General features: G+C 66.5%; 53 protein-coding genes and 1 pseudogene (2 of these 54 running past the window's edge). 21 read left to right on the forward strand and 33 right to left on the reverse strand.

Annotation, left to right across the window (positions count from 1 at the left end):
- Window positions 1-662, reverse strand: partial view of a glutamine-hydrolyzing GMP synthase gene (guaA, locus tag KO490_RS03355; RefSeq protein ID WP_216017990.1) — the 5' end (the start) only. The gene continues 898 nt to the left of window position 1, outside the view; 662 of the gene's 1,560 nt are visible here — the first part of the coding sequence; it begins with the start codon at window positions 660-662; the stop codon falls past the left edge of the window.
- A gap of 136 nt (window positions 663-798) precedes the next feature.
- On the opposite strand from guaA, the gene KO490_RS03360 reads away from it, so the two are divergent.
- Window positions 799-1,311, forward strand: coding sequence for a CAP domain-containing protein (locus KO490_RS03360; RefSeq protein WP_216017991.1), 513 nt, complete (start codon window positions 799-801; stop codon window positions 1,309-1,311).
- A 31-nt stretch (window positions 1,312-1,342) separates the two neighbouring features.
- On the opposite strand, the gene KO490_RS03365 is transcribed toward KO490_RS03360, so the two are convergent.
- The 6 genes from KO490_RS03365 to proS form a co-directional block, all read right to left on the reverse strand.
- Entirely contained in the window at window positions 1,343-2,677 is a 1,335-nt protein-coding gene (locus KO490_RS03365) for a branched-chain amino acid ABC transporter permease (protein WP_216017992.1), read from the reverse strand.
- Window positions 2,678-2,687: 10 nt separating this feature from the next.
- Complete coding sequence (locus KO490_RS03370) at window positions 2,688-3,695, reverse strand: branched-chain amino acid ABC transporter permease (protein WP_216017993.1); 1,008 nt, start codon at window positions 3,693-3,695, stop codon at window positions 2,688-2,690.
- A gap of 3 nt (window positions 3,696-3,698) precedes the next feature.
- A complete protein-coding gene (locus KO490_RS03375; protein WP_216017994.1) occupies window positions 3,699-4,532 on the reverse strand; it encodes an ABC transporter ATP-binding protein in 834 nt (277 codons plus the stop codon).
- On the reverse strand, window positions 4,529-5,311 hold the full coding sequence (locus KO490_RS03380) for an ABC transporter ATP-binding protein (protein WP_216017995.1): 783 nt from the start codon (window positions 5,309-5,311) through the stop codon (window positions 4,529-4,531). Before KO490_RS03380 ends, KO490_RS03375 begins: the two co-directional genes overlap by 4 nt.
- 113 nt (window positions 5,312-5,424) lie before the next feature.
- The gene (locus tag KO490_RS03385) at window positions 5,425-6,609 is read right to left on the reverse strand and encodes an ABC transporter substrate-binding protein (RefSeq protein WP_216017996.1); all 1,185 of its coding nucleotides are present in this window, start codon (window positions 6,607-6,609) and stop codon (window positions 5,425-5,427) included.
- Between the two features lie 153 nt (window positions 6,610-6,762).
- On the reverse strand, window positions 6,763-8,124 hold the full coding sequence (proS, locus tag KO490_RS03390) for a proline--tRNA ligase (protein ID WP_216017997.1): 1,362 nt from the start codon (window positions 8,122-8,124) through the stop codon (window positions 6,763-6,765).
- A gap of 135 nt (window positions 8,125-8,259) precedes the next feature.
- Here proS and KO490_RS03395 point away from each other — a divergent pair, with 135 nt between their 5' ends.
- From KO490_RS03395 to KO490_RS03410, 4 genes are read left to right on the forward strand one after another with little or no spacing between them, the layout of a single operon-like run.
- Window positions 8,260-9,411: an AI-2E family transporter gene (locus KO490_RS03395; RefSeq protein WP_216017998.1), complete on the forward strand. Its 1,152-nt coding sequence runs from the start codon at window positions 8,260-8,262 to the stop codon at window positions 9,409-9,411.
- Entirely contained in the window at window positions 9,408-10,157 is a 750-nt protein-coding gene (locus KO490_RS03400) for a chromosomal replication initiator DnaA (RefSeq protein ID WP_303463017.1), read from the forward strand. The genes KO490_RS03395 and KO490_RS03400 overlap by 4 nt, the downstream gene beginning before the upstream one ends.
- Window positions 10,144-12,309 carry an RNA degradosome polyphosphate kinase gene (locus tag KO490_RS03405; RefSeq protein WP_216017999.1) on the forward strand — a complete coding sequence of 722 codons (2,166 nt, stop codon included), beginning with the start codon at window positions 10,144-10,146 and terminating at the stop codon, window positions 12,307-12,309. The genes KO490_RS03400 and KO490_RS03405 overlap by 14 nt, the downstream gene beginning before the upstream one ends.
- Window positions 12,310-12,363: 54 nt before the next feature.
- Window positions 12,364-13,890: a Ppx/GppA family phosphatase gene (locus tag KO490_RS03410; protein ID WP_216018000.1), complete on the forward strand. Its 1,527-nt coding sequence runs from the start codon at window positions 12,364-12,366 to the stop codon at window positions 13,888-13,890.
- Window positions 13,891-14,012: 122 nt separating this feature from the next.
- Here KO490_RS03410 and groL read toward each other — a convergent pair whose 3' ends face one another.
- Complete coding sequence (gene groL / locus KO490_RS03415) at window positions 14,013-15,665, reverse strand: chaperonin GroEL (RefSeq protein ID WP_216018001.1); 1,653 nt, start codon at window positions 15,663-15,665, stop codon at window positions 14,013-14,015.
- A gap of 44 nt (window positions 15,666-15,709) precedes the next feature.
- A complete protein-coding gene (locus tag KO490_RS03420) occupies window positions 15,710-15,997 on the reverse strand; it encodes a co-chaperone GroES (protein ID WP_022706709.1) in 288 nt (95 codons plus the stop codon).
- A 195-nt stretch (window positions 15,998-16,192) separates the two neighbouring features.
- Here KO490_RS03420 and KO490_RS03425 point away from each other — a divergent pair, with 195 nt between their 5' ends.
- Window positions 16,193-17,206, forward strand: coding sequence for a TraB/GumN family protein (locus tag KO490_RS03425; RefSeq protein ID WP_216018002.1), 1,014 nt, complete (start codon window positions 16,193-16,195; stop codon window positions 17,204-17,206).
- A gap of 3 nt (window positions 17,207-17,209) precedes the next feature.
- Here KO490_RS03425 and KO490_RS03430 read toward each other — a convergent pair whose 3' ends face one another.
- Window positions 17,210-20,119, reverse strand: a complete 2,910-nt coding sequence (locus KO490_RS03430) for a hypothetical protein (RefSeq protein WP_216018003.1) — start codon at window positions 20,117-20,119, stop codon at window positions 17,210-17,212.
- A gap of 203 nt (window positions 20,120-20,322) precedes the next feature.
- On the opposite strand from KO490_RS03430, the gene KO490_RS03435 reads away from it, so the two are divergent.
- Complete coding sequence (locus KO490_RS03435; RefSeq protein ID WP_216018004.1) at window positions 20,323-21,213, forward strand: SIMPL domain-containing protein; 891 nt, start codon at window positions 20,323-20,325, stop codon at window positions 21,211-21,213.
- Between the two features lie 4 nt (window positions 21,214-21,217).
- On the opposite strand, the gene KO490_RS03440 is transcribed toward KO490_RS03435, so the two are convergent.
- Window positions 21,218-22,060 carry a MoxR family ATPase gene (locus KO490_RS03440; protein ID WP_216018005.1) on the reverse strand — a complete coding sequence of 281 codons (843 nt, stop codon included), beginning with the start codon at window positions 22,058-22,060 and terminating at the stop codon, window positions 21,218-21,220.
- Between the two features lie 173 nt (window positions 22,061-22,233).
- On the opposite strand from KO490_RS03440, the gene dksA reads away from it, so the two are divergent.
- Together dksA and KO490_RS03450 are read left to right on the forward strand one after the other, a co-directional pair.
- Window positions 22,234-22,656, forward strand: coding sequence for an RNA polymerase-binding protein DksA (gene dksA, locus KO490_RS03445; protein ID WP_216018006.1), 423 nt, complete (start codon window positions 22,234-22,236; stop codon window positions 22,654-22,656).
- 47 nt (window positions 22,657-22,703) lie between these two features.
- On the forward strand, window positions 22,704-23,822 hold the full coding sequence (locus KO490_RS03450; RefSeq protein ID WP_216018007.1) for an FAD-dependent monooxygenase: 1,119 nt from the start codon (window positions 22,704-22,706) through the stop codon (window positions 23,820-23,822).
- Between the two features lie 53 nt (window positions 23,823-23,875).
- Here the strand turns inward: KO490_RS03450 and glmM are convergent, their stop codons facing one another.
- The 7 genes from glmM to KO490_RS03485 form a co-directional block, all read right to left on the reverse strand.
- Entirely contained in the window at window positions 23,876-25,219 is a 1,344-nt protein-coding gene (gene glmM / locus KO490_RS03455) for a phosphoglucosamine mutase (RefSeq protein ID WP_216018008.1), read from the reverse strand.
- Window positions 25,216-26,202: a dihydropteroate synthase gene (gene folP / locus KO490_RS03460; protein WP_303463016.1), complete on the reverse strand. Its 987-nt coding sequence runs from the start codon at window positions 26,200-26,202 to the stop codon at window positions 25,216-25,218. The genes glmM and folP overlap by 4 nt, the downstream gene beginning before the upstream one ends.
- Window positions 26,203-26,206: 4 nt before the next feature.
- A complete protein-coding gene (locus tag KO490_RS03465; RefSeq protein ID WP_216018010.1) occupies window positions 26,207-27,001 on the reverse strand; it encodes a dihydroneopterin aldolase in 795 nt (264 codons plus the stop codon).
- Between the two features lie 55 nt (window positions 27,002-27,056).
- Window positions 27,057-27,647: a cell wall hydrolase gene (locus KO490_RS03470; protein WP_252726989.1), complete on the reverse strand. Its 591-nt coding sequence runs from the start codon at window positions 27,645-27,647 to the stop codon at window positions 27,057-27,059.
- Between the two features lie 326 nt (window positions 27,648-27,973).
- Complete coding sequence (locus tag KO490_RS03475; protein ID WP_216018012.1) at window positions 27,974-30,505, reverse strand: putative PEP-binding protein; 2,532 nt, start codon at window positions 30,503-30,505, stop codon at window positions 27,974-27,976.
- An 82-nt stretch (window positions 30,506-30,587) separates the two neighbouring features.
- Window positions 30,588-31,235 (reverse strand): peptidylprolyl isomerase, encoded by a 648-nt coding sequence (locus KO490_RS03480; RefSeq protein ID WP_216018013.1) that lies wholly within the window; start codon window positions 31,233-31,235, stop codon window positions 30,588-30,590.
- Window positions 31,228-31,734, reverse strand: coding sequence for a peptidylprolyl isomerase (locus tag KO490_RS03485; RefSeq protein ID WP_216018014.1), 507 nt, complete (start codon window positions 31,732-31,734; stop codon window positions 31,228-31,230). The genes KO490_RS03480 and KO490_RS03485 overlap by 8 nt, the downstream gene beginning before the upstream one ends.
- 177 nt (window positions 31,735-31,911) lie before the next feature.
- Here KO490_RS03485 and pgk point away from each other — a divergent pair, with 177 nt between their 5' ends.
- Window positions 31,912-33,114, forward strand: coding sequence for a phosphoglycerate kinase (gene pgk / locus KO490_RS03490; RefSeq protein WP_216018015.1), 1,203 nt, complete (start codon window positions 31,912-31,914; stop codon window positions 33,112-33,114).
- Between the two features lie 69 nt (window positions 33,115-33,183).
- Here pgk and KO490_RS03495 read toward each other — a convergent pair whose 3' ends face one another.
- Window positions 33,184-33,690, reverse strand: a complete 507-nt coding sequence (locus KO490_RS03495) for a hypothetical protein (RefSeq protein ID WP_216018016.1) — start codon at window positions 33,688-33,690, stop codon at window positions 33,184-33,186.
- A gap of 209 nt (window positions 33,691-33,899) precedes the next feature.
- On the opposite strand from KO490_RS03495, the gene KO490_RS03500 reads away from it, so the two are divergent.
- A complete protein-coding gene (locus KO490_RS03500) occupies window positions 33,900-34,826 on the forward strand; it encodes a class I fructose-bisphosphate aldolase (RefSeq protein WP_216018017.1) in 927 nt (308 codons plus the stop codon).
- A 78-nt stretch (window positions 34,827-34,904) separates the two neighbouring features.
- Here KO490_RS03500 and KO490_RS03505 read toward each other — a convergent pair whose 3' ends face one another.
- The 5 genes from KO490_RS03505 to scpA all read right to left on the reverse strand — a co-directional run bounded on the left by KO490_RS03505 (window position 34,905) and on the right by scpA (window position 40,295).
- Window positions 34,905-36,194 (reverse strand): homoserine dehydrogenase, encoded by a 1,290-nt coding sequence (locus KO490_RS03505; protein WP_216018018.1) that lies wholly within the window; start codon window positions 36,192-36,194, stop codon window positions 34,905-34,907.
- Between the two features lie 74 nt (window positions 36,195-36,268).
- A complete protein-coding gene (locus KO490_RS03510) occupies window positions 36,269-36,712 on the reverse strand; it encodes an isoprenylcysteine carboxylmethyltransferase family protein (RefSeq protein WP_216018019.1) in 444 nt (147 codons plus the stop codon).
- Entirely contained in the window at window positions 36,696-37,232 is a 537-nt protein-coding gene (locus tag KO490_RS03515; protein ID WP_216018020.1) for a hypothetical protein, read from the reverse strand. Before KO490_RS03515 ends, KO490_RS03510 begins: the two co-directional genes overlap by 17 nt.
- A complete protein-coding gene (locus tag KO490_RS03520) occupies window positions 37,229-38,053 on the reverse strand; it encodes a glycosyl transferase (protein ID WP_216018021.1) in 825 nt (274 codons plus the stop codon). Before KO490_RS03520 ends, KO490_RS03515 begins: the two co-directional genes overlap by 4 nt.
- 109 nt (window positions 38,054-38,162) lie before the next feature.
- On the reverse strand, window positions 38,163-40,295 hold the full coding sequence (gene scpA / locus KO490_RS03525; RefSeq protein WP_216018022.1) for a methylmalonyl-CoA mutase: 2,133 nt from the start codon (window positions 40,293-40,295) through the stop codon (window positions 38,163-38,165).
- Window positions 40,296-40,352: 57 nt separating this feature from the next.
- Here scpA and KO490_RS03530 point away from each other — a divergent pair, with 57 nt between their 5' ends.
- Both KO490_RS03530 and KO490_RS03535 read left to right on the forward strand, forming a co-directional pair.
- Window positions 40,353-40,889: a DUF4174 domain-containing protein gene (locus KO490_RS03530; RefSeq protein ID WP_216018023.1), complete on the forward strand. Its 537-nt coding sequence runs from the start codon at window positions 40,353-40,355 to the stop codon at window positions 40,887-40,889.
- 84 nt (window positions 40,890-40,973) lie between these two features.
- Window positions 40,974-41,168, forward strand: coding sequence for a hypothetical protein (locus tag KO490_RS03535; protein ID WP_216018024.1), 195 nt, complete (start codon window positions 40,974-40,976; stop codon window positions 41,166-41,168).
- Here KO490_RS03535 and KO490_RS03540 read toward each other — a convergent pair.
- The 7 genes from KO490_RS03540 to KO490_RS03570 all read right to left on the reverse strand — a co-directional run bounded on the left by KO490_RS03540 (window position 41,134) and on the right by KO490_RS03570 (window position 47,063).
- On the reverse strand, window positions 41,134-41,883 hold the full coding sequence (locus tag KO490_RS03540; RefSeq protein ID WP_216018025.1) for a hypothetical protein: 750 nt from the start codon (window positions 41,881-41,883) through the stop codon (window positions 41,134-41,136). The genes KO490_RS03535 and KO490_RS03540 overlap by 35 nt on opposite strands.
- A complete protein-coding gene (locus KO490_RS03545; RefSeq protein ID WP_216018026.1) occupies window positions 41,880-43,925 on the reverse strand; it encodes an acetyl/propionyl/methylcrotonyl-CoA carboxylase subunit alpha in 2,046 nt (681 codons plus the stop codon). Before KO490_RS03545 ends, KO490_RS03540 begins: the two co-directional genes overlap by 4 nt.
- Before the next feature lie 102 nt (window positions 43,926-44,027).
- On the reverse strand, window positions 44,028-44,237 hold the full coding sequence (locus tag KO490_RS03550; RefSeq protein ID WP_216018027.1) for a hypothetical protein: 210 nt from the start codon (window positions 44,235-44,237) through the stop codon (window positions 44,028-44,030).
- Window positions 44,238-44,312: 75 nt separating this feature from the next.
- Complete coding sequence (locus tag KO490_RS03555; protein WP_252726990.1) at window positions 44,313-44,603, reverse strand: hypothetical protein; 291 nt, start codon at window positions 44,601-44,603, stop codon at window positions 44,313-44,315.
- Window positions 44,604-44,682: 79 nt separating this feature from the next.
- The gene (locus tag KO490_RS03560) at window positions 44,683-45,090 is read right to left on the reverse strand and encodes a hypothetical protein (RefSeq protein ID WP_216018028.1); all 408 of its coding nucleotides are present in this window, start codon (window positions 45,088-45,090) and stop codon (window positions 44,683-44,685) included.
- A gap of 84 nt (window positions 45,091-45,174) precedes the next feature.
- On the reverse strand, window positions 45,175-45,327 hold the full coding sequence (locus KO490_RS03565) for a hypothetical protein (RefSeq protein WP_216018029.1): 153 nt from the start codon (window positions 45,325-45,327) through the stop codon (window positions 45,175-45,177).
- A gap of 203 nt (window positions 45,328-45,530) precedes the next feature.
- The gene (locus tag KO490_RS03570; RefSeq protein ID WP_216018030.1) at window positions 45,531-47,063 is read right to left on the reverse strand and encodes an acyl-CoA carboxylase subunit beta; all 1,533 of its coding nucleotides are present in this window, start codon (window positions 47,061-47,063) and stop codon (window positions 45,531-45,533) included.
- A 175-nt stretch (window positions 47,064-47,238) separates the two neighbouring features.
- On the opposite strand from KO490_RS03570, the gene alr reads away from it, so the two are divergent.
- From alr to KO490_RS03600, 6 genes are all read left to right on the forward strand, one after another.
- Window positions 47,239-48,255 carry an alanine racemase gene (gene alr / locus KO490_RS03575; RefSeq protein ID WP_216018031.1) on the forward strand — a complete coding sequence of 339 codons (1,017 nt, stop codon included), beginning with the start codon at window positions 47,239-47,241 and terminating at the stop codon, window positions 48,253-48,255.
- Window positions 48,252-49,016, forward strand: a complete 765-nt coding sequence (locus KO490_RS03580) for an ABC transporter permease (RefSeq protein WP_216018032.1) — start codon at window positions 48,252-48,254, stop codon at window positions 49,014-49,016. Before alr ends, KO490_RS03580 begins: the two co-directional genes overlap by 4 nt.
- On the forward strand, window positions 49,013-49,714 hold the full coding sequence (locus tag KO490_RS03585; protein WP_216018033.1) for an ABC transporter ATP-binding protein: 702 nt from the start codon (window positions 49,013-49,015) through the stop codon (window positions 49,712-49,714). Before KO490_RS03580 ends, KO490_RS03585 begins: the two co-directional genes overlap by 4 nt.
- A 111-nt stretch (window positions 49,715-49,825) precedes the next feature.
- Window positions 49,826-50,899, forward strand: a complete 1,074-nt coding sequence (locus tag KO490_RS03590) for a PhoH family protein (protein WP_252726991.1) — start codon at window positions 49,826-49,828, stop codon at window positions 50,897-50,899.
- On the forward strand, window positions 50,892-51,389 hold the full coding sequence (gene ybeY / locus KO490_RS03595; protein WP_216018035.1) for an rRNA maturation RNase YbeY: 498 nt from the start codon (window positions 50,892-50,894) through the stop codon (window positions 51,387-51,389). Before KO490_RS03590 ends, ybeY begins: the two co-directional genes overlap by 8 nt.
- The gene (locus KO490_RS03600) at window positions 51,386-52,276 is read left to right on the forward strand and encodes a transporter associated domain-containing protein (RefSeq protein WP_216018036.1); all 891 of its coding nucleotides are present in this window, start codon (window positions 51,386-51,388) and stop codon (window positions 52,274-52,276) included. Before ybeY ends, KO490_RS03600 begins: the two co-directional genes overlap by 4 nt.
- Here KO490_RS03600 and KO490_RS03605 read toward each other — a convergent pair.
- Both KO490_RS03605 and KO490_RS03610 read right to left on the reverse strand, forming a co-directional pair.
- Window positions 52,273-53,211 carry an alpha/beta fold hydrolase gene (locus tag KO490_RS03605; RefSeq protein ID WP_216018037.1) on the reverse strand — a complete coding sequence of 313 codons (939 nt, stop codon included), beginning with the start codon at window positions 53,209-53,211 and terminating at the stop codon, window positions 52,273-52,275. The genes KO490_RS03600 and KO490_RS03605 overlap by 4 nt on opposite strands.
- Window positions 53,212-53,214: 3 nt before the next feature.
- Window positions 53,215-53,508: pseudogene (locus KO490_RS03610) on the reverse strand (SCP2 sterol-binding domain-containing protein); the annotation flags it as partial.
- A gap of 53 nt (window positions 53,509-53,561) precedes the next feature.
- Between KO490_RS03610 and KO490_RS03615 the strand changes: the two are divergent.
- A complete protein-coding gene (locus KO490_RS03615) occupies window positions 53,562-54,143 on the forward strand; it encodes a tetratricopeptide repeat protein (protein WP_216018039.1) in 582 nt (193 codons plus the stop codon).
- 10 nt (window positions 54,144-54,153) lie between these two features.
- On the forward strand, window positions 54,154-56,532 hold the 5' portion of the coding sequence (locus tag KO490_RS03620) for a helicase-related protein (RefSeq protein WP_216018098.1). Its footprint extends 426 nt past the window's final position; the window shows 2,379 of its 2,805 coding nt (coding positions 1-2,379); it begins with the start codon at window positions 54,154-54,156; its stop codon lies beyond the right edge, outside the window.

Consider the following 56,532-nt stretch of genomic DNA (forward strand, 5'->3'; position numbering starts at 1 on the left):
TCGCCCACCTGCTCGCGGATCTTGCGGATCGCCTCGTCCTTGTAGGAGGCCATGGTCCAGTCGCCGGTGAAGCCCGCCATCTTGACGAAGTTCTCCAGCATCTTGCGGCCATGGGGGGTGTGGTGAACCTCGGGGTGGAACTGCACCGCATAGAAGCGGCGCGCCTCGTCCGCGATCATCGCCAGCGGCGCGTTGGGCGAGGTGCCGATGACCTCGAAGCCCGGCGCGATGTCGGTCACGCGGTCGCCATGGCTCATCCAGACTTCCTCGCGGCCGGTCTCGAACAGGCCGGCGAAGATGCCGTCGCCCTTGTGGCCGGGCGCGGGTGCGATGAAGGCGCGACCGTATTCGGCGTGGTGGCCCGCCTCGACGCGGCCGCCCAGCTGTTCCATCATGACCTGCTGGCCATAGCAGATGCCGAAGACGGGGACGCCCAGCTCGAAGACCGCTTGCGGCGCGCGGGGGCTGCCGGTCTCGGTCACGCTGGCGGGGCCGCCCGACAGGATGATCGCGCGCGGGTCGATCTCGCGCAGCTTCTCGTCGGTCAGCAGATTGAAGGGATGGATTTCGCAGTAGACGTTCAGCTCGCGCAGGCGGCGCGCGATAAGCTGCGTCACTTGGCTGCCGAAGTCGATGATGAGAAGGCGCTGATGCTGGGTCATGGGTGCGCTTTAAGCGCGCCCGCGCGGCCATGCAAGCGTTTCGCGCGTGCCGATTGCGGGAACCGCCACCCGATCGCCGGGTTGCTTCCGTGACGGACAGCAGACCGTTCCGCCAACGATCACAGAGGGTTCCGCCATGATCCGTGCCGCAGTCACCGCAATCGCAGCCTTGGGGGCGCTTGGCGCCTGCGACCGATTTGCCCCGGAACCCGCCGCGGACCCGGTCGAACAGTCGCTGGCCGCCAGCTGCCAGGGTGATCCCGCGCTGGCCGAGCGTCTGAGCGTGGCGGTCGAGACCGCACGCCGGGCCGAGGGCAAGTCCGTGCCCGCCAGGTCGGCAGAGCTGGACCGGATCGCGCAATCCCATGCCTGCGACATGGCGCTGACGGGGCGTGCGGATGTCGCGGGGTCGAATGGCAGCAACGTGGTCGATCGGGCGCGCGCGGTCGGTTACCCCACCTGCGGCGTGGTGCAGCTGGTGGGGTCCGGCACATCGCCCGAAGGCATGGTCGCGAATTGGCTTGTGCCCGGCCCGAACCGTGAACAGGTCTTGGGTCAACTGTCCTTCGACATCGGCAGCGGCGTGGCGCGCGGCGCGGATGGCCGATTGTGGCACAGCGTGGTCCTGGGCAACGATTGCCGCGGATGAAGAAGGGCGCCCGGATGGGGCGCCCTTTTCCTTACCTCTCGGGCAGAAGCCCCCTTGGCGCGAAACGCAGCACCGCCAGCAGCACCGCGCCCATCGCGATGAAGCGCATATGCGGACTGCTGTCCAGCAGGTGCTCCTTCAACGGGCCCTCGGCCAGCGGGCCGGTCAGGACGGCGATGGCGGCAGGGCCCCACACCTCGGCCTTGATCCACAGGAACCAGATCAGGACCGATCCCAGCACCGCGCCCCAGTTGTTGCCGGAACCGCCCACGATCACCATCACCCAGATCAGGAAGGTATAGCGCAGCGGGTTGTAGCCCGTCGGCGCGACCAGCCCGTCCAGCGTCACCATCATCGCGCCCGCGATGCCGATCACGGCCGATCCCAGCACGAAGACCTGCAGATGGCGGCGGGTGACGTTCTTGCCCATCGCGCGGGCGGCGGTTTCATTGTCGCGGATGGCGCGCATCATGCGGCCCCATGGCGATTTCAGCGCCAGTTCGGCCAGCAGGATCAGCACCAGCAGGACGACCAGGAACAGCGACATGTAGGACAGCTTGACCCAGATGCCCGACGCCTCGGTCGCCGAGAAACCCCAGCCCTGCGCAAAGGACAGGAAATCGGGGTTCTGCTGCAGATCGACCTCGTAGGCCACGGGCCGGGGGATGGCGGTGATGTTCTTCACGCCGCGCGCCAGCCAATCCTCGTTCTTCATCACGGCGACGATGATCTCGCCTATGCCGAGCGTGGCGATGGCCAGGTAATCCGAGCGCAGCCCGAGGGCGACCTTGCCGATGCCCCATGCGGCCCCGGCGGCAAAGACCCCGCCCACGGCCCAGGACACGAGGACCGGCAGGCCCAATCCGCCGATATTGCCGTGGCGGGCGGGGTTGTTCCCCTCGATCGCCTGGACGGCGGGATCGAACAGGCCACGGAACAGGAAGAAGCCCACCAGCAGGACCAGCGCGACGACCCAGCCCTTGCGCGTCCGGTCCCAGGCAAGGCGCGACAGCGCCAGGATGCCCAGCCCCACGAACAGCGACAGGATCAGCCGGGGCCCGCCCGCGGACCACGCGCCTTCGACCGGGGGCAGCGATACCAGCACCGGTGCCAGCGCCCCCATCGCAAGGAAGCCCACGACGCCCACGTTGAACAGCCCGGCATAGCCCCATTGCATGTTCACCCCAAGCGCGGTGATGGCCGAGATCAGCCCCATGTTCAGGATCGCGAGCGACGTGTTCCAGCTGCCCGAGAACATGCTGTTGCGGACGGTCCCCTCCAGCACGAACAGGACGGCCAGAACGGCAAAGAGCAGCGGCGCGCGCCACGGATTGGCGGATGCGGTTGCTTGACGATTGCTTGCCATGATGACCCCCTTACACCGATTTGCCGCGGAACAGGCCCGTCGGGCGGAACAGCAGCACCACGATCAGGATCACGAAGCTGACGGCGAACTTGTATTCCGTGCCCAGCAGCTGCATCAGCCCGCCCGGTTCGTACCAGGGCGCGACATAGCCCACGACCTTCAGCCAGGGATATGTGACCGCGACCTCGGAGAAGGCGACGAGGAACCCGCCCGCGATCGCCCCGAGGGGGCTGCCGAGGCCGCCCACGATGGCCGCCGCGAAGATCGGCAGCAGGATCTGGAAATAGTTGAAGGCCTTGAACGACTTGTCCAGACCATAGAGCGTGCCCGCGATGGTGGCCAGCGCGGCGGCGATGATCCAGACCTGTCGCACCACGCGTTCGGGGTCGATCCCCGACAGCAGCGCCAGATCCTCGTTGTCGGAATAGGCGCGCATGGCCTTGCCCGATTTCGTGCGGTTCAGGAACCAGAACAGCGCGATCATCACCGCGAAGGCCACGACCAGCGTCAGCGCCTGCGTGCTGCGAAGGGCCAGCCCTTCGTCCAAGCCGGTCATCGCCTTGAAGTCGCGGACGGTAACGATGAAGCGTTCGCCGTCGTCAAAGCGGATCTCGTCCACCCCGATCACCAGTCGGGTCAGGCCGTTCATCACGAACATCACGCCCACCGAGGCCATCACCAGGATGATCGGCGCGGCCTTCTTCCTGCGGTAGAAGCGATAGACGACGCGGTCCGTGCCCAGCACCATCAGCGATGTCAGGGCGATCCCGAAGGGCAGGGCGATCAGCGCGGTAGGCAGCGGACCGAAGCCCACGCCAAGCGCCTGCAGGCCCCATGTTACCAGGATCACCAATGCGGTGCCGAAGGCCATGGTGTCGCCATGGGCGAAGTTGGAAAACCGCAGGATGCCGTAGATCAGCGTGACGCCAAGCGCACCCAGGGCAAGCTGTGCACCATAAGCGGCTGCCGGGATGAAGACAAAGTTCAAAAAGACCACGAGGGCGTTCAGGATATCCATCGCTCAGCCCCCCAGGAAGGTGCGGCGCACCTCGTCATTGGCCATGAGTTCCTTTCCCGTGCCGGCATGGGCATTCGCGCCCTGCACCAGCACATAGGCCTTGTCGGCGATGTTCATCGCCTGTTGCGCGTTCTGTTCCACCATCAGCACCGGCAATCCGCCGCGCGCGATGGCGATGATGCGGTCGAACAGCTCGTCCATGACGATGGGGCTGACGCCCGCGGTGGGTTCGTCCAGCATCAGGACTTGGGGTTGCGTCATCAGCGCGCGGCCCACGGCCACCTGCTGACGCTGCCCGCCCGACAATTCGCCCGCCGCCTGTCTGCGCTTTTCGGCAACAGCCGGGAACAGGTCGTAGACCTGCTCCATCGTGCGGCGGACGTCGTCGCTTCGGATATAGGCGCCCATCTCCAGGTTCTCCTCGACCGTCATGGACGGGAAGATGTTGTTCACCTGCGGAACGAAGCCCATGCCCGCCTTCACGCGGTCCTGCGGGTTCAGCGCGGTGATGTCGCGCCCGTCCAGCCGCACGCTGCCCTGGCGCAGGTTCAGCATCCCGAAGATGGCCTTCATCGCGGTGGACTTGCCTGCGCCGTTCGGGCCGACGATCACCGCGATCTGACCCTTTTCGACGGAAATGGTGCAATCGTGCAGGATGTCCGCGCCGCGGCCATAGCCGCCGGTCATGGCCTCGCCGATCAGGAAGGGATCGCCCGTGCGACCTGCACCGACCGGACCCGATTTGCGGGTGCCGTCGATGGTTCCCATGCCCCTGGTATTGACGACCGAGGCATCGCGGTTGCCGCGATTGCCGAAGCTTGCGTTCTGATCGCTCATGCGCCCACCATGTCCTTGTTCTTCAGGCCGGTGCCCAGATAGGCCTCGATCACGGCCTCGTTGCGCATGATGTCGGTCGCGCTGCCCTGGGCCAGCACCTTGCCTTCGGCCATGACGATGACCGGGTCGCACAGCTTGCCGATGAAGTCCATGTCATGCTCGATCACGCAGAAGGTATAGCCGCGTTCCTTGTTCAGCCGGATGATCGCATCGGCGATGGTCATCAGCAGGGTGCGGTTCACGCCCGCGCCGACCTCGTCCAGGAACACGATCTTGGCGTCCACCATCATGGTGCGGCCCAGTTCCAGCAACTTCTTCTGGCCGCCCGACAGATTGCCCGCCTTCTCGTCCGCAAGGTGGCGGATCGTCAGAAAGTCCAGCACCTCGTCGGCCTGCCGGCGCAGGGCGGCCTCTTCGCGGGCGATGCGGCTGCGCTGGAACCATGTCTTCCAGATCGTCTCGCCCGACTGACCGGGCGGGACCATCATCAGGTTTTCCCGAACCGTCATGCTGGCGAATTCATGGGCCAGCTGGAATGTCCGCAGCAGCCCCTTGTGGAACAGCTCGTGCGGGGGGAGGCCGGTGATCTCCTGCCCATCCATGAAGACCCGACCCGAGGTGGGTGGCAGCACGCCCGCGATCACGTTGAACAGCGTCGACTTGCCCGCGCCGTTGGGGCCGATCAGCCCGGTGATCGATCCGGTCTCGATCGTCAGGCTGGCCCCGTCCACGGCATGGAAGCCGCCGAAATGTCTGTGTAGGTCCTCGACCCTTATCATCTTTCGTTCCCCGACCTTACCCGGTGGATAAGGATTTTCGCCCAAGGGGCTGCTTGGATTGAAAAAAGGCCCGGCGTCGATGTGACGCCGGGCCATCCAGACGGACGCGATCCTCAGCGATAGCCGATGACCTTCATTTCGCCGCCCTCGAAGCTGACCTCGCGGAAGGTGCCCGCGCTCTCGCCCGGTTCGACGAATTCGACGGCTGCCGCGCCGACGTAATCCACATCGCCGCCCCCGTTGATGATCTCGAGCGCCTTGCCCAGTTCGCCCGGCAGGATCTTCTCGCCCGGTTCGTTGGCGACATCCATGACGGCGCCTTTGTATTCGGCCGGATCCGACGAACCCGCCTTGGCCATCGCCAGCATGATCAGCGCCGCCGCGTCATAGGCCTCGGCCGAGAAGGCGCCCGAACCGTCATAGCCGGCCTCTTCGGCCATGCTCAGATAGGTCTCGCGGCCTTCGCCCTCGGCTGCGGGGTTCTGGCCGAAGCTGCCCTCGATCTCGTCGCCGAAATTCTCCGCCAGCGCCTGGCCGACCATGCCGTCGGGGAAGACGAAGGTCTCGAACGCGCCGCTGTCCAGCGCGCCGCGCAGGATGCCCGAACCGCCCTGGTCGACGTAACCCACGACCGCCAGCGCATCGCCACCCGCAGCGGCGAGTGCCGCGACCTCGGCCGAGTAGTCGGCCTTGCCGTCGTCATGCGCGCTGTTGACGGTGACGGTGCCGCCCTTCTGGGTGAAGGCGGCCTCGAACGCGTCGGCCAGGCCCTTGCCGTAATCGTTGTTGGTATAGGTGACGGCGACCGTCTCGATCCCCTTTTCCAGCACGATGTCGGCCATCACCTCGCCCTGGCGGGCGTCGGACGGCGCAGTGCGGAAGAACAGGCCATCATCCTCGATATCGGTCAGGGCGGGCGAGGTGGCCGAGGGCGAGATCATCACGATGCCATTGGCCTTGGCGACGTTTTCGAGGCTGGCGATGGTTTCACCCGAGCACATGCCCCCCACGATGCCCTTCACGCCTTCGGCGGTGATCAGGCGTTCGACGGTCGCGGTCGCGGCGGCGGCGTCGATGCAGGTGCTGTCGCCCTGGACGGCGGTGACGGTCGAACCGTCGAGGAATGCGCCGCTGTCGTTGATTTCCTTGATCGCCATCTCGGCGCCCTGCGCCATGGCGGGCGACATCGATTCCAGCGGTCCCGTGAAGCCGAGCGAGATGCCCAGCTTGATCTCTTCAGCGCCAGCGGCACCGGCCAGAAGCGCACCGGCGGCGGTCGCGAGAAGAAGCTTTTTCATTGGTTGTCTCCCAGTTGGAACATTGTCCTGAGAGCGAGCCTAGAAGCGGGTTCACGAAAAAGAAAGCGCCATCTGGCGTCGATCCTGCTGACCTTTCGTCAGATTTTCAGGATGGGCGACCGCGGCCCGGATCGGGGCCGCGGTCGGTCGCGATCAGAGACCCGGACCCTTGCGTTCCAGCACGGGCTTGTAGATCTGGGCGATGCGGGCGACGGCCTCTTGGGGGGACATCTCCTCGGATTCGCCGGTGCGGCGGCTGGTCAGTTCGACCTTGTTGTTCGCCAGGCCGCGCGGACCCACCGTGATGCGCCAGGGCAGGCCGATCAGGTCCATGCTGGCGAATTTCGCACCCGCACGGTCGTTGCGATCGTCATAGAGCGGCTCGAACCCCTGGGCGGTCAGTTCGGCATAGATCGCGTCGCAGGCACTGTCGGTCGAGGCGTCGCCCTGTTTGAGGTTCACGATGCCCACGTGGAACGGGGTCACGCCCTCGGGCCAGATGATGCCCTTGTCGTCGTGATTGGCCTCGATGATGGCGCCCAGCAGGCGGGAAACGCCGATGCCGTGGCTGCCCATGTGGACCGGAACGCGGGCCCCGTCGGGGCCGACGACCGTGGCCCCCATCGGTTCGGAGTACTTGGTCCCGAAATAGAAGATCTGACCGACCTCGATCCCGCGCGCGGTACGGCGGCGTTCCTCCGGAACCTCGGCGAAGATCGCCTCGTCATGGGTCTCGTCGGTGCGGGCATAGCGGCTGGTGAATTCCTCCAGCACGGCCTGGCACTCGGGCTGGCTGTCGTAATCGATCTGGCGGTCGCCGAAGGTCAGGTCGGTGATCTCGCTGTCGTAGAAGACCTCGGATTCGCCGGTCTCGGCCAGGACCAGGAATTCATGGGTGTAATCGCCGCCGATCGGACCGCCATCCGCGCGCATCGGGATCGCCTGCAGGCCCATGCGTTCATAGCTGCGCAGATAGCTGACAAGATGCCGGTTGTAGGCGTGCAGCGCATCTTCCTTGGTCAGGTCGAACGTATAGCCGTCCTTCATCAGGAATTCGCGCCCGCGCATCACGCCGAAGCGGGGGCGGATCTCGTCGCGGAACTTCCACTGGATGTGGTACAGCGTCAGCGGCAGATCCTTGTAGCTGTTCACATGGCTGCGGAAGATGTCGGTGATCATCTCTTCGTTCGTCGGACCATAGAGAAGGTCGCGCTTCTGGCGGTCCTTGATACGCAGCATCTCCTCGCCGTAATCGTCGTAGCGGCCGCTCTCGCGCCACAGGTCCGCCGATTGCAGCGTCGGCATCAGCATGGGGACGTGACCCGCGCGGATCTGTTCCTCGTGGACGATCTGCTCGATCTTGCGCAGGACCTTGAAGCCCATGGGCAGCCAGGAATAGATGCCCGCGGCCTGCTGCTTGATCATCCCCGCACGCAGCATCAGCCGGTGGCTGACGATCTGCGCCTCCTTGGGGTCTTCCTTCAGCACGGGCAGGAAATAACGCGACAGACGCATTCTTGAAGTCCTTCGATCAGCTTTGCCCTTGCGTTACCGGATCGGGCTGCCGATGCCAAGGAAGAAGCCGGTCATGCACCTTGCAACCGACGCCGCCGGACGGCACATTCGGACGGTATTCCAAAGGGGCAATGAATGGGCGTTCCCGTACGCAAGCAGATCATCTGGTGGGGGCTTGCCGCGGCGATCCTGCTGGTTTCCACGTGGCTTCTGGGGCAGGCGGTGCTGCCCTTCATGATCGGTGCGGGTATCGCCTATCTTCTGGATCCCGTCGCCGATCGGCTGGAACGGATGGGCCTGTCGCGCACGATGGCGGTCGTGGTCATCACCTTCGTCGTGGTGCTGGCCTTCACGGCGATGGTGCTGCTGATCCTGCCGCTGCTGATCCGGCAGGCGACCGCGCTGATCCAGACCGCCCCCGAGATGCTGGGACAGGCGCGATCCTTCGTAGAAACGCGGTTCCCCGGACTGATCCCCACCGATGCGGGCCTGCAGGAAACGCTGGTGGACCTGCAGGCCGCGATGGGCGAACAGGTCGGAAATGTCGCATCCAAGGTGCTGGGATCGGTGCGCGGCATCCTGGGCACGGTATCGCTGCTGGTGATCGTGCCCGTGGTGGCGTTCTATCTGCTGCTGGACTGGGACCGGATGGTCGCGCGGATCGACGAATTGCTTCCGCGTGAACATGCGGGCACCATCCGTCGTCTGGCATCCGAGATCGACGATGCGCTTTCGGGCTTCCTGCGCGGGCAGGCGACGGTGATCCTGATCTTGGGAACCTGGTACGGGCTGGCACTGATGTTCGTGGGGCTGCCCTTCGGGTTCCTGATCGGGATCATGGCGGCGGTGCTGTCCTTCATCCCCTATGTGGGCGTGCTGATCGGCGGAGTGACGGCCATCGGCGTCGCGCTGTTCAGCTTCTGGGGCGAACCCATCTGGATCGGCGCGGTCGTGGCCATCTTCGCCATCGGCCAGGTGGTCGAGGGAAATTACCTCCAGCCCAAGATCGTCGGCAGCCATGTCGGCCTGCATCCGGTCTGGCTGCTGCTGGCCCTGTCGGTCTTTGGATCGCTGTTCGGCTTCGTGGGGCTGGTCATGGCCGTTCCGATGGCGGCGGCGGTCGGCGTGCTGGCGCGCTTCCTGATCGAGCGTTACCGCGCCAGCGCCCTCTATACCGGGGTGGGGGACGATGCCGTCACCCCCGAGCCGCTGCTGGTCGAGATCGTGCCCCCCGGCACCTATCGCGAGGCCCTGCGGGTCGAGGTCCAGGGCGTGGACCGGGCGTGAATGCGGGGGCGACCCATCGCCAGCTGACGCTGGATCTGACGACGCCCCCGGCACACGCGCGCGCGGATTTCCTGCCCGCCCCGGCCAATCTGGACGCGCTGCATGCGCTGGACCATCCGCATCTGTGGCCGGGCGGGCGGATGTTGCTGATCGGCCCCGAGGGTGCGGGCAAGTCCCACATGGCGGCATTCTGGGCGGCCGAGAACGGCGCGCGCCGGATCGGTTGCGCGGCCTTGCGGCCCGATGCGGCCGACATGCTGACGGTCGAGGGGGGCGCGGTCGTGATCGAGGATGCGGATCACGCGGGCCATGCCGCAGGTGCCGAACAGGCGCTGTTCCACCTGTGGAACCTGTGCGGGGCGCGCGACTGCCTGCTGCTGATGACCGCGCGCACGGCGCCGCGCGACTGGGGGCTGGGCCTGCCGGACCTGCAATCGCGGATGGATGCAATGCCGCAGGTCAGGCTGGGACCGCCGGACGAGGCGCTGATGGCCGCCGTGCTGGTGAAGCTGTTCGCGGACCGACAGCTGCAGGTGGGGGCGGGCCTGATCGACTGGCTGGTCCTGCACATGGACCGCGATCTGGGGCTGGCCCGCAGGCTGGTGGCGGCGATGGACCGTGCAGCGATGGCACAGAAGGCCGCCCCGAACCGACGCCTTGCGGCCCTGCTGCTGGACAAGCTGACGGGCCGCGGGGCATCAATCGATCCTGACCACCAGAACCGTGGAACCGATGACCCAAGCTGATTTCCTTCGTTCGCCCTTTCCCGAACCCCATGCCATGCCGGGCGGGGTGCCGTCGGGACCGGCGCGGTTCTTCAACCGCGAACTCAGCTGGCTCAGCTTCAACTGGCGCGTTCTGGACGAGGCCCGCAATCCGCGCGTCCCGCTGCTGGAGCGGCTGCGTTTCGTGTCGATCAGCGCGACCAATCTGGATGAATTCTATACCGTCCGCGTGGCGGGGCTGCGCGAACTGGTGCGCGAGGGCAGCACCTCGCCTTCCGATGACGGGCTGACGGCGACCGAGCAGCTGTCGCTGATCAACGCGGATGCGCGTCGCCTGATGGCCGCACAGCAGGGCGTCTGGAACCGCCTGCGCCGAGAGATGGAGCAGGCGGGCATCGTCATCCTGTCGCGCCAGCGCCTGACCACGGTCGAGGAAACCTATCTCCACGCCTATTTCCAGGAGAAGGTGTTCCCGGTCCTGTCGCCCCTGGCGATCGATCCGGCGCATCCGTTCCCCTTCATCCCCAACACGGGCTTCTCGCTGGCGTTGGAGCTGGCGCGCCAGACCGACGGTCGGCAGATGCAGGCGCTGCTGCCGATCCCCGCGCAGCTTCCGCGTTTCGTGCCGCTGCCGGGCGGGCAGCGTTTCCTCAAGCTGGAGGACCTGCTGCTGATGCACCTGTCCAGCCTGTTCCCCGGTTATCGCGATGTCGGGCATTGCAGCTTCCGGGTGCTGCGCGACAGCGATCTGGAGGTCGAGGAAGAGGCCGAGGACCTGGTCCGCGAGTTCGAGACCGCGCTGAAACGCCGCCGCCGCGGCAGCGTCATCCGGCTGAAGATCACGGCCGGGGCGCCGGACCGGCTGCGCCGCCTGATCATGGAGGAGCTGGAGGTCGGCCCCGAGGAGGTGATCGAGGTCGAGGGTCTTCTGGGCATGGCCGACCTGAAGGAGCTTGTCCTCGACGACCGCCGAGAGCTTCTGTGGCCCAGCTTCACGCCCCGCGTGCCCGAGCGCGTGCAGGACCATGACGGCGACATGTTCGCGGCGATCCGGCACAAGGACATGCTGCTGCATCACCCCTACGAGACATTCGACATGGTGGTGCGCTTTCTTGCGCAGGCCGCGCGCGATCCCGACGTGCTGGCGATCAAGCAGACCCTGTATCGCACGTCGCGCGACAGCCCGATCGTCGATGCCCTGTGCGAGGCTGCCGAGGCGGGCAAGTCCGTCACCGCGCTGGTGGAACTGAAGGCCCGCTTCGACGAGGCCGCGAATATCCGCCAGTCGCGCCGGCTGGAACGGTCGGGCGCGCATGTCGTCTACGGTTTCGTCAACTACAAGACCCATGCCAAGATCAGCACCGTGGTCCGCCGCGAAGGCGACGCGCTGGTCACCTATACCCATTACGGCACGGGCAATTATCACCCGATCACGGCGCGCATCTATACCGACATGTCGCTGTTCACCTGCGATCCGGCGCTTGGGCGGGACGCGACCAAGGTGTTCAACTTCCTGTCGGGCTATGTCCAGCCCGAGGGGCTGGAGAACCTGGCCATCGCGCCCATCGACATGAAGTCCTACTTGATCGACATGATCGGGCAAGAGGCCGAACATGCCCGCGCGGGTCGCCCCGCGGCCATCTGGGCCAAGATGAATTCGCTGATCGAGGGCGACATCATCGACGCGCTCTATGATGCCAGCAAGGCCGGGGTGAAGATCAGCCTCGTGATCCGGGGGATCTGCGGAATAAGGCCGGGTATCAAGGGCTTGTCCGAAAATATTCGCGTGAAGTCGATCGTCGGGCGCTATCTCGAACACAGCCGGATCGTGTGTTTCGGCGCGGGCCACGGTCTGCCGTCGCCGCGCGCGCGGGTGTTCATCAGTTCGGCCGACTGGATGGACCGCAACCTCAATCGCAGGGTCGAGACGCTGGTCGAATGCATGAACGACACCGTCAAGGCGCAGATCGTCAACCAGGTCATGGCCGCCAACATGGCCGACGAATCCCAAAGCTGGATCCTGCAACCCGACGGACGCTTCCTTCGTTTCCTGCCCGAGGGACGCGAGGATCTGTTCAACTGCCATCGCTTCTTCATGGAGAACCCCTCGCTTTCGGGGCGGGGGACTGCCGGGGCATCGGATGTGCCCGAACTGACCCATGGGGCGGATTGACCTCTTGGTCATCTGCGGTCAGGACTGGGATACCACGGAAACAAGAGGCGCAATATGAACGGTGTGCGAACCTCCAGCGGTCACAAGATCGACCCTTTCGGGCCCAAGTTCCGCAAGCTGCCCAAGCGGGCATTGAAGCGGGTGGGTGTCGTCGATGTCGGCTCGAACTCGGTGCGGCTGGTCGTCTTCGACGGCGCGGCCCGTTCACCGGCGTATTTCTACAATGAAAAGGTGATGGCGGGGCTGGGTCAGGACATGGCCCGCACCGGTCGCCTGAACCCGCAGGGCATGGAACGCGCCTGGGCCGCGCTGTCGCGTTTCGCGGCCCTGGCCAAGGCGATGGATATCGAGCCGTTGACCTGCGTGGCCACCGCCGCCATGCGCGAGGCCGAGGATGGCCCCGCCTTCCGCGAGAAGATCGAGAAACGGCTGGGCCTGAAGATCTGGGTCATCGATGGCGAGGAGGAGGCCCGGCTGTCGGCACAGGGCGTGCTGCTGGGCTGGCCCGAGGCGAAGGGCCTCGTCTGCGATATCGGCGGCAACTCGATGGAGCTGGCCGAGGTGGCGAACGGTGCCATCGGCAAACGCACGACCTCGCAGCTGGGGCCGTTCCGGCTGCAGCAGATCGAAGAGGACGACCTCAGCGGCCATATCGACGGCATCCTCGATACCCTGGCCGATCAGATGGGCACCGATCACAAGCGCATCTATCTGGTGGGGGGCTCGTGGCGGGCCATCGCGCGGCTGGACATGGAGCGCGTGGGCTATCCGCTCAGCGTGCTGCACGAATATCGCATGACACCCGAAGCCGTGCGCGAGACGATCAAGTGGATCGGCAAGTCGGACCTGCAGGAACTGCGCTCTCAGACCGGCATCTCGTCGTCGCGGATGGAGCTGGTGCCCCTTGCCGCGCGCGTTCTGGGCCGGATGATCGACCGTTTCCAGCCCGAGGAACTGGATGTCAGCAGCTATGGCATCCGCGAAGGGCTGCTCTATGAACACATGTCCACGACGCTGCGCAGGCGCGACCCGCTGCTGGAGGCTGCGCGTTTCACCGAAAAGCAGATGGCGCGGACCCCGGGCTTCGGCAAGAAGCTGTATCATTTCCTGCTGCCGCTGTTCCCCAGCATCGCGCCCGATCGCGACCGCCTGATGCGCGCGGCCTGCCTGCTGCACGACACCGCCTGGCGCACCCATCCCGATTACCGGGCCGAGGCCTGCTTCGACAACGTGACCCGCGCGAACATGGCGGCGCTCAGCCATCCCGAACGCGTCTACCTGGGTCTTGCGCTGCTGCACCGCTACAAGAACAGCCGCGCCAAGTCGCGCTTTGCGCCGCTGTTCGATCTGCTGCCCGAGGCCGATATCGCCGAGGCCGAGATCCTGGGCAAGGCCATGCGCTTCGGGTCGATGTTCGCGACCGACGATCCGATCGACGCGGGCGCGCTGAGGCTGAAGGACGGCGGGACGAAGCTGGAGCTGAAGCTGACCGCCGCCGGCCGCGCGCTGATGGGCGAGGTGGCGCAGTCGCGGTTCCAGTCGCTGTGCAAATCGATGGGGGTCGAGGGCAGCATCGCCTGACCGGACCCGCCGCCGCGAAAGGCCGCCTTCGGGCGGCTTTTTCATGCGAAAAAGGCTGTCCGCATAAGAAAGGGGGCGCCCCGAAGGACGCCCCCGAACCTGCCAGTTGGCAAGGCGGATGATTACATCATGCCGCCCATGCCACCCATGCCGCCCATGCCACCCATGTCGGGTGCGCCGCCTTGGCCCTTCGGCTCGGGCTTCTCGGCGATCATGGCTTCGGTGGTGATCAGCAGACCGGCGACCGATGCCGCATCTTCCAGCGCGGTGCGGACGACCTTTGCGGGGTCGATGACGCCGAACTTGAACATGTCGCCATATTCTTCGGTCTGCGCGTTGAAGCCGAACGCCTTGTCGGACGATTCACGGACCTTGCCTGCAACGACTGCGCCGTCGACGCCTGCGTTTTCGGCGATCTGGCGCATCGGTGCTTCCAGTGCGCGGCGAACGATGGCAACGCCCGCATCCTGGTCGCTGTTGATGCCGGTCACGCCTTCCAGCGCCTTGCCGCCCTGAACCAGTGCGACACCGCCACCGACGACGACGCCTTCCTGAACGGCCGCACGGGTCGCGTTCAGTGCGTCATCGACGCGGTCCTTGCGTTCCTTGACTTCGATCTCGCTCATGCCGCCGACGCGGATGACTGCGACACCGCCTGCCAGCTTGGCAACGCGTTCCTGCAGCTTTTCCTTGTCGTAGTCCGAGGAGGTTTCCTCGATCTGCTGACGGATCTGGCTGACACGGGCTTCGATCTCGGCCTTTTCACCAGCACCGTCGACGATGGTGGTGTTGTCCTTGTTGATCGTGACCTTCTTGGCGGTGCCAAGCATGTCGATCGTGACGTTTTCCAGCTTCATGCCCAGGTCTTCGCTGATGACCTGACCACCGGTCAGGATCGCGATGTCCTGCAGCATGGCCTTGCGGCGATCGCCGAAGCCCGGTGCCTTGACGGCTGCGATCTTCAGACCGCCGCGCAGCTTGTTGACGACCAGGGTAGCCAGGGCTTCGCCCTCGACATCCTCGCCGATGATCAGCAGCGGCTTCTGCGACTGGATCACCGATTCCAGCAGCGGAACCATCGGCTGCAGCGACGAGAGCTTCTTCTCGTGCAGCAGGATGTAGGCGTCTTCCAGTTCGGCGACCATCTTGTCGGGGTTGGTCACGAAGTAGGGCGACAGGTAGCCGCGGTCGAACTGCATCCCTTCGACGACTTCGACCTCGGTCTCCATCCCCTTGTTCTCTTCGACGGTGATGACACCCTCGTTGCCGACCTTCTGCATCGCGTCGGCGATCTGACGACCGATCGAGGCTTCGCCGTTGGCCGAGATGGTGCCGACCTGAGCAACTTCGTCGGTGTCGTTGACCGGACGCGACGCTGCCTTGATCGCTTCGACGACCTTGGCGGTTGCCAGGTCGATGCCGCGCTTCAGATCCATCGGGTTCATGCCGGCGGCAACCGCCTTCATGCCTTCCTTGACGATGGCCTGGGCCAGAACCGTCGCGGTGGTCGTGCCGTCGCCGGCTTCGTCATTGGTGCGCGAAGCGACTTCGCGGACCATCTGGGCGCCCATGTTCTCGAACTTGTCGGACAGTTCGATTTCCTTGGCGACCGAGACACCGTCCTTCGTGATGCGCGGGGCACCGAAGGATTTGTCGATCACCACGTTGCGGCCCTTGGGGCCGAGGGTCACCTTGACGGCATCCGCGAGGATGTTGACGCCTTTCAGCATCCGGTCGCGGGCGTCGGTGTTGAACTTGACTTCTTTCGCAGCCATTTGATTCTCCTGAAATTAGATTGGAAGGTTCGGCGATCGGGCGATCAGCTGATGATGCCCAGGATGTCGCCTTCCTTCATGATCAGCAGATCTTCGCCATCGACCGAAACCTCGGTGCCCGACCATTTGCCGAACAGGACGCGGTCGCCTGCCTTGACCGAGGGTGCGATCAGCTCGCCCGAATCCTTGCGTGCGCCTTCGCCGACCGAGACGACTTCGCCTTCGGCGGGCTTTTCCTTGGCGCTGTCGGGGATGATCAGGCCGCCCTTGGTCTTCTCGTCGGATTCGACGCGACGGACCAGCACGCGGTCTTGCAGCGGTTTGAATGCCATTTGAACACTCCGATCTTTCAGGTTGCAGTGTTTCGTTGTTGGCACTCACTGGCTGCGAGTGCCAATAGCATTGATCTAGGAAAGCATCACTGGACTGTCAACGGGATTTTGCATCGTTTTCCGGCCGCATACTGGAAGCCGCCTGCCACATGTGAGACCGTGCGCGAAACCGCCCGGACAGCAAGGCAGATCCCCATGCGCAAGACCCTCATCGCCCTTGTCGTCAGCCTGTTCGGGGCAGGGGCCGTCCATGCCGCGAACGGCTGCGAGGGGCAGAACCTGTTCGATCAGCTGGACCCGGACGATCGCAGAGAGCTTGAGGATGCCACGGCCGGCGTCCCCTTTCGCAGGGGCATCCTGTGGCGGGCACGGCGCGGCGATCAACAGATCACGCTGGTCGGCACCTATCATTTCGACGATCCCCGCCACCGCGACACGCTGGCCGTCATTGCGCCTCGCATCCGCGATGCCTCCGCCCTCTATGTCGAGGCCGGCCCCGAGGAAGAGGCGCAGCTGACCCGCGCCCTGCAGAGCGATCCCAGCCTGATGATCGACCCGGAAGGGCCCACGCTGCCCGAACGCCTGTCCGAGGAGGAATGGCAGGAACTGGCCATCGCGATGGAGGATCGCGGCACGCCCGCGGTCGTCGCCTCGCGGATGCGGCCCTGGTATGCGGCGATGATCCTTGGCGTGTCGCCCTGCATGATCCGGTCTATGAACGGCGAGGTCGAGGGGCTGGACCGGCAGCTGGTCGAAGTCGCGCAGCAGGGCGACGTTCCGGTCCGCGCGCTGGAGCCCTGGGACACGATCTTCGACATCTTCGCGGGGCTCAGCCCCAAGGACGAGATCGACATGATCCGCGCCGCACTCCCCTCGGCTTCGCTTGCCGACGATTACGCGGTGACGCTGGCCGATGCCTATTTCGCGGGGGATGTCTGGAAGATCTGGGAATTCGGTCGGCTGGAGGCGCTGCGGAACGCCGCCCTGCCCAAGGCAGAGATCGAGCGCCAGATGGAGCTGGCCCAGACCCGGCTGATGGACAATCGCAACCGCGCCTGGGTCGCCCCCCTGGTCGAGGGGGCCGAGGATGCGGCCCGCGACGGCAAGGGCATCGTCGCGGGCTTCGGTGCGCTGCACCTGCCGGGGGAAAACGGGGTGCTGGCCCTTCTGGCCCGCGAAGGCTTTGCCGTCACGCCGATCGACGGTTGATGCCTACTGCCCGTTCAGCACCCCGAGCGCCTGCACCTGTCCGCGCTTGTTGTAGAGGATGCGGCTGTCCTTGATCTCGGTGATGGTGCCGCCATTGATCTTGTCGCCGATCCGCAGCGTGATGACCCGCCCGTTGGACAGGCGCACCAGCGCGCGACTGGCGCGGCCCGCGCCGATCGTGCCGATGATCTGCGTGCTGTTCAGGCGGATGCCGTCCTTGACCGTGGCCGAGGCCGAGGCGCTGCCGACCGCGCTTTGCGGTACGGCGGCCACGACATCGGGTTCCTCGTCCACCTCGGCGGGGCGATAGCGCTGGTTGCGGGCGGCGGCGGCCCGTGCCTCGGCCTCGGCCTGCGCGCGGGCACGGGCTTCGGCGGCGGCGCGCGCCTGCGCCTCGGCGGCGGCATCGGCGGCGGCCTGACGACGGGCGCGTTCCTCGGCCTGCCGCTGCAATTCGTCATCCGCGCGGCGCTGTTCGGCCTGGGCCGCCTGCGCCTCGGCCGCTGCACGAAGATCGGCAGCAGAGGGCGCGGTCGCCGCCGCAGCGGCGGCGACGGGGGCTGCGCTGGCCGCAATGGCGTTTGTCGCGGCGCTTGCAACCGCCCCGCCCGCGCGCCGCGGGGGTTTGGCGGAAGACGACAGCGTCGTCAGCGCGATGCCGCCCGGACGGGCGGGGCTGTCCTCGATGGCCGAGGCGAGCGCATCCTTGACCGCATCCTGTGACAGGCTGGGGCTTGTCGGACGGTTGGCGCTTGCGGGGCGCGCGGGCGGGCGCGACGAACCCGCGACTGACGTGGCTGGCCCCGAGGGGCGGGCGGCCGGTTCCACCGTATCGCGTTCGGGCGGACGTGCGCCCGCCACCCCATCGGATTGCGCGGCCGCCAGCGCATCGGTCACCGCGCGCTGCGAGGGTGCCGAAACCGAGGTCGGGCGGCGCATCGGGCGGGCGTCGGCCAATTGGATCAGCAGGCCGCGCTCACCTTGGGACAGGCCGACATTCCCGGCCTGCGCGGTACGAAACCCGCGAAGCTGACGTTCGACATCCGCACGCTCTTCCTCGGTCAGCGGGCGAGGGGCGTCAGCCTCGGCCCGGCTGCCTTCTTCGGGGCGCGAGGGCGGGCGGGCACCGCCCACCTGCGGTTGCGCGACGGGCGCCGGATCTGCCGCAGGGGCTGCATCGCTGCGCGAGGGGCTGGGCGGACGCGCCGTGGTCGCTCCGTTGGCTGCCGGGGTGGCAGGCACGGGGGCGGGCGCCGGGGCTGCGGGTGTCGGTGCCGGGGCTGCGGGCGCAGGTGCCGCCGCCGGACGCGAGGGCGGGCGTGCATCGCCCACGTTGCGGGCAGGCGGCGCGGTGCGCGTCTCATAGGGCAGGGGATTGGCCGGGACGGCAGGGCGGCTGTCGGGGGCCGCTGGAACGCTGGCTGCAACAGGAGCGGTCCGGGGCGGGCGGGCAGAGCGGCGCAGCGGCGTGCTGGCCTGCGTGGCCGCGCGCGTCTGGGCGGGGGTCACTGCTGGCTCGTCTGCCGCGACCTCGGGACGGGGACCGGTATCGGTCGGCGTTTCGGTGTCGGTCGGCTGATCGGCGGCCGGGGCGGCATCCGCGGCTTCGGGATCCGCCATCGCCTCGGCCAGTGCCTGCGTCAGCGCGTCGTCCGCGGGAGGTTCCACCCCTGCGGTCTCGGGCTGCGGCACAAGGCTGTCCGCGATTGCGGTGGCCGCGGCAACCGCCTCGGGGGTCAGCACGGCGGGTTCCGGCGGCAGAGCATCGGCAGTCTCGACCGGCGGCGCGGGTTCGGGTGCGGGCTCGAGTGCGGCTTCGGGCAGGGTTTCGGTGACGACCGCGGGCACCGACTCGGGCACGGACTGGACGTCGGGCAGCGCACCGGTTTCAGCCGGAACCTCTTCGGAAATCTCGGGCGCGGCTGCGGTTTCGGTTGCATCCCCAGGCGCATTCTCGGGCGGGGCCGATCCGAAGAACAGCATGCCACCCAGCAGCAACACGCCAAGGCCGCCGATCATCACCGGCAGCCGACCGAAATCCAGCTTGCGGAACCGGTTCGCGATGGCCGCGACGGCGGGCGAGGCATCGCCCGTGCCCGCGGCATCGCGTTCGGCGCGAAGCGCACGGGCGGCGGCTGCGCGGTCATGCACGGCCGCAGCGCGCGGGGTCAGGCTGCCGTCATGGCGGATCACCTTGGGCGCAACCTCTGCCGGGGCAGTGTCCGCGGGCATCTGCGCCGCTGCGGGCTGGGCGAAGTAATGCGGCACGATCGCCGAGATTACGGGCACCACGGCGGGTCCGGGCGTGGCGGGTTCAGGCGTGGCGGGCGCCTCGTCCGCAATCTCGATCGCGGGGGCGGTCACGCGGGCCTGCGTCAGATCGGGCTGGCTGAACGGGCGCGCGGCGGGCGGACGCACCGCCCGCGCAGTGCCGAAATCGGGCTGCCCGTCGAAGCGGTCGTCGCCGGGGCGGCCTATGAAGCCCGAGGGGTGGAACCCCTGGGCACGGGCGAATTCCTCGGCCTCTTCCAGCGTCCGAATGGCGACGGCGGCGACGCGCAGCGTCTCGATGTCGCCATTCGTCGCGGGGCACCAGTCGAAGGTCAGTTCTTCGGCGGCATAGGGGGTCGCGGATTCCAGCGCCTTGGCGATGGTCGCGGCCGTGTCCGAACCGAAGGGCACCGTCAGCGTGGTATAGAGGATCTGGTCGTCGGGAATGACCAGCAGCGTATCGCTGACGCCCGCCATCCCGCCTGCCTTGCGATGCATCGCGGCCAGCGTCCGGGCAAGGTCGTGGCGGCTGAATTCGGCATGGCCGACGGGTGTCCAACCGGTGCCCTTGCGGCGTTCCAGCTGGACGGCCTCCTGCGTGAAGCTCATCGCGAATTCGGGCGGCGCGGCGTGATGGTTCATGGCTTGGGTTCACTGCTCGGGGAAGGGGCGGCCGCTTTGCGGCACGATTTGGTTGATTGCCCTCATCACTACCGCAAATTGTGGTTCGAAGAAAGCATTACTGGCGGTCCTGTGATCGGCCCGCGCGCCTTCGGGGCTAGGATTGCGGGGGCAAAAGGCGCAGTCTCGTCGAAGGCTTACAGGCACCGAAGAGGAGCGAGGCGATGCAAGCAAGAACCACCATCCGGCGAATGGCGATGGGTGCCGTCCTGACCGGGATCTGGGCCCTGCCGGCGATGGCGCAGCAGGGCGGCGCGATGTCCTGCGGGGCGGATCACGGCCCCTCGCGGTTGCAGGTGTCGGGATCGGGGCAGGCTCGGGTCGCGCCCGACATGGCGGTGATCAGCCTGGGCGTGACCACGCAGGGCGACAGCGCCGATGCCGCCATGTCCGACAATTCGACCCGCCAGCAGGCCGTGATCGATGCGCTGAGGGATGCGGGGATCGAACAGTCGCAGATCCAGACCTCGGGGCTGAACCTGCGGCCGATGATGCAATATGACGAAGGCCAGCCGCCAAAGGTCACCGGCTACGAGGCCCGCAACATGGTCACCATCCGCGCCACGGATCTGGCCCGCCTGGGCGAGGTGCTGGATGCGATCGTGGGGGCTGGCGCGAACCAGATCGACGGCATCGCATTCGAGCGTCAGGACGGGGATGCGGGTCTGGACGAGGCACGCACCGCAGCCGTGCAGGACGCGCGCCGCAAGGCGGAACTGCTGGCCGAGGCCGCGGGCGCGCAGCTGGGCCCGATCCTGTCCATGAGCGAGAGCAGCGGCGGTCGCGCCCCCCAGCCCATGATGCGGATGGAGGCCGCGATGGCCGACAGCGTCCCGGTCCAGGCAGGCGAGGTCGAGCTGAGCGCCGAGGTCCGCATCGAATACGCCCTGACCGGCGATGCGGCCTGCAGCATGGGTCGCCAGAAGGGCGGGGACGGCCGTCCGAAGGCGCGCCCCGATCGCCAGGTGACGCCGCCCCTGCCGGACGAGGGCGCACCGGAGCCCGACGAACCGCTGTCCCCCGGCATCGTCGAGCCGCTGCCCGAGACCGAGTAGGCGCTCAGCGGCTCTGCCTGCGGGCCATGAAGGCCAGCCTCTCGAACAGGGCGACGTCCTGTTCGTTCTTCAACAGCGCGCCATGCATCCGGGGCAGCATGGTGGCAGGATCGCGGGTCAGATCCTCGGGGGCCAGATCCTCGGCCAGGATCAGCTTCAGCCAGTCGAGGAACTCGCTGGTCGAGGGTTTCTTCTTCAGCCCCGGCGCCTCGCGGATATCCATGAACTGGGTCAGGGCGGTGTCCAGCAGGCGCGGCTTCAGACCGGGATGATGCACATCCACGATCCGCTTCAGCGTTTCGGGTTCGGGGAAACGGATGAAATGGAAGAAGCAGCGGCGCAGGAAGGCGTCGGGCAGCTCCTTCTCGTTGTTCGAGGTGATGATCACGACGGGGCGCTGCCGGGCGCGGATCGTCTCGCCCGTCTCGTAGACGTGGAACTCCATCCGGTCGAGTTCCTGGAGCAGGTCGTTCGGGAACTCGATATCGGCCTTGTCCACCTCGTCGATCAGCAGGACGACCCGTTCGGGCGCCTCGAATGCCTGCCACAGCTTGCCGCGGCGGATGTAGTTGCCGACCTCGTGGACGCGGGGATCGCCCAGCTGACTGTCGCGCAACCGGCTGACCGCGTCGTATTCGTACAGGCCCTGCGCGGCCTTGGTCGTGGATTTCACATGCCATTCGATCAGCGGCATCGACAGGCTGGCCGCGACCTGGCGTGCCAGCTCGGTCTTGCCGGTGCCGGGTTCGCCCTTCACCAGAAGCGGGCGTTCCAGCGTGATCGCGGCATTCACCGCCATCGCAAGGTCCGGAGGCGCCACATAGCTGTCGGTCCCGGTAAATTGCATGGGCTCTTCCTTTCGCAAGAATTGCTTGGTCGAAACTGCCTGTCCCGGCATCGCGGGTTGCAGATTACGCATAGCTGACCCTTCAAGGCTAGTGACAAGCGGGCCGAGTTGTTCTAATGGGGCGCCCAAGGTGCCGGAATTTCAGACCCCGCCCGGCGCCGCCGGAGGACGTAATGAAAGCCCAGACCTTCCTGCCCCAGGACTATCGTCCCGCCGAGGACGAGCCCTTCATGAACGAGCTCCAGCTCGAATATTTCCGTCGGAAGCTGGAAGCTTGGAAGGCCGAACTGCTGGACCAGTCGGCCGAGACGCTGGAGGGTCTGCAGGACAGCGCCCGTGCCGTTCCCGACCTGGCGGATCGCGCCAGCGAGGAAACCGACCGCGCGATCGAACTGCGCACCCGTGACCGCCAGCGCAAGCTCGTGTCCAAGATCGACAGCGCGCTGCGCCGCATCGAGGTCGGCGAATACGGCTATTGCGAGATGACCGGAGAGCCGATCAGCCTCAAGCGCCTCGACGCGCGCCCGATCGCGACCATGACGCTGGAGGCGCAGGAGCGCCACGAGCGCAAGGAACGCGTCCATCGCGACGACTGATGCCTGCGGCCCCGCATTTGCGGGGCCTTTTCGTGCAAGGGCGATCCATGGGTGAACTTCAGGGACGCCGCGTTGCGGTGATCGGTGCCGGAATCGGCGGATTGGTCGCGGCCATTGCATTGGCCCGGCGCGGCGCTTCGGTGACCGTCCACGAACGCGCCCCCGCCCTGACCGAGGTCGGTGCGGGGATACAGCTGTCCGCCAATGCGGTTCGCGTGCTGGATGCCCTGGGGCTTGGCCCCGCGCTGCGCAGCGTGGCCCTGCGCAACCGGGCGGTCCAATTGAACGATGCCGCCGGGCGACGCGTGCTGCGGATGGATCTGCAGACCCATCGCCCGGATGCCGATTTCCTGCTGATCCATCGCCCGCGCCTGATCGGGATCCTGACCGATGCAGGCCGCTCCGCTGGCGTTCGGATCGAACTGGGGCAGCAGGTCGAAGACATGCCCGACACCCCCCTCGTCATCGGGGCCGATGGGCTTGGCGGTCGCAGCCGCGGCTGGTTGAACGGACGAGAGGTCCCCTTCTTCACCGGCCAGACCGCCTGGCGCGCCGTGATCCCGGGCGACGGTCCACCCGAGGCGCATGTCTTCATGGGGCCGGGGCGGCATCTCGTCAGCTATCCGCTTGGGCGGGGATTGCGCAACATCGTCGCTGTCGAGGAACGTCGCGACTGGCAGGACGAAGGCTGGTCGCACGAGGGCGATCCCGACGATCTGCGCCGTGCCTTCGCGGGTTTCGGGGGTAGGGCGGGCGAATGGCTGTCGCAGGTGGACCGGGTGAACCTCTGGGGGCTCTTCCGCCACGAGATCGCGCGGCGCTGGACGGGTGACCGGCTTGCGATCCTTGGGGATGCGGCGCATCCGACTTTGCCGTTTCTTGCCCAGGGTGCCGGCATGGCGATCGAGGATGCCTGGGTGCTGGCCTCCTGCCTCGACGCGGCACCCCAGCCGGATGCGCTTGCGGCATATCAGGCGGCTCGTGTCCCCCGCGTCACGCGCATCGTCCAGGCGGCCAACGCCAATGCCAGGAACTATCACCTGAACGGGCCCAAGCGCCTTGCGGGGCATCTTGCCCTGCGGATCGCTGACCGTGTCGCGCCCCGTTTGATGCCCGGCCGGTTCGACTGGCTCTACGACTACAACCCGGTCGCGGCGCATCCCTGAAAGGCAGAGGGTCGGGGGGATGCAATTCCCCCCGCCATCGCGGGACGCAATTCTCAGGCCGCGGTTTCCACCGCCGACACGATGCCGTCCACCACCTCGGTCAGCTCGCCTTCATCCTCGGCCTCGGCCATGACACGGATCAGCGGCTCGGTTCCCGATTTGCGGATCAGCACGCGACCGCGCCCGGCCAGGCGCGTCTCGGCATCCGCGATCACGCGCTGGACCGTCGCCGCGGCCAGCGGGTCGGCTCCGGCGGCATAGCGCACGTTCTTCAGCATCTGCGGCACCGGATCGAATTGCGACATCAGCTCGGAGGCCTGCTTGCCGGTATCGGCCATCGCCGCAAGCACCTGCATGGCGGCGACCAGCCCGTCGCCCGTCGTGGCATAGTCGGTCATCACGATATGGCCCGATTGCTCGCCGCCTAGGTTGAAGCCGCCCTCGCGCATGCGCTCGACCACATAGCGATCGCCGACCTTGGTGCGTTCCAGCCGCAACCCGCGCCCTTGCAGGTAATGCTCCAGCCCCAGGTTCGACATGACCGTCGCGACCAGCGCGTTACCGGCCAACCGGCCCTGTTCGGCCCAACGCCCGGCCAGCAGCGCCATGATCTGGTCGCCATCCGCCACGCGTCCGTTCTGATCCACGATCACCACGCGATCGGCATCGCCGTCCAGGCTGATGCCCAGATGCGCACCATGTTCGCGGACCGCCGCGGCGCAGGCCTCGGGATGGGTGCTGCCCACGCCGTCGTTGATGTTGAACCCGTCGGGCTTGACGCCGACCGGGATCACCTCGGCGCCCAGTTCCCACAACACCTCGGGGGCGGCGCGATAGGCTGCGCCATTCGCGCAATCCAGAACGACCTTCAGCCCGTCCAGCCTCTGACCGCCGGGGAAGGTGGTCTTGGCATATTCCATGTAGCGGCCGCGACCGTCGTCGATGCGCCGCGCGCGGCCGATATTCTGCGGCTGCGCAGGCTCGATCTCTCCGGCGACGATCTCCTCGATCTCGGCCTCGGCCTCGTCGGACAGCTTGAAGCCGTCTGGGCCGAAGAACTTGATCCCGTTATCCTCGGCCGGGTTGTGGCTGGCCGAGATCATGATCCCCAGATCCGCCCGCATCGAGCGGGTCAGGAACCCCACCGCGGGCGTGGGCACCGGACCCAGCAGCAGGACGTTCATCCCCGTGCTGGTCAGACCCGCCGTCAGCGCGTTCTCCAGCATATAGCCCGAAAGCCGCGTGTCCTTGCCGATCACCACGCGATGCCGGTTGCGCCCGTCGCGGCGGAAGAACCGGCCTGCCGCAGCCCCCAGCCGCAGCGCCATCTCGGCCGTCATCGGATGGCTGTTGGCGCGCCCGCGCACCCCGTCCGTTCCGAAAAGCTTCCTGCTCATGTCCCTGCCTCTTTTTCATTGAGGGCCGCGATCAGGCGCAGTCCCTGTGCGTGATCCGCGACATCGTGGACGCGGTGTATCTGGACCCCCTGGGCGATGGCCGCGACGGTGACCGCCAGCGTGCCCGGGGCGCGATCCGGCGCGGCCTGGGCCCCGCCGATGCTGCCGATGAATCGTTTGCGCGACACCCCCAGCAGGATCGGACAGCCAAGCCCGTGCAGCACCGAGATGCGCCTCAGGATCGCCAGATTATGCGCCTGCGTCTTGCCGAATCCTATGCCCGGATCGACCACGATCCTGTCAGCGCGGATTCCCGCCGCAACCGCACGGCGAATGCGTTCCGCAAGCGCGTCATGGACGTCCAGCAGGACATCGTCGTATCGCGGATCGTCCTGCATGGTGGCAGGCACCCCCTGTGCGTGCATCAAGCAGACGGGCAACCCGCTGTCCGCCACGACCTGCGCCAGATCCGGATCGAAATCGAAGCCCGACACGTCGTTCACGATCACCGCGCCCGCCTGGATGGCCGCTCGCGCCACGGCGGCCTTGCGCGTGTCGATCGATACGGGCGCCAGATCGCGGGCGGCCGCGATTGCAGGCAGGACGCGGGCGATCTCGTCATCGAAGGGAACTTCGGTGGCGCCGGGGCGGGTGGATTCGCCGCCGATATCCAGGATGTCGGCCCCCTGCTGCACCAGTCGCGCGGCCTGGTCGGCAGGGTCGTAGCTGCCCCCGTCCGAGAAGCTGTCGGGCGTGGCGTTGACGATGCCCATGATGCGCGGGCGATCCATCGACAGGCCTGAAATGTCAGCACGGGGCGCGGTCAGGGTGCGGATGATGTCGGGGGGTGCGTCATGCACGATGCGGGGCGCTTGGCCTCGTTCCAGCAGCTCGAACGCGGAAAATCCGACCCAGCCGCCGGCCAGGCACCAGCGCCCCCCTTGGTCCTGCGGGATCGGGCGGAAATACTGCCGGGCCGTCACGGGCTCAGACCTTGGGCTGCAGGCGCCCGATGGGCAGCATCGTTCCGCCCGGTGCGGCGGGCAGGGGACGCGCATCCGGCATCGCGAAATCGACACCCGTCGCGCCCATGCGTTCGGCCAGCCAGAAGGCCAGGCTGTCATCGGCATCGCCCGCCTCGGGGGCGTCGAAGCACATGCGGGCGGGTGCCCAGACGACGGCGCGCCCCTGAAGGGCGGCGGCCTCGATCTCGGTCCGGGTCGCGGCGACTTCGAGGTTCAGATCATGCGCCAGCGACCAGGCGGCCTGATCGAAGGCCAGAAGCCGGATGCGACGCCGGTCGCCCGATGCGGGCAGCGGCAGGTCGGGAAAGCTGGGCAGGATGACCGCCGCGCCTTCGGGCAGCTGCGTGGGCGAACACCAGACCACGACCCGGATCGCCCCATCGACCCCCGTCGCGGCAACGCGGCCCGCATCGCGCAGGATCCGGATCCCGAGCGCACCGGGCGCGCGGTCCAGCTTCTCGACCGACACCTCGATCCGGGCGGCGCGGGGATGGGCCAGAACCTCGGCGGCGATGCGTTCGGCCAATGTCTCGACCAGGTCATAGCGGCGATCGGCCAGCGCCGTATCGATGGCCTGCGTCAGCACGTCATAGGACAGGATGCGGTCGACCTGATCGTCGACCCCCGCCACGCTGTCGCGCAGATCGACCGTCAGGTTGAAGCGCATGCGCTGTTCAAGGCCGCGCTCGGACTGAAAAGCCCCGATCTCGGCCGAGATGACATGGTCGCGAAGAAAGATACGGTCCGGTTGTTCCATACCGCCATTCACAGCAAAATGGCGCTGCGGGCAAGCCCCGCCACGCCCGCATGGCTCAGTTCGATGCGACGCGCTGGCCGGTGCTGTAGAAGATGTGGCGCCCGATCTGGACGGTGCGCTGGAAACGGCGCGCCCAGGCGGGGCGGACGGCGGGGGTGTGGAAATAGGTGGCCCCGCCGGTCAGCTGGCGCGGTGCGCCCGACAGTGCCGCCTTGGCGATGTCCACGGCCCGCAGATAGGCCGACTTGTTGCGGATCGGCTTGGCACCGCCGATGGTATAGCTGAACTGGCTGGGCTGGTTGATCACGCCGCAGACGCTGGCGGGGAAGGCCCGGCTGTCGACGCGGTTCAGGATGACCTCGGCCACGGCGGCCTGCCCCTGACGGCCTTCGCCACGCGCTTCGTGATACAGTGCCTCGGCCAGGCATTGCAGGTCCTGCTGGGAATAGCTGGGCGCATTGCTGGTCAGATAGACCGTCGCGTCGTCCGACGGGGTCGGGTCCAGTTCGGCCTCGTGATTGGCATAGAGCAGGGGCGAGTCGACATTCGCGGTCACCGTCGAGGCGGCAGCACCGAACAGGCCGAGTTCGGCCGAGAAGAGCGAGCCAGTCCCGCCGGCAGCGGAGGGGGAGGCGTATATGGTCAAGGCGGCGGCAGCACAGAGACAGGCGTGCGTCAGCCGATGGGGCAGCATGGGCATGATCGGTCCTACATACATCTTCGCCCTTGCGAGGGCGTTAACGAGCGGCATGCCGAGAGCAGATCGGCAAACCATCCGAGGTGGCCGATTGCTTAAGGTTTCGGAGTTCCAACAATCCACCCAACATCGGCGTGACCTGCCGAACCGATCGGTTTTACGGCCGCTTGAGCATAAATTTGCCGACGTTTTTCAGGGAGCTTGGCGTGAATCGGCCAGATCGGCCCCCATTTGGAATGCCTGACACATTCGTTCGGATATCTAAGCGTGTCGAATCAGCGCGAGGTCCGCCGCAGGATCGCGGACTGCGCCGAGGCCAGTCTCGCGATGGGCACACGGAAAGGTGAGCATGAAACGTAGTCGATCCCGGCCCGGTCGCAGAAGGCGATCGATTCGGGATTGCCGCCATGTTCGCCGCAGACGCTGATGGTGATTTCAGGGTTGTGCAGACGGGCGCGTTCGACCCCGATCAGAACCAGTTCGCCCACGCCGTCCTCGTCCAGCAGGTGGAACGGATCCTCGGCAAAGACGCCTTGCTGGACATAGGTGCCCATGAAGCGGCCCGCATCGTCGCGCGACAGGCCATAGGTCATCTGCGTCAGGTCGTTCGTGCCGAAGGACATGAAGGCGCTGTGTTCGGCAATGTCGCCCGCCCGCAATGCGGCACGCGGCGTTTCCACCATGACACCCAGGCGATAGGTGAAATCGGTGCGTTTCTCGTTCCGCACGGCGGCCGCGACGGAATCGATGCGGGTGCGGACCAGCTCGACCTCCTTCATGGCGCTGACCAGCGGGATCATGATCTCGGGGACGACGGGATCGCCCTTGTGGCCGGCCTCGACCGCGGCCTCGAAGATGGCGCGGGCCTGCATGTCGTAGATTTCGGGGACGGTGATCCCCAGGCGCACGCCGCGCATGCCCAGCATCGGATTGAACTCGGTCAATGCCTCGACCCGGCGGGTGACGTCGGACAGCGGCAGATCCAGCGATGCGGCAAGCTCGCGCAGGCCGTCGCGGTCGCTTGGCAGGAATTCGTGCAGGGGCGGGTCGAACAGGCGGATGGTGACGGGATGGCCTGCCATGATCTCGAACAGGCGGGTGAAATCCTGGCGCTGCATCGGCAGGATCCGTTCCAGCGCAAGGCGGCGGTCGTCGGGGGTGTCCGCGAAGATCATCTCTCGCATGGCGGGAAGGCGTTCGGCGTCGAAGAACATGTGTTCGGTCCGGCACAGCCCGATGCCCTGGGCGCGGAAACGTCTTGCGGTCAGCGCATCCTCGGGGGTGTCGGCATTGGCGCGCACGCCCAGCCCGCCCGCGGCCTCGGCCCAGTCCATCAACTGGCTGAACGCATCGTCCAGCGCCGGCGGCAGAAGGACTGCCGCGCCCGCAAGGATCTCTCCGGTGCTGCCGTCGATGGTGATCTCATCGCCCTCGGACAGGGTGCGGCTGCCCGCGCGCAGGGTGCGGTTGCGGGCATCGATGACGATGCCGGTCGCCCCCACGATGCAGGGCAGGCCGATCCCGCGCGCGATCACGGCGGCATGGCTGGTGGTGCCGCCGCGTTCGGTCAGCACGCCCACGGCGGCATGCATGCCGCGGATATCCTCGGGGACCGTTTCGCGACGCACGAGGATGCAGGATTCCCCGCGTGCCTGCGCGGCCTGCGCCGCCGCCGCCGAAAAGACGATCCGCCCGGTGGCCGCGCCCGGGCTTGCGTCGATGCCGCGCGCGATCAGGTCGCGGGGCGCGCGCGGGTCGATCTGATGGTGCAGCAGCTCGGCCAGGGTGCGGGGTTCGACCCGCATCAGGGCCTCCTCGACGGGGATCACCCCGTCACGGGCCAGGCTGACGGCCACGCGCAGCCCCGCACGCGCGCTGCGCTGCGTGCGGACGGCGTCGATCACCGAGATCTCGCCGCCGGTCACGACGAACTCGATCTGCATCTCCTCGCGCAGTCTTTCGCGGGATGCGCCCCCGAACCGCACGAGGTCCTCGAAGATGTCGGGCGCGCTGTCCTCCAGCGCGGGGCCGCGATCGTCGCAGGTCAGGTACAGCGTCTCGGCCCCCGATCCGACGGTCTGGCCGTGATGCTGGCCACGAAAGCGCCCGGTGACGCGCGGGCTGCCGGTCACGGGGTCGATGAACTGAATCGTTCCCGAACCGCACAGCCCCGGCCCGAGGGCAAGCGCCATTTCCTGCACGACCAGCCCCAGGGGCGCATCGGCGGGCGCGCCCTTGGCCTGGCGCAGAAGGCGCGCGGTCGGGCCGTCCCAGGCGCGCGCCATGGACCGCAGCACGTCGGACAGCTGCTTGACGGGATCCTGGGGAAAGTCCTCGTCTGTTTCGGCGCGATAAATCTCCAACGCGCGGCGCAGGGCGTCGGGGCCGTCCAGCGTGAAGAGGTCGGGGTCCAGCCGCGCGATATGGGTGGCATAGCTCTGGACGAAGGACAGGTAGACGCCATCGGCATTGGCCTGACCGATCCTGTTGGCCAAGCCGGCGTGCAGCCGGTCGTTGACGCCCACGTTCAGGACCGTCCCGGGGCCGCCCCATTCCGGGCTGACGGCCGAGGGGCGCACGCTGACAAGGCCGCTGCCGCCGAAGATCGCGGCCAGTTCGGATGCGGGAACGGTGCGGCCCTGGCTGATGCTGCGCACGCTGTCGCAATCGACGGCGAAGCTGCGCGGGACGGGCAGGTCCATTCGTATCAGACGCTGAAGGCATTTCGACCGCCAGCCATGCGTCTCGCGAGAGATACGGGCCGTCGGTGTGATCTCGATCGCGGAGGCGGTGGGCGCAGTGGTCATGTCCGCACAGTAGTGACGGCACAAGCCGCGCTGCAAGCGGATAAGCGCATGAAGAAGGGGGCCGCAGCCCCCTTGTCCAAGATCAGCCTTCGGTTTCTTCGGTCGCGGGCTCCTCGGCGGGTGCCTCGCTGCCCTCGATCACGACCGAGGTCATGTAATCGGGCTCTTCGACCTTGCCGTTGCCCTGACGCGAGGAATCGCCCTTCTTGATGGCGTCCAGAACGTCCCAGCCGTCGATCATCTGGCCCACGACCGTGTATTCCCCGTCGAGGAACGGCGTCGCGGCATAGTTGATGAAGAACTGGCTGTTGGCGCTGTTGGGGTCCATGGCGCGCGCCATGCCGACCGTTCCGCGCTGGAACGAGGTGTCGGTGAACTCGGCCTCGAGGTCGGGCAGGTCGGAACCGCCCATGCCCGCCATGCCAAGATCGCCGTCCTGCTTGCCGTATTCCACGTCGCCGGTCTGGGCCATGAAGCCGTCGATCACGCGGTGGAAGACGACATTGTCATAGGCGCCGCTTTCGGCCAGCTCGACCAGGCGGGCGACATGGGCGGGGGCCAGATCCTCGCGCAGGTCCAGCGTGATGGTGCCCTTCTCGGCGCCCTCGGCATCGGCCACGGTGATGATCATGTTCGGGCCGTCGGTATCCTCGACCTCGGGCGCGTCCTGGGCCAGGGCGCCATGCGCGCCCATCGCCAGGATGGCGGGGATCAGGAATGCCTTACGCATCGGCGGCCACCTTGACGCTGATCATGCGGTCGGGGTTCGCAGGCGGCTCGCCGCGCTGGATCTTGTCGACGGCTTCCATCCCCGAGATGACGCGGCCATAGACCGTGTACTGGCGGTTCAGGAAGTGGTTGTCGCCGAAGTTGATGAAGAACTGGCTGTTCGCGCTGTTGGGGTTCTGCGAACGCGCCGCGCCCAGGGTTCCGCGGTCATGCGGCACGCCCGAGAATTCCGCCGGAAGGTCGGGCTTGTCCGAACCGCCGGTGCCTGCGCGGCCGGGGTTGTAGTCCTTTTCCATGTTGGCGTGCTGCACGTCGCCGGTCTGGGCCATGAAGCCCTCGATGACGCGGTGGAACGCCACGTTGTCATAGGCGCCGGCGCGGGCCAGCTCCTTCATGCGCTCGACATGCTTGGGCGCGACGTCGGGCAGCAGCTCGATGACGACGGGGCCGTCCTTCAGCTCAATGATGATGGTGTTTTCCGGGTCCTTGATATCGGCCATAGGGCCCTCCTCTGCCAGGTTCGTCCTGACATCTAGGGGTTTGATCGGCGGAGCACAACGCGCGAAACCGTGACGGGGGATGCCGGGGCGGCACGATCCCGCCAGCCGCCAGTTGACGATTCCCGCGCCATGCGGGACAAGCCTTGCGAAGCTTTTGCAAGCACGAAAGGACGCCTCATGGCCCAGTTCAACACCATCGACGACTTGGATCTAGACGGTAAGGTCGTTCTGACCCGCGTCGATGTGAACGTCCCGGTGGAAGATGGCCGCGTGACCGATGCCACCCGGATCGAGAAGATCGTGCCGACCGTCAAGGACATTCAGGCGGCAGGTGGCATCCCGGTGTTGCTGGCGCATTTCGACCGCCCCAAGGGCAAGCGCGTCGACAGCATGAGCCTGAAGCAGATCCTCCCCGCACTGGAGGCCGCGCTTGGCCAGCCGGTCGTCTTCGCCGAGGACTGCATCGGCGGTGCGGCCAAGCGCACCGTCGCCGCGCTGGAAAAGGGGCAGGTCGCGCTGCTGGAGAACACGCGCTTCCACGAGGGCGAAGAGGCGAACGACCCGACCTTCGCGGCCTCGATGGCGGCACTGGGCAGCGTCTACGTCAATGACGCGTTCTCGGCGGCGCACCGGGCCCATGCCTCGACCGAGGGGCTGGCCAAGCTGCTTCACGCAGGCGCGGGCCGCCTGATGGAGGCCGAGCTGAAGGCACTGGACGCCGCCCTGGGCGATCCGCAGCGCCCGGTCATGGCCGTGGTCGGCGGCGCCAAGGTTTCCACCAAGCTGGAGCTGCTGACGAACCTGATCGAGAAGGTCGATCACCTGGTGATCGGCGGCGGCATGGCCAACACCTTCCTGGTCGCCAAGGGCGTCGAGGTCGGCAAGTCGCTGGCCGAACGCGACATGGCCGACACGGCCCGCGCCATCATCGAGAAGGCCGAAGCCGGCGGCTGCACGATCCACCTGCCGGTGGACATCGTCGTCGCGCGCGAATTCAAGGCGGGTGCCGCGTCCGAGACGCTGCCCGTGGACGAATGCCCGTCCGATGCGATGATCCTGGATGCGGGTCCGGACACCGTCGAGGCGCTGCGCCAGGCGATGACCGCCTGCCGGACGCTGATCTGGAACGGCCCCCTGGGCGCGTTCGAGATCGAGCCCTTCGATGCCGCGACCAATGCCGCCGCGCAGGCGGCAGGCGAACTGACCCGGCAGGATCAGCTGGTTTCCGTCGCGGGCGGTGGCGATACGGTTGCCGCGCTGAACAAAGCGGGCGTGGCCGAGCAGTTCACCTTCATCTCGACCGCGGGGGGTGCGTTCCTCGAATGGATGGAAGGCAAGGAATTGCCGGGCGTTGCGGCGCTGGAGGCATCGAAGCACTGAGGCTTCTGGATCGGATGATCCGGGTGGGGGCGGTCCGGCTGGGCCGCCCCTTTCGTATTGCGTGATGCGTTACCGACCGAACAGCCAGCCGAGAAGCCCACCGCCCCCGCTGCCGGAGGTCGTGGTGGTTGCGGCCGGCGTGGATGCGGCCGCCGGGGCCTGCGGGGCCGGTGCGGGCGCGGGTTCCGTCACAGGTTCCGCCGCGGGCGGGATGATGGTCGCGAAGGGTTCTTCGTCCAATGCTGCAAGCGTCTCGGTGACGACCGTATCGGCGACGACCGTTTCAGCGGCGATCTCGGGCATGGGTTCGTCGATCACGGGCGCGGTGGACGCGGTCTCGGAACGACGAGAGCTGTCGGCAGCTTCGCGATAGGCCTCGCTCTGACCGAACCAGCTGGCAGCCTCGGCGGTGGATGTCTTGTCGATCGTGGCCTGCGGTTCGGTCACCTCGGCGGTTTCGCCCTCGACCGTGATGGCGCGTTGAAAGACCGAAAGCCCGGTATCCGAGAAGTCCTTCGACGCCTCGTTTCCGAAAAGCCGCAGCTGCGACGCGCTGAGATTTGCATTGATGTACATGTAAACAGCCTCTCTGGTGAATGGCCTTTTCATGCCTCAAATGCCGAACATTACCGAATCCTTAACACTTACAGTTTTACCGAGATATTCTTTACGTCGCGGGCTTTCGCCCATTCTTGTCGCCATTCCCGACCGTTAGCGTCATCAGCATTGTCTTGTCGCATTGCCATGGTATCTCATGTGCAACGTTAAACAGGAAGAGATGTCCCATGCAGATGACCGACACGGTGCGCCGCATCCTTGCGAATTACGAAGGCGAGACGCCGGGCGTCAAAGCCCAGCTGGCGCGCATGATGATGACCGGCAAGCTGGCCGGGACGGGCAAAATGATCATCCTGCCGGTCGATCAGGGGTTCGAGCATGGCCCCGCCCGTAGCTTCGCCCCGAACCCGGCAGGCTATGATCCGCATTACCATTACCAGCTGGCGATCGATGCGGGGCTGAACGCCTTTGCCGCACCGCTCGGGATGATCGAGGCGGGGGCGGATACCTTCGCGGGCCAGATCCCGACGATCCTGAAGGTGAACAGTGCCAACAGCCTGATGTCGGGCACCGCGGGCAAGAACCAGGCGGTCACGGCATCGGTGGACGACGCGCTGCGGCTGGGCTGTTCGGCCATCGGTTTCACGATCTATCCGGGGTCGGACATGGCACTGGACATGTTCGAGGAGATCGTCGAGATGCGCAAGGAAGCCGCCGCCAAGGGCGTGGCAAGCGTCATCTGGTCCTATCCCCGCGGCGAGGCGATCACCAAGGACGGCGAGACCGCGATCGACGTGGCGGCCTATGCCGCGCAGATCGCGGCACTGATCGGTGCGCATATCATCAAGATCAAGCTGTCGACCGATCACCTGATGCTTCCCGAAGCCAAGAAGGTCTACGAGGAAAAGCAGATCGACGTATCGACCCAGGCGAAGCGCGTGCAGCATTGCATGGACGCATCCTTCGGCGGTCGCCGGATCGTCGTCTTCTCGGGCGGGGCGTCCAAGGGTGCGGACGCGGTCTATGACGATGCGCGTGCGATCCGCGACGGCGGCGGCAACGGGTCGATCATCGGGCGCAACAGCTTCCAGCGCTCGCGCGAGGATGCGCTGGACATGCTGCAGAAGCTGGTCGACATCTACAAGGGCGCCTGACCTTGCGGACACCTGCACGGCATGGCCGTGCAGGCGACATGATGTGAAACGGGGGCCTTGCGGCCCCCGTTCCGGTCTTCAGACTTCCTCGATCCGCAGCTCGACCGGATCGCTGACAAGGACGCCCGTCTTGGGCAGCGCCTCGATCGCGTGGTCGATCGCGTCGGGCGTCGTCTTGTGGGTCACCACGAGGACGGGAACGCTGGCTGGGCTGTGCTGGCCGTATTGGCGCATGCGGTCGATCGAGATCCCCGCGTCGCCCAGAACTGCGGCGACCTTGGCAAGGGCGCCGGGCTTGTCCTGCAATTCGAGGCGCATGTAATAGGCTGCCGGAACCGCCGTGCGGGCGGGTTGTGCCGCGATCAGGCGGTCGGCGGGCTGGCCGAAGACCGGCAGGCGCAGGCCGCGCGCGATCTCGACGATGTCCGACATCACCGCGCTGGCGGTCGGGCCTTCGCCCGCACCCGCGCCGCGCAGGACGATCTGGCCCACGCTGTCGCCTTCGACGACCACCATGTTCGTGCCGCCGACCAACTGGCCCAAGGGGCTGTCCGCAGGCACGAGGCAGGGCGACATGCGCTGTTCCAGACCCCGAGCGGTCATCTGCGCGATGCCCAGAAGCTTGATCCGGTAACCCATGTCCGAGGCACGGCGGATGTCGTCGATGCTGACGCGCTCGATGCCCTCGATCTCGACCGCGTCGAAATCCACCTTGGTGCCGAAGGCGATCGAGGAGAGGATCGCCAGCTTGTGGCTGGCATCGATCCCGCCCACGTCCAGCGTCGGGTCGGCTTCAAGGTAGCCCAGCTGGCGGGCCTCTTCGAAGACGGCCTCGTAGGGCAGGCCCGCGCTTTCCATCCGGGTCAGGATGTAGTTGCAGGTGCCGTTCATGACGCCCATCACGCGGGTGATCTGGTTGCCCGCCATGCTTTCGGTCATTGCCTTGATGACCGGGATGCCGCCCGCGACGGCGGCTTCGAAGCGGATCGCGCGCCCCAGGCCCTCGGCCAGTTCGGCCAGTTCCTGGCCATGCACGGCCAGCAGGGCCTTGTTCGCGGTCACGACATCCTTGCCCGAACGCAGCGCGGCCTCGATGCTGTCGCGCGCGATGCCCGCATCTCCGCCGATCAGTTCGACATAGACGTCGACATCATCGGCGGTGGCGACCGCCATCGGGTCATCCTCCCACCGATAGGAGGAGAGATCCGCATCGCGATTGCGGGTGCGGTTGCGTGCGGAAACGGCGGTAATCTGGACCGGGCGGCCGCTGCGCGCGGACAGCAGGTCGGCGTGTTTCTGCACGATCTTGACGACACCGATCCCGACGGTGCCGAGCCCGGCAATGCCGAGACGGAGGGGAGACGACATGACAGCCTCTTGTCTTTGATCCAGCGGGTGTTAGCCCGTCGGGGCGAGGCTTGCAACGCGCGAAAGGCGCCGGATCAGATCCAGCGCCCTGTCCGGGCCTTGTATTGCGGGAAATCCGCGGGAAAAGCGGCGCTCAGGCGAGCTTCCTCGGGGGTGATGAAACGGGCCGAGATGACGCGCATGAAGCCCCAGGCAAGCGGCAGGGCGGCGATCCATGCCCCGAAGGACAGCGACAAGCCCAGAAGGATCAGGATGTCACCCAGATAGATCGGGTTGCGCGACATGGCGAAGGGTCCGCCCGTCACCAGCGCGCGGGGGGCGCCATGGGGATCGACCGTGGTCCGTGCCCGCATCATCGTGACGGCGGCCCAGGCCATCAGCAGAAGGCCCAGGGCGACCAGCAGGCGACCGGGCCAGACCAGCCAGTCGGGGCCGGGGGGCAGGACGCGCCCGAACAGCCATGCCGCGCCCGCGAAACCCGCTAGCCAGATCGGTGGGTAATCAGCCGTCAGTCGCATCCTCGTCCTCCCATTCGGCAACCCATTCGCCCTCGATCCCGGTCTGGCGCATGATGGACACGACGCGCCGGGCGATGCGCAACGTCTCGGCATGGATCGCATCGATATCCTCGGCGGTCATGTCGTCGGGATGCCGTTCGCCGCGGGTGTTGATGAAGGTCGGATGCCAAGACCCCGGCGTCCGGCCCGGTCGCCAGCTGGCATGGCACAGCAGGTTGCGGTGCAGGCGCTGGATGCCCAGCCGTTCCACCAGCACGTCGCGTTCCGCGATCCGCGCATGCTTCATTGCCGCGCCGAAGCTGTCGATCAGCGTCCCGAGCGAGTCGTCGGCGATATCCTCCATCCGCTTCAGCCAGCGTTCCAGCTGCTGATCGGTCGCATCCTCGCCCAATCCCTGCCGGGTCAACGAGAATATGGCACGTTTCAGCGCCTCTTCGAGAAAGCCGAAGCCCGCGATCGCATGGCCGAGCGATGCCGCCATCTCCTCGGGCAGGCGGTCGGGGGCGCGCGGCAGGCTCATTCGCGCCACAGCCGTTCGACCCAGGGGGTGGGGCGGACGTAATGGCGCATGTGCTTCACGAAGCTTTCGCGGCGTTGTCCGTTGAAGGCGCGGCGCAGGTGTTCGCGGGGGGACAGATGGTCGCCATCCTCGTGCCACCGGCCCGCGATGGCATCGGGCGGATTGACCATTCCCGGAAAGATCACGATCCGCGCCCTGGAGGGGATGGTCGGGTCGCGGAAATAGTTGAAGGGGAAGTTCGGGATGCAATGCATCCGGAAATGCGCAAGCCAGCCGCGTGGCCAGAACTTGACCCCGCCGGGCGCGTTTCGGGTCACGAAGCGCTGTTCGTATTTATACGTGTCGGCGGCGGCCTGCGGATCGGCGCGGAAGATCTCCTGCAGGGGTGCCAGCTTGCCCACGCGCATTCGATAGACCGAAGTCTGGCCCATCTTTTCCAGCGGCGTATTCGGGTTCAGCCCAAGGATCGTGTCGTCCGGATCCCCGTATTCGAAGAACCCGTCCAGATCGCCGGTGACCACCACATCCAGATCGAGGAACAGCACGACACCCGTCACGTCGCCCAGATCCCCCCAGAGCCGCGATTTCGGCCATTTGCCGCGCGTGCGTTCAGGGGTCTTGTAGTCGAATTCGGGCAGGGGACGGACGGCGATGTCGGGGTTCAGTCCGGTTCCGTCATCGGTGAAGCAGTACAGCCTGAATGGCGGCGTGACGTTCCGCGCGATCATCCCGTGAAGCCGGTTCACGTAATCGGGGCCGAATTTCTTGCCCCATTTGATGCAGATGAACTGCTTGACCGATCCGTTGCGCCCGTCGTTCATGTGACCTCCTGATCTGACCGATAGGTTCCACAGCCGCGGGCGCGGGGCAAGACATGCACCGGTTCCGGGGGGCAACAATCGCGTGTCGTCCCCCCGGCGCTGACCCGGATCAGCCCCGCGCCTCGCGGATCAGGCGCAGGATATCCGCCGCGGCCGAGGGAATGTTGGTGCCCGGCCCGAAGATCGCCTTGACGCCCGCCTTCTGCAGGAATTCGTAATCCTGCTGCGGAATGACACCACCGCAGATCACAAGGATGTCGCCCGCACCCTGCGCCTTCAGCGCCTCGATCAGCTTGGGGGCCAGCGTCTTGTGTCCGGCGGCCTGACTGCTGATGCCCACGACATGCACATCGTTGTCCACGGCATCCTGCGCGGCCTCGTCCGGGGTCTGGAACAGCGGGCCCACATCGACGTCGAAACCGATATCGGCGAACGCGGTCGCGATCACCTTGGCGCCGCGATCATGGCCGTCCTGGCCCATCTTGACGACCAGCATCCGGGGACGGCGGCCTTCCTCCTCGGCAAAGGCCTCTACATCGCGCTGGATCTGGGCAAAGCCCTCGTCGCCCTCGTATGCCGCGCCATAGACGCCGGCCAGGGTCTTCACCTCGGCGCGGTGACGCCCGAATTCCTTCTCCATCGCCATGCTGATCTCTCCTACGGTGGCGCGTGCGCGGGCGGCCTCGACTGCGGCGGCCAGCAGGTTGCCGCCCTGCGTGGCGCGGCGGCTCAGTTCGTCCAGCGCGGCCTGGCAGGCGGCCTCGTCACGGGTGGCACGGATGTTTTCCAGCCGCGCGATCTGGCTGGCGCGGACCTTGACGTTGTCCACGTCCAGAATGTCGATCGGGTCTTCGCGGTCCTTGCGGTACTTGTTGACCCCGACGATGACATCCTGGCCCCGGTCGATCATGGCCTGACGGCGGGCGGCGGTCTCTTCGATCCGCAGCTTGGGCATGCCGGATGCGACGGCCTTCGTCATGCCGCCCATCTCCTCGACCTCCTGGATCAGGGCCCATGCCTTTTCGGCCAGCTCGGCGGTCAGGCTTTCGATATAGTAGCTCCCCGCCAGCGGGTCGACGACATTGGTGATGCCGGTTTCCTCCTGCAGGATCAGCTGGGTGTTCCGCGCGATGCGGGCGCTGAAATCGGTGGGCAGGGCGATGGCCTCGTCCAGCGCGTTGGTGTGCAGCGACTGCGTGCCGCCAAGGGCTGCCGACATCGCCTCATAGGCGGTGCGGACGACGTTGTTGTAGGGGTCCTGTTCCTGCAGGCTGACGCCCGAGGTCTGGCAATGCGTGCGCAGCATCTTCGATCCCGGTTTCTTCGCGCCGAATTCATCCATGATCCGGTGCCACAGCAGACGCGCGGCTCGCAGCTTGGCGATCTCCATGAAGAAGTTCATGCCGATGGCGAAGAAGAAGGACAGCCGCCCCGCGAAGGCATCCACATCCATGCCCGCCGCGATGGCCGCGCGCACGTATTCGCGCCCGTCGGCCAGCGTATAGGCCAGTTCCTGCACCAGGTTCGCACCGGCCTCCTGCATGTGATAGCCGGAGATCGAGATGCTGTTGAAGCGCGGCATCTCGGCGCTGGTGAACTCGATGATGTCCGAGATGATCCGCATCGAGGGTTCGGGCGGATAGATATAGGTGTTCCGCACCATGAACTCTTTCAGGATGTCGTTCTGGATGGTGCCGGACAGGGCGGACTTGTCATGGCCCTGTTCCTCGCCCGCGACGATGAAATTCGCGAGGATCGGGATCACCGCGCCGTTCATGGTCATGCTGACGCTGACCTTGTCCAGCGGGATGCCGTCGAACAGGATCTTCATGTCCTCGACGCTGTCGATGGCGACGCCCGCCTTGCCGACATCGCCCTCGACCCGCGGATGGTCGCTGTCATAGCCGCGATGCGTGGCCAGGTCGAAGGCTACCGACACGCCCTGCTGACCGGCCGCAAGGTTGCGCCGATAGAAGGCGTTCGATTCCTCGGCCGTGGAAAAGCCCGCATATTGCCGGATCGTCCAGGGCCTGCCCGCATACATCGTGGCGCGCGGTCCGCGCGTGAAGGGCGCCAGCCCCGGCAGGCTGTTCATGTGATCCAGCCCCTCGGTATCCGCCTGCGTATAAAGCGGCTTGACCGCGATGCCTTCCAGCGTGTCCCAAGTCAGGCTGTCGGGATCGCGGCCCTTCAGCTCTTTCTCGGCCAATGCGCGCCAGTCCTGCAATGTGGGTTTTGTCATGTCGCATCCTTTCCCGAGAACCGTCCTGCCCTATATTCAAGACATGACGAGGTGCCGATGAAGTTGATTTTCCTGATCTTTGCGATGGCCGTCGCGGCCATGGGGCCGTCCCAGGAGGGCCCTGTGCCGGAAGCGGGGGCCAGCCGCGACAGCGTGCCGCAGCGCAACCCGGCCCGTCTGCCGCCGATTTCCGAAGCCGACGATGCCGGATCGAGGCCCCCCGAGGAAGAGCTGCGTTTCCTTGATGCAGGCGAAGCCGAGAGGGCGGATTTCCTGTGGAATGCCCGGCCCGTGGTGGTCTTTGCCGAAACGCCGGGCGATCCGGCCTTTGTCGAGCAGCTGGAGGCCTTGCGCAGCGATGCGCGGCAGCTTGTCGATCGCGACGTGGTCGTCGTCACTGACAGCGACCCGGCCGCGAACAGCAGCTGGCGGCAGGAATTGCGGCCCCGCGGGTTCTCGCTGGTGCTGATCGACAAGGACGGGCAGGTCAAGATCAGACGCCCCAGCCCGTGGGATGTGCGCGAGATCGGGCGCGCCATCGACAGGTTGCCGCTGCGCCGCCAGGAAATCGGACGCGGCAGGCCGCTGCGATAGGTGCGAAACTTGTGGATTTGTGGATCCGACCCTATATTGTAGGCGTTGAAGGGCGTATTGCCCCCCATATCGGAGGATGACGTCATGCCGGCACAGCGCGCAGATCGTACCGAACGGACCGCCCCCAAGGCACCGCGCCGTCCTGCCGTTTCGGAACAGCAGGTCATCCGCCCCGACCCCAAGGTCAAGTCGCCGGTCGCAAGCCGGGCGAACGAGATCGTGCGGGCCATAGGGCTGCGTCCCATCACCGGCCTCTCGGGTCCGAAGATCGGTTACTGACACCGCGCCGGTCCAGTCCGGCGCGCAATTCCGCCAGTTCGGACGGCAGCTGGCGTGATAGTTCGTCCCCATATGCCTTGGCGTCTTCATTGTACATGCGTTCGACCGCAGCGCCGCCGCCCCCAAGGCTAGCGGTCAGCACGCGCATGACATGCAACCCGGTATCGCGGGTTTCCTCCATCAGCGACAGGTAATCTGCCATCATCTGCGCGGCACGTTCGGTATCGCGGCGGGCGATCCGCCGCAGGTCGGCGGCCAGCGCTTCCATGATCGAAAGCAGCCGGTAATAGATGACGATGGGGTCGATCACCGCCCCCGGCAGGATGTGGATTTCCGCAATCACCGCCGCATAGATGCGGTCGTTCGAATGCTGGGGCAGGGTGGGCAGCAGGTCCCCCGTGGCCACGCGTTCGATCAGGATCGCCGCATCGTCGGGCGTGGGCATCTGCTGTTCCAACCCGACGACATGGGCGCGGATCTCGGCCAGCAGGGCGCGTTGAAGGTCCTCCTCGCGCTTGGCACGCAGGCGGTCGTCGCGGCGGCGGTTCTGCCATGCCCCGACCTGCCAGCCGATGGCCAGGAACACCCCGGCCACCAGCGCCTGCTGCAATTGCGGGCTGAGCCACAGATCCAGCGGCGGCACCCCCGCATCGGCGGTCCCGGCCGTGCCGAAGCAGGCCTGGACCGAACCGGGCAGGGGCAGGCAGAAGCTCATTCGAACTCCATGATCACGTCATCGACCTTCAGGCTGTCGCCGGGGGCCGCGTTCACTGCCGACACGATGCCGCGGCGTTCGGCGCGCAGGATGTTCTCCATCTTCATCGCCTCGACCGTGGCCAGGGCCTGACCCTCCTGCACCTCGTCGCCCGGCGCCACGCCGATGCTGACGACCAGCCCCGGCATTGGACAGAGCAGCAGCTTCGAGGTGTCGGGCGGGGTCTTGACGGGCATCAGCCGCGCCAGTTCGGCAGCCCTCGGGCGTCGGATATGCGCCTTCATGTCGGCCCCGCGGGTCCGCAGGCGCAATCCGGCGGCGATGCGATCGACCTTCAGCACCAGCGGTCGCCCATCGACATCCAGAACCGCAAGGTTGCTGCCGGGCCGCCAGTCGCTCTCGATGCGCATGGTCTTGCCGGCGATCTCGACCGTGGCCCCATCGCGATCCGCCGCGATGCGGACGGGGAACTCTCGATCGTCCAGCGTAACGACCCAGTTCTCGCCCACATGGCGTTCGTGGTTGCCCAGCCGCCCGCTGATGCGACTGCGGCGGATTTCCGATACGCGATGCATGGCGGCGGCGGCGGCGGCCACGCGGTGCATCTCGTCATCGGGCAGGGTCGCGCCGGTGAACCCTTCGGGATATTCCTCGGCGATGAAGGCCGTGGTGATCTGCCCCGAAACGAAGCGCGGATGGTCCATCACGGCCGACAGGAAGGGCAGGTTGTGCCCGATCCCCTCGACCTCGAAACGGTCGAGCGCGACGCGCATGGCCTCGATCGCCTCGCCGCGCGTGGGTGCCCAGGTGCACAGCTTGGCGATCATCGGGTCGTAGAACATGCTGATCTCGCCGCCCTCGAAGACGCCGGTATCGTTGCGCACCGCACTGGCGGCGACGCCGGCGCCCTGGGCCAGCCACTTGTTGCGCGCGGCCATCGGGCCTGCCGCGACCTCGGATGGCGGACGGTAACGCGTCAGGCGCCCGATCGACGGCAGGAAGTTGCGATAGGGGTCCTCGGCATAGAGGCGGCTTTCGATCGCCCAGCCGTCGATCGTCAGGTCGTCCTGCGCGAAGGGCAGTTCCTCGCCCGCGGCGACGCGGATCATCTGTTCGACCAGATCGACGCCGGTGATCAGTTCGGTCACCGGGTGTTCGACCTGCAGGCGGGTGTTCATTTCCAGGAAGTAGAAGTTCTTCTGCCCGTCCACGATGAATTCGACCGTGCCCGCGCTGGTATAGTCCACCGCCTTGGCCAATGCGACGGCCTGCTCGCCCATCGCGCGGCGGGTCTCCTCGTCCAGGAAGGGCGAGGGCGCTTCCTCGATGACCTTCTGGTTCCGCCGCTGGATCGAGCATTCGCGTTCGTGCAGATAGACCGCGTTGCCATGCTGATCCGCCAGCACCTGGATCTCGATATGGCGGGGCTGGGTGACGAACTTCTCGATGAAGATGCGGTCGTCGCCGAAGCTGTTGGCGGCCTCGTTGCGCGACGACTGGAACCCCTCGCGGGCCTCGTCGGCATTCCAGGCGATGCGCATGCCCTTGCCGCCACCGCCTGCGCTGGCCTTCAGCATCACCGGATAGCCGATCTGATCGCTGATGCGCACGGCCTCCTCGGCATCGGCGATCAGTCCCATATGGCCGGGCACCGTGCTGACGCCCGCCTCGGATGCAATCTTCTTCGAGGTGATCTTGTCGCCCATCGCCTCGATCGCCCCCGAGGGCGGGCCGATGAAGGCGATGCCCTCGGCCTCCAGCGCCTCGGCGAACTTGCGGTTCTCGGACAGGAAGCCATAGCCCGGATGGACGGCCTCGGCCCCGGTCTGGCGGACGGCCTCCATGATCCGGTCGATCACGATATAGGACTGGTTCGCGGGGGGCGGTCCGATATGGACGGCCTCGTCCGCCATGCGGACATGCAACGCGTTGCGGTCGGCATCAGAGTAGACGGCCACGGTTGCGATGCCCATCTTGCGCGCGGTCTTGATGACGCGGCAGGCGATCTCTCCTCGGTTCGCGATCAGGATCTTCTTGAACATGGCCCCCCCGGCCTTGCGGCATGAAAAAACCGCCCGCGGGACGACCCGCGGACGGTTGAAAATCAGCTGTGTCGCGCGCGGGTGTCGCGCGCGGTCAGTGCATCACTCGCACAGACGGACGTCGTTGCACAGCGCGCCTGCGGCGCCGCCGATGGCTGCGCCCTTGACGACGTTGGTGCCGCCGACATGCGCGATGGTCGCGCCGACGCCTGCGCCGATGAGCGCGCGGTCGGTGTCGGTCGGGTTGATGTTCTGCGTGCAGCCGGCGACGAGGGTCGCGCCGACGAGGGCAACGGCGAAGAACTTGGACATGTGTCTGATCCTATGAATATGGCGGCAGGCCCTGAACGCGGGCCATGCCTTGTCGGTTCGGCGCAGACGCGTCGATCAGTAGCGACGCTGGCAGACGCCGGCGTCGTCGCACAGTGCGCCTGCAGCGCCACCCAGTGCGGCACCGGTCGCGATGTCTTCGTCAAGCGCCTTGGCGATGACGGCACCTGCGACGGCACCACCGGCGGCGCGCTGCGTGTCGGGCGACAGGCTGGTGCCGTAACCGGGCGAGCAGGCCGACAGGCCAGCGGCGACGAGGGCGAGACCGGCGAAGCGGAGAGCGAAGGTTTTCTGCATTTTGGTTTGCCTGTGATATGGCCCCTTTTCGGGGCAGTTGAATTCCAGCATGGAACGACTATCGCATGGCGCCCGCCCGCGTCAAACTGACATGCCGGTGAATGCATGCGAATGGGCGCCAGTTCGCGCATCAGTCGTCGTCCTCGAACTCGCCGTCCCAGTCGTCATCGTCCCAGTCGAATTCGGGTGCGTCCTTGGCGAAAAGCTCGGGGAACGATGCCTCGGCCTCGGCCATGTCGATCTGCAGCAGCTGGTCGTAATCGGCCGGATCGAATTCGCCGACCGGCTTGACCTCTCGGCCGATCAGCCAGGACAGGCGTCCCGCATCCAGGTTGCCGCGTTCGAACGGCTCGTCGCCGAAATGGGTGATCAGGGCCGACAGGAACCCCGTATCGGCCTTCTTGTCGGCCGGCTTGCGGTCCTTGAAGCGTTCGCGCCGCGTGATGGGCGTCGCGCCCTTCTTGCGGTTCTCGCGCCGGATGGTGAACTGGAAATCGGTGCCGGGCAGACGCCCGGGAAAGCCGCGATGCTTCAGCATGGCTGCGCCCCTTCTTCATGAAGCTGAGGGGCGGCTGCGCGCGGGCAGGGTGACCGCCCGCACGTTTGGATCAGTGGGCCGGTATCAGCCGAACTTGCCCTGGTAGACCGGTTCGGTCGTGACGGGGTTGGCTGCGGGCGCTGCGGGCGCCGTGGGCACGTAGACTTCGGGCTGCTGGCGCTGGCAGGCGGCGAAGGCCGAAACCAGAACGAGGCCGAGAACGATTCGTTTCGACATGAATTCATGCTCCTGTAAGGCGGACGTTGTTGCGTCCGGCTGCTCGGTTTGAGATCGCCCCGCGGACGGGCCGACCTGACCGCGATCATATCCGCGCGCCCGCGCCCCAGACAGAAGCGCCGCGCGGGGGGCGGCAGAACCGCGGCCCCCTGTGGCGCGGCTGCATCATTCACGAGGTTGTGCATGGGCGGGTTTCCGGTTCCTTACAGCGGGATGTTGTCGTGTTTCTTCCAGGGGTTCGACAGCTGCTTGCCGCGCAGGCTGGCAAAGGCGCGCGCGACGCGCCTGCGGGTCGAACGCGGCTGGATCACCTCGTCGATGAAACCCTTCTCGGCGGCGACGAAGGGATTGGCGAAGCGGTCCTCGTAATCCTTCGTGCGGGCCGCGATCCTGTCCTTGTCGCCCAGTTCGCTGCGATAGAGGATCTCGACCGCGCCCTTGGCACCCATCACCGCGATTTCCGCCGTGGGCCAGGCATAGTTGAAATCGCCCCGCAAATGCTTCGAGGACATGACGTCATAGGCGCCGCCATAAGCCTTGCGCGTGATGACCGTCACCTTCGGCACGGTCGCCTCGCCATAGGCAAAGAGAAGCTTCGCGCCGTGCTTGATGACGCCGCCATATTCCTGGCCCGTGCCCGGCAGGAAGCCCGGAACATCGACCAGCGTCAGGATCGGGATCTCGAACGCGTCGCAGAAGCGGACGAAGCGCGCGGCCTTGCGCGAACTGTCGATGTCCAGGCAGCCTGCCAGCACCATCGGCTGGTTGGCCACCACGCCCACCGTCTGCCCTTCGATCCGCACGAAGCCGATGACGATATTGGCAGCGAAATCCTTCTGGATCTCGTAGAAGTCGCCCTCGTCGGCCAGTTTCGTGATCAGCTCCTTCATGTCGTAGGGCTGGTTCGGGTTGTCGGGGATCAGCGTGTCCAGGCTGGGTTCGATCCGCGCCGGATCGTCGAAGAAGGGGCGGGTCGGCGCCTTCTCTCGGTTGTTCAGCGGCAGGAAGTCGAACAGGCGGCGGATTTCCGACAGCGCCTCGACATCGTTCTGGAATGCGCCATCCGCGACCGAGGATTTCTTCGTATGCGTCGATGCGCCGCCCAGTTCCTCGGCGGTGACGACCTCGTTGGTGACGGTCTTGACCACGTCGGGACCGGTCACGAACATGTAGGACGTGTCCTGCACCATGAAGATGAAATCGGTCATGGCGGGGGAATAGACCGCGCCGCCCGCGCAGGGGCCCATGATGACGCTGATCTGCGGGACCACGCCCGACGCCATCACGTTGCGCTGGAACACCTCGGCATAGCCCGCAAGGCTGGCCACGCCTTCCTGGATGCGGGCGCCGCCGCTGTCGTTGATGCCGATGACGGGCGCGCCGTTCTGCATCGCCATGTCCATGATCTTGCAGATCTTCTGGGCATGGGTTTCCGACAGCGATCCACCGAAGACGGTGAAGTCCTGGCTGAAGACATAGACCATGCGACCGTTGATCGTGCCCCAGCCGGTGACGACGCCGTCGCCATAGGGGCGGTCGTCCTGCATTCCGAAATCGGTGGACCGATGGGCCACGAACATGTCGAACTCTTCGAAGCTGTCCTCGTCCACGAGCAGCTCGATGCGTTCGCGGGCGGTCAGCTTGCCGCGGGCATGCTGCGCATCGATGCGCCACTGGCCGCCGCCAAGCCGCGCCTGTTCGCGGCGACGCTCAAGCTCTTCAAGAATGTCCTTCATGGAAGCTCCTCTTGGTCCGACATCGCGACGGTAGCGCGCAACCGGCTGGGCCGCCAAGAAAAATCGGGAAAATTTGCAAACTATGCGGGCAGTTCGCATCGCAAATCGCAAAGGTGCAAAACCGGGGTGCCGGACCCTCTTGACGCGGCAGGGCAAGGGGGGCAGTCAATCGCGCATGGGTTTGCAGATCGATATACAGGCCATCCTGGCCAACCACGCCGCACTGGCCGCCAAGGCGCCCGGTGCACGGGCCGCAGCCGTCGTCAAGGCCGACGCATACGGGTTGGGGGCGGCAAGGGTCGTGCCCGCGCTGTATGACAGCGGCGTGCGCGACTTTTTCGTGGCGCTGGCCTCCGAAGGGCGCGCGCTGCGTCCGCTTCTGCCCGACGATGCGGTGATCAACATCCTGTCAGGGCATATGGAGGGCGAGGATCTGAACGGTCTGGTGCCCGTCCTGAACAGCCCCGAGCAGTTCTTCCGCGACCGCACGATGCGCCCGGGCAAGCCCTTCGCCATCCAGCTGGACAGCGGCATGAACCGCCTGGGGATGGAGGCCGCCGAATGGGCCGCCATCCGCGACGAGGCGCTGGCCGCCGGTCCCGCCTTCATCATGTCGCACCTTGCCTGCGCCGATGAGCCCGACCACCCCGCCAATGCCGCGCAGCTGAAGGCCTTCCGCGAGATGACCGACGGCTGCGGCGTTCCGCGTTCGCTGGCGGCGACGGGTGGCATCCTGCTGGGGCCGGATTACCATTTCGACCTGGTCCGTCCGGGCATCGGCATGTATGGCGGCATGCCCTTCGCGGATGCACAGCCTGTCGTGCGCCTGTCGCTGCGCGTGATCCAGTCGCGCGATGTCAAGGCGGGCGAGATGGTGGGTTACGGCGCGACCTGGCATGCCGAACGCGACAGCCGCATCGCCACCGTGGATGCGGGCTATGCCGACGGCATCCTGCGGGCGCTGTCCTCCAGCGGGGCGTCGATATATGCGAACGGCGTCGCCTGTCCCATCGTCGGGCGGGTGTCGATGGACCTGATCACCGTCGATGTGACCGGGCTGGGAACGTTGCCCGATCAGCTGGACCTGATCTGCCCCGAACAACCCATCGACAGGCTGGCCGATTGCGCCGGCACCATCGGCTACGAGATCCTGACCGCACTTCGCCAGCGTTACCAGCGGACCTATCGGTGAATCCGATCCGGCTGGTCGGTCGCGGCGCGATCGCCGCGTTGCGTGGTATCGGTGCGGTCGCCCTGTTCGGATTGCGCGGTCTGGCCGGGCTGCGCGTCGCGGGCCTGCCCGAACTGGGACGGCAGCTGTTGCAGATCGGATGGCTGTCGCTGCCGGTCGTGGGGCTGACCGCGCTGTTCACCGGCGCGGCCCTGGCGCTTCAGATCCATTCCGGGGGCGAACGCTTTCAGGCGACCGACGTGGTCCCAGCCATCGTGGCCATCGGCATGGTGCGCGAGCTTGGTCCCGTGCTGGGCGGCCTGATGGTTGCGGCCCGCGTCGCCAGCAGCATCGCGGCCGAGATCGGGACCATGCGCGTCACCGAACAGATCGACGCGCTGGTGACCCTTTCGACGGACCCGCTGCGGTGGCTGGTGACCCCGCGCCTGTGGGCGGCGATCATCTCGGTCCCGGTTCTGGTCGCGGTGGGCGATGTCATCGGCATCATGGGCGGCTGGCTGGTCGGGACGAACTCGCTCGGGTTCGTGTCCTCGCGCTATGTTGCCGACAGCTGGGCCTATCTCGAGGCCTGGGACGTGGCCTCGGGGCTGATCAAGGGCGCGGCCTTCGGCCTGATCGTCGCGCTGTCGGGCTGCTGGTTCGGGATGCGCGCGGGCAGGGGGGCTGCGGGTGTCGGACGGGCCACGACCGGGGCGGTCGTCGCGGCGGCGGTGGGCATCCTGGCCGCCAATTTCGCACTGACGGGAATATTCTTCGAATGATCCGGATCGAGGGCATCGCGAAATCCTTCGGGCCCAAGCAGGTGCTGGCAGGCGTCGATCTGCAGGTCGACCGGGGCGAGAGCCTTTGCGTCATCGGTCAGTCCGGGACGGGCAAGTCGGTGCTGCTGAAATGCATCCTCGGGCTGGTACGACCCGATGCGGGGCGCATCCTGTGGAACGACCGACCGCTGGACGCGCGCAGCATGCCGGCTTTCCTACAGGGATTCGGGATGCTGTTCCAAGGTGCCGCGCTGTTCGACAGCCTGCCCGTCTGGCGCAACGTGGCCTTTCGCCTGCGCGACCGGATGCCTGCATCCCGGGCACGGGGGATCGCGATCGACAAGCTGGCCCGCGTGGGTCTGCCGCCGGAAACCGCCGACCTCATGCCGGCCGAGCTGTCGGGCGGCATGGCCAAGCGCGTGGGCCTTGCGCGCGCCATCTGCGACGACCCGGGCGTGATCTTCTTCGACGAGCCGACAACCGGGCTGGACCCGATCCGCGCGCGCGAAATCGACGCGCTGATCCGCGACATCGTCCGCGATCAGGGGGCCAGCGCCATCGCGATCACCCATGACATGGCTTCCGTGCGCAAGATTGGCGACCGCGTGGCCTTGTTGCAAGGGGGCCGTATCGTCCATGACGGGCCCGTCGCGGAAATGGACGGTGCGGCGGCGCTCCGGGCCTTTCTGCAGGGCTGATGCAACCGCAAGAAGCTGCCGCATGTTTAATTACCGGGCATGGTTACATGGCCTTGCAAGAATCCCCGTGGATTGCCACCATTGGGTAAATCGCCTGAGCAGGAGATAGATTTGGGCCTTTCCCCGACGCCCCCCGTCACAAACCCCGCCGCGGAAACCCTGCTGGAATTCCCCGACAACCGGCTGCTGATCGACCTTTGCGGTGCCAATGACCGGCATCTTGCACGGATTGAGGAGGCGCTTGGCGTGCATATCCTGCGCCGTGGAAACCAGCTGGCCGTGGTCGGCGGTCCCGAAGCGCAGGCCGAGGCCGCGCAGCTGCTGCAAGGGCTCTATGCCCGGCTGGAACAGCACAAGCCCGTCAGCTTGGCCGAGGTCGAGGCCGCCCTTCGCATGGGCATCGAGCCCAGCCCGGAGGTCAGCCCGGACGAACAGCTGGAAATGTTCGCCCAGGGCAATTACGAGCTGCGCACCCGCAAGAAATCGGTCGAGCCGCGCACCGATGCGCAGAAGGCCTATGTCCGTTCGCTGTTCCAGAACGAGCTGGCCTTCGGCATCGGGCCTGCGGGCACCGGCAAGACCTATCTGGCGGTGGCGGTCGGCGTGACGATGCTGATCGGCGGCCATGTGGACAAGATCATCCTGTCGCGCCCCGCAGTCGAGGCGGGCGAGCGTCTGGGCTTCCTTCCCGGCGACATGAAGGAGAAGGTCGATCCCTACATGCAGCCGCTCTATGACGCGCTGAACGACTTCCTGCCGGCCAAGCAGATGCAGAAGCTGGTCGAGGAAAAGCGGATCGAGATCGCGCCCCTTGCCTTCATGCGGGGCCGCACCCTGGCGCGCGCCTTCGTCGTTCTGGACGAGGCGCAGAACGCCAGCAGCATGCAGATGAAGATGTTCCTGACCCGCCTGGGCGAAGGTTCGCGCATGGTGATCACCGGCGACCGCACCCAGATCGACCTGCCGCGCGGCATGGAATCGGGGCTGGTCGATGCCGAACGCATCCTCAAGGGCGTGAACGGCATCAGCTTCAGCTATTTCACCGCCGACGATGTCGTGCGCCATCCGCTTGTCGCGCGCATCATCAAGGCGTATGACGCCGAGGAAGCCACGGCGATCGCCGGTGGCAAGGAGGAAGTGCGCGGGCAATACGCCCCACGCCGAGCCATGCGAAACGATGCCTGACCAGATAACGGCCGATTGCGTCATCGAAGACGAACGATGGGAGGCCGCGGGGCTTGAAGCCCTCGCGGCCCGCGCCATCGCCGCCGCGCTGGAATGGCACGGGATTGGCGGCGAGGTCGTCGTGATGGGCTGCGACGATGCCCGTATCGCGGCCCTGAACGCCGATTTCCGCGGCAAGCCCCGCGCGACGAACGTGCTGTCCTGGCCCTCGGTCGAACATGTCGAACATGCACCGGGCGAGATGCCGGACCTTCCCGACGAGGACGAGCTTGGCGATATCGCCATCGCCTTCGAGACCTGCGAGGCCGAGGCCAAGGCCCAGGGCAAGCCCTTCGATCATCATGTTCAGCACCTGCTGATCCATGCGACCCTGCATCTGCTGGGCTATGATCATGAAAACGACCCCGATGCCGAACGCATGGAAGAGGCCGAGCGCCGGATCCTGACCGTTCTGGATATCCCCGACCCTTACAGAGAGAACCTGCCATGAATTCCGAGGCCCGATTACCCGAAGACGACGAGGAAGGCGAAGACCGCAACCATCGCGGATTCTTCGGCCGCTTCTTTGCTGCCTTCAACGGAGCCGAAGAGGATGAGGACGAGGGCGGATACGACGAACGCTCCGGCAATCGTGCGCCCGGCCTGATGAACCTGCGCCGGATGCGCGTGGACGATGTCGCGATCCCCAAGATCGAGATCATCGCCGCACCGCTGAACATCACGCTGGACGATCTGGTGACGATGTTCCGCGAACATGGCTTCTCGCGTATTCCCGTCTTTCGCGGAACGCTGGACAGCCCGCTCGGGCTGATCCACCTCAAGGATCTGGCGCTGAAGCACGGGTTCGGTCAGGGCGGCAAGTTCACCCTGCGCCCCATGCTGCGACCGCTTCTCTATGTTCCGCCCTCGATGCCGATCGGGGTTCTTCTGCAGCAGATGCAGCAGAAGCGCAGCCACATGGCGCTGGTCATCGACGAATATGGCGGCGTGGACGGCCTTGTGACCATCGAGGATCTGATCGAACAGGTCATCGGAGAGATCGAGGACGAGCACGACGAGGAGGAGGCCGGGCTCTGGGTCCACGAGAAGACCGGGCAGTGGCTGTTCCAGGCCAAGGCGGGTCTTGGCGATGTCGAGGAAGAGACCGGGATGAAGCTGCTCGACAGCGAGGTCGAGGAGGAAGTCGATACGCTTGGCGGGCTGATCTTCATGCTGACCGGACGTGTGCCGTTGCGCGGCGAGGTGATCGCGCATGAATCCGGCGCCGAGTTCGAGGTGGTCGATGCCGATCCTCGTCGGATCAAACGCGTGCGGATGCGGTTGCCGAACATCGCGACCCCGACCGAACGGGAAACGAGTGAGGAAAGCGCGGGCTAGACGCCCGCAAATCTCTCAAGGGCGCCCTGCCAGAAGATCCGCTTCAGGTCGGGCGTTTCCATCATCACCTCGTGGCGGGCGCCTTCGATCAGCAGCAGGCGGGCGTCCGGCCAGTTCGCGGTGCGGTCGCGGATCGCCTGGTGAGAGATGATCTTCTCCTCGGACCCCAGGGAAACGGTCATCGGAATGTCGGGCGCCGCGATACGGGCAAGCCTGCTGCATTCGTTCAGCGCCTTGCCGACCCAGTCGAAGCTTGCGCCGCCGATGGTCAGGTCGGGCCATGCCGCAGCCTCGCGCAGCAGGCGCGCCCATTCGTCCACGTCATGCGTCAGCAGGTTGGCATTGAAGCTTTCGGCCAGGGGATAGGCCGATGCGCCCCCGCCGGTGCCGGGGGCCGCGAAGCCGCCCCGTCCCATGCGCCCGGCCAGATAGGCGATGCCCGTGGCGATGCCCGTGTTCAACCTGCGCAGGTTGATCCCCCACATCGGGGCCGAGAAGACCGCCGAGGCGACCGGCAGCCCGTTTTCCAGCGCGCAGAGCCCGATGCACCCGCCCATGGAATGACCCAGAAGATGCCAGGGCTTGGGCAGGTCCAGATCGCCCGCGGCGACCATCAGCTCGATCACATCGCGCTGGTAATCGGCGAATTCGCCGACATGGCCGGGCCGGGGATCGGCCTGCAGCCTGTCCGACATGCCCTGACCGCGCCAGTCGATGGCGATCACGTCGAAGCCCTCGGCGTTCAGGAACGCCGCGACAGGGGCATATTTCTCGACATATTCGGTGCGCCCGGGAAACAGCAGGACGCTGCCCCGTGCGTCACCTGCGGCCCAATGCGCCGCGCGAAGCCGCACCCCGTCATCGGCCCGAAGCCAGAAGGCCCGCGCGGGGGCCTGCGGGCCATCGTCCAGCCGGTGGAAGGGCGCGGTCTCCATCGTTCAGGACAGCTTCTGCCCAAGCGCCATGGCGACGCCCATCGAACCGTCGATCTTCAGCTTGCCGGTCATGAATGCGGTCGCGGGGTTCACGTCGCCGTTCATGATGCCTTCGAACGTCTCGCGGGTGGCGGTCAGGGTCACTTCCGAATCCTCGTCGCCTTCGCGCACGCCGGCCTCGTCGATCATGATCGCGCCTTCGCCCTCGATCACGAATTTCGCGGACGAATCGAAGCTGTCGATCTTCTGGCCCAGTTTTTCCACGGCCTTGGTCACAACATCGCTCATTTTCTTCCTTTCAGCGCGCTTTGTCTGGCGCCCGACATGCGGGCTGGGTTACAGCTGCCGTTATGAGCGCGGATCGTAACGTTTTCCATAATGCCGTCGCGGCACTGCGTCATCGAGTTCTGACGATTTTCATCGTTCTTGCAACCCTGACGACACCCGCCTTCGCAGCCGATCCCCTGGACGATGCCTTCGCGCGGCTGGCCGCCCCCACGGGCGAAGGCTGGCGCATCGCCGAGGCCGATATCCTGCGGGAATGGTCGCGATCGGGTTCGCCGTCGATGGACCTGCTGCTGCAGCGGGGCGAGGCTGCGTTGGACCAGGGCGACATCGACGGGGCCATCGGGCATCTGACGGCGCTGATCGATCACGCGCCCGATTTCGCGGCAGCCTATCAGGCGCGGGCGGCGGCCCATGCGGCGGCGGGGCTGACCGGCCCCGCATTGTCCGATCTGGGCCGGGCGCTGGAACTGGAGCCGCGCCATTTCGTCGCGCTGACGCAGCTGGGCGCGATGCTCGAGGAACTGGGCCAGCCCGATCGCGCGTTGACCGCCTATCGCGAAAGCCTTGCGATCCATCCGCACCAGCAGGAAGCCATCGACGGTGTCGCACGTCTGGAACGTGCACGCATCGGTACCGATATCTGAGGCCATGACCATGATGACCCGCGGGCGGATCACCGCCATTCTCGGCCCCACGAACACGGGCAAGACCCACCACGCCATCACCCGGATGCTGGCGCACAGGACCGGCGTGATCGGCCTGCCGCTGCGGCTGCTGGCGCGCGAGGTCTATGACCGCATCGTCGCCGCGCGCGGCCCTTCGGTCGTGGCGCTTGTCACCGGCGAGGAACGGATCGTCCCCGACCGCGTGCAGTACTGGGTCGCCACGACCGAGGCCATGCCCGAGATCGGCGCCGATTTCGTGGCCATCGACGAGATCCAGCTTTGCGCCGATCCCGAACGCGGTCACGTCTTCACCGACCGTCTGCTGCGGATGCGGGGGCTGCAGGAAACCATGTTCCTTGGCAGCGACACGATGCGCCCCGCCATCGCGGCCCTCGTCCCCGAGGCGCAGTTCGTCCGCCGCGAACGTTTCTCGACGCTCAGCTGGTCGGGGTCCAAAAAGCTGTCGCGGATGCCCGCGCGCAGCGCCATCGTTGGGTTCAGCGTGGACGACGTCTATGCCACGGCAGAACTGATCCGACGCCAGAAGGGCGGTTGCGCGGTCGTCATGGGCGCGCTGTCGCCCCGCACGCGCAATGCCCAGGTCGAGATGTATCAGGCCGGCGAGGTCGATTACCTGGTGGCGACCGATGCCATCGGGATGGGCCTGAACCTCGATATCCGGCACGTGGCCTTCAGCGCGACGCACAAGTTCGACGGTCGCCGCGTGCGCGAGCTGTTCCCCCACGAGCTGGGCCAGATCGCCGGTCGCGCGGGGCGACATACCGAAGCGGGGACCTTCGGCGTCACGGGCGAGGCGCGCATCCTGGATGACGGGCTGATCGACGCGCTGGAGAACCACCGCTTCGCGCCGATTCAGCGGCTGATGTGGCGCAACCATGCGCTGGAATTCGGGACGATGGACCGGCTGGTCTCCAGCCTGGAAACTGCGCCCGATCACGAGATCCTGGTGCGGGGCCGCGAGGCCGACGATCTGGGCGCGCTCAAGATCCTGCGCGACATCCCCGAGATCCGCGACCGCGTGCAGAACGGCCGCGATGTGAAGCTGCTGTGGGACGTGTGCCGCGTTCCCGATTTCCGCAGCATCTCGTCGATGGAACATGCCACGCTTCTGCAGCGGATCTTCGGTTTCCTGCAGGAGGGCACCATCCCGGCCGAGTGGTTGGAGAAGGCGATCCGCCGGATCGATCGCACCCACGGAGATATCGACGCCATCTCGAAAAGATTGGCGTATATTCGGACATGGACCTATGTCGCGCAAAGAACGGGCTGGGTTCAGGACGAAAAGCATTGGCGCGCGGAAACTCGCGCTGTAGAAGACCGCCTGTCAGATGCGCTGCACACGGCGCTGACCCAACGATTTGTGGACCGGCGCACATCAGTGCTCTTGCGCCGGCTCAAGCAGAAGGAGAGCCTTGTGGCCGAAGTGAACGATAAGGGCGAGGTGACGGTCGAAGGCGAATTCGCCGGCCGGCTGGAGGGTTTCCGCTTCCGCCCCGACCAGACCGCGACGGCGGACGAGGCGAAGATGCTGAACCGCGCAAGCTACGAGGCGCTGCGCCCGGAATTCCACCTGCGCGCGGACCGTTTCTACAACGCCCCCGATACCGAGATGGACTTTACCGAACAGGGCGGCCTCATGTGGGGCGACGCGGCTGTCGGCAAGCTGATCCGCGGGTCGGACCCGCTGAACCCCGGCGTCGAGGCCTTCGTCGACGAGGAGGCCGGTGCCGACATCGCCGAAAAGGTGCGCCGCCGCCTGCAGCATTTCATCGACCGCAAGGTCGCGGCCCTGTTCGAACCGCTGCTGGCCATGAGCAAGGACGAGGCCCTGACCGGTCTGGCGCGCGGCTTCGCGTTCCGCATGGTCGAGGCGCTTGGCGTCCTGCCCCGTGACGGCGTCGCGAACGAGGTCAAGGAACTGGACCAGGAGGCCCGTGGCCAGCTGCGCAAGCACGGCATCCGCTTCGGCCAGTTCACCATCTTCATGCCCGCGCTGCTGAAGCCCGCGCCGACGCGTTTGCGGCTGGTGCTGTGGTCGCTGCACGAAGGTCTGGCCGAATTCCCCGAGAGCCCCCCTCCGGGTCTGGTCACCATCCCGCATCTGCCGGATCTGGCCGATGCCGTCTACACGCTGTCGGGCTATCGTCCCGCGGGTGAACGCGCGATCCGCATCGACATGCTGGAACGTCTGGCCGATCTGCTGCGCGCACAGGATACGCGCGGCGGCTTCGAGGCGAACCCTGACATGCTGTCGATCACCGGCATGACGCTGGAACAGTTCGCGGGCCTGATGCAGGGTCTGGGCTATGCCGCCGAGAAGGGCGAGCGTCCGAAGGCGAAGGCGGCC

It is taken from the genome of Paracoccus sp. C2R09 (genome assembly GCF_018860625.1).
Lineage (GTDB): Bacteria > Pseudomonadota > Alphaproteobacteria > Rhodobacterales > Rhodobacteraceae > Paracoccus.

Coding starts and splice junctions, on each gene's coding strand:
- KO490_RS03360 (WP_216017991.1), top strand. CDS start 799: ATGATCCGTGCCGCAGTCACCGCAATCGCAGCCTTGGGGGCGCTTGGC.
- KO490_RS03365 (WP_216017992.1), bottom strand. CDS start 2,677: ATGGCAAGCAATCGTCAAGCAACCGCATCCGCCAATCCGTGGCGCGCG.
- KO490_RS03370 (WP_216017993.1), bottom strand. CDS start 3,695: ATGGATATCCTGAACGCCCTCGTGGTCTTTTTGAACTTTGTCTTCATC.
- KO490_RS03375 (WP_216017994.1), bottom strand. CDS start 4,532: ATGAGCGATCAGAACGCAAGCTTCGGCAATCGCGGCAACCGCGATGCC.
- KO490_RS03380 (WP_216017995.1), bottom strand. CDS start 5,311: ATGATAAGGGTCGAGGACCTACACAGACATTTCGGCGGCTTCCATGCC.
- KO490_RS03385 (WP_216017996.1), bottom strand. CDS start 6,609: ATGAAAAAGCTTCTTCTCGCGACCGCCGCCGGTGCGCTTCTGGCCGGT.
- proS (WP_216017997.1), bottom strand. CDS start 8,124: ATGCGTCTGTCGCGTTATTTCCTGCCCGTGCTGAAGGAAGACCCCAAG.
- KO490_RS03395 (WP_216017998.1), top strand. CDS start 8,260: ATGGGCGTTCCCGTACGCAAGCAGATCATCTGGTGGGGGCTTGCCGCG.
- KO490_RS03405 (WP_216017999.1), top strand. CDS start 10,144: ATGACCCAAGCTGATTTCCTTCGTTCGCCCTTTCCCGAACCCCATGCC.
- KO490_RS03410 (WP_216018000.1), top strand. CDS start 12,364: ATGAACGGTGTGCGAACCTCCAGCGGTCACAAGATCGACCCTTTCGGG.
- groL (WP_216018001.1), bottom strand. CDS start 15,665: ATGGCTGCGAAAGAAGTCAAGTTCAACACCGACGCCCGCGACCGGATG.
- KO490_RS03420 (WP_022706709.1), bottom strand. CDS start 15,997: ATGGCATTCAAACCGCTGCAAGACCGCGTGCTGGTCCGTCGCGTCGAA.
- KO490_RS03425 (WP_216018002.1), top strand. CDS start 16,193: ATGCGCAAGACCCTCATCGCCCTTGTCGTCAGCCTGTTCGGGGCAGGG.
- KO490_RS03430 (WP_216018003.1), bottom strand. CDS start 20,119: ATGAACCATCACGCCGCGCCGCCCGAATTCGCGATGAGCTTCACGCAG.
- KO490_RS03435 (WP_216018004.1), top strand. CDS start 20,323: ATGCAAGCAAGAACCACCATCCGGCGAATGGCGATGGGTGCCGTCCTG.
- KO490_RS03440 (WP_216018005.1), bottom strand. CDS start 22,060: ATGCAATTTACCGGGACCGACAGCTATGTGGCGCCTCCGGACCTTGCG.
- dksA (WP_216018006.1), top strand. CDS start 22,234: ATGAAAGCCCAGACCTTCCTGCCCCAGGACTATCGTCCCGCCGAGGAC.
- KO490_RS03450 (WP_216018007.1), top strand. CDS start 22,704: ATGGGTGAACTTCAGGGACGCCGCGTTGCGGTGATCGGTGCCGGAATC.
- glmM (WP_216018008.1), bottom strand. CDS start 25,219: ATGAGCAGGAAGCTTTTCGGAACGGACGGGGTGCGCGGGCGCGCCAAC.
- KO490_RS03465 (WP_216018010.1), bottom strand. CDS start 27,001: ATGGAACAACCGGACCGTATCTTTCTTCGCGACCATGTCATCTCGGCC.
- KO490_RS03475 (WP_216018012.1), bottom strand. CDS start 30,505: ATGACCACTGCGCCCACCGCCTCCGCGATCGAGATCACACCGACGGCC.
- KO490_RS03480 (WP_216018013.1), bottom strand. CDS start 31,235: ATGCGTAAGGCATTCCTGATCCCCGCCATCCTGGCGATGGGCGCGCAT.
- KO490_RS03485 (WP_216018014.1), bottom strand. CDS start 31,734: ATGGCCGATATCAAGGACCCGGAAAACACCATCATCATTGAGCTGAAG.
- pgk (WP_216018015.1), top strand. CDS start 31,912: ATGGCCCAGTTCAACACCATCGACGACTTGGATCTAGACGGTAAGGTC.
- KO490_RS03495 (WP_216018016.1), bottom strand. CDS start 33,690: ATGTACATCAATGCAAATCTCAGCGCGTCGCAGCTGCGGCTTTTCGGA.
- KO490_RS03500 (WP_216018017.1), top strand. CDS start 33,900: ATGCAGATGACCGACACGGTGCGCCGCATCCTTGCGAATTACGAAGGC.
- KO490_RS03505 (WP_216018018.1), bottom strand. CDS start 36,194: ATGTCGTCTCCCCTCCGTCTCGGCATTGCCGGGCTCGGCACCGTCGGG.
- KO490_RS03510 (WP_216018019.1), bottom strand. CDS start 36,712: ATGCGACTGACGGCTGATTACCCACCGATCTGGCTAGCGGGTTTCGCG.
- KO490_RS03515 (WP_216018020.1), bottom strand. CDS start 37,232: ATGAGCCTGCCGCGCGCCCCCGACCGCCTGCCCGAGGAGATGGCGGCA.
- KO490_RS03520 (WP_216018021.1), bottom strand. CDS start 38,053: ATGAACGACGGGCGCAACGGATCGGTCAAGCAGTTCATCTGCATCAAA.
- scpA (WP_216018022.1), bottom strand. CDS start 40,295: ATGACAAAACCCACATTGCAGGACTGGCGCGCATTGGCCGAGAAAGAG.
- KO490_RS03530 (WP_216018023.1), top strand. CDS start 40,353: ATGAAGTTGATTTTCCTGATCTTTGCGATGGCCGTCGCGGCCATGGGG.
- KO490_RS03535 (WP_216018024.1), top strand. CDS start 40,974: ATGCCGGCACAGCGCGCAGATCGTACCGAACGGACCGCCCCCAAGGCA.
- KO490_RS03540 (WP_216018025.1), bottom strand. CDS start 41,883: ATGAGCTTCTGCCTGCCCCTGCCCGGTTCGGTCCAGGCCTGCTTCGGC.
- KO490_RS03545 (WP_216018026.1), bottom strand. CDS start 43,925: ATGTTCAAGAAGATCCTGATCGCGAACCGAGGAGAGATCGCCTGCCGC.
- KO490_RS03550 (WP_216018027.1), bottom strand. CDS start 44,237: ATGTCCAAGTTCTTCGCCGTTGCCCTCGTCGGCGCGACCCTCGTCGCC.
- KO490_RS03555 (WP_252726990.1), bottom strand. CDS start 44,603: ATGCTGGAATTCAACTGCCCCGAAAAGGGGCCATATCACAGGCAAACC.
- KO490_RS03560 (WP_216018028.1), bottom strand. CDS start 45,090: ATGCTGAAGCATCGCGGCTTTCCCGGGCGTCTGCCCGGCACCGATTTC.
- KO490_RS03565 (WP_216018029.1), bottom strand. CDS start 45,327: ATGTCGAAACGAATCGTTCTCGGCCTCGTTCTGGTTTCGGCCTTCGCC.
- KO490_RS03570 (WP_216018030.1), bottom strand. CDS start 47,063: ATGAAGGACATTCTTGAAGAGCTTGAGCGTCGCCGCGAACAGGCGCGG.
- alr (WP_216018031.1), top strand. CDS start 47,239: ATGGGTTTGCAGATCGATATACAGGCCATCCTGGCCAACCACGCCGCA.
- KO490_RS03585 (WP_216018033.1), top strand. CDS start 49,013: ATGATCCGGATCGAGGGCATCGCGAAATCCTTCGGGCCCAAGCAGGTG.
- ybeY (WP_216018035.1), top strand. CDS start 50,892: ATGCCTGACCAGATAACGGCCGATTGCGTCATCGAAGACGAACGATGG.
- KO490_RS03600 (WP_216018036.1), top strand. CDS start 51,386: ATGAATTCCGAGGCCCGATTACCCGAAGACGACGAGGAAGGCGAAGAC.
- KO490_RS03605 (WP_216018037.1), bottom strand. CDS start 53,211: ATGGAGACCGCGCCCTTCCACCGGCTGGACGATGGCCCGCAGGCCCCC.
- KO490_RS03615 (WP_216018039.1), top strand. CDS start 53,562: ATGAGCGCGGATCGTAACGTTTTCCATAATGCCGTCGCGGCACTGCGT.